Annotated in this window: 64 protein-coding genes, 2 tRNA genes and 1 other RNA gene (2 of these 67 running past the window's edge); 40 read left to right on the top strand and 27 right to left on the bottom strand. The window is 47.3% G+C overall.

The genetic code is table 11. The features are described from left to right. The 5 genes from ACI2NF_RS06255 to ACI2NF_RS06235 form a co-directional block, all read left to right on the top strand. A protein-coding gene (locus tag ACI2NF_RS06255; RefSeq protein WP_400147370.1) for an ABC transporter ATP-binding protein crosses the window boundary here: on the top strand, positions 1–389 show its 3' portion. Its footprint begins 421 nt before the window's first position; only the last 389 of its 810 coding nucleotides appear in the window; its start codon lies off the left edge, out of view; the stop codon is at positions 387–389. Positions 390–480: 91 nt separating this feature from the next. Next, entirely contained in the window at positions 481–894 is a 414-nt protein-coding gene (locus tag ACI2NF_RS06250; protein WP_400211229.1) for a hypothetical protein, read from the top strand. Positions 895–958: 64 nt separating this feature from the next. Next, complete coding sequence (locus ACI2NF_RS06245) at positions 959–1576, top strand: HAD family hydrolase (RefSeq protein ID WP_400147365.1); 618 nt, start codon at positions 959–961, stop codon at positions 1574–1576. A gap of 32 nt (positions 1577–1608) precedes the next feature. Beyond that, positions 1609–2199: a GTP-binding protein gene (locus ACI2NF_RS06240; protein ID WP_400147362.1), complete on the top strand. Its 591-nt coding sequence runs from the start codon at positions 1609–1611 to the stop codon at positions 2197–2199. Next, positions 2196–2699, top strand: coding sequence for a hydrogenase nickel incorporation protein HypA (locus ACI2NF_RS06235; protein ID WP_177971707.1), 504 nt, complete (start codon positions 2196–2198; stop codon positions 2697–2699). Before ACI2NF_RS06240 ends, ACI2NF_RS06235 begins: the two co-directional genes overlap by 4 nt. Positions 2700–2707: 8 nt before the next feature. Here the strand turns inward: ACI2NF_RS06235 and ACI2NF_RS06230 are convergent. Further along, positions 2708–2794: transfer RNA gene (locus tag ACI2NF_RS06230), tRNA-Leu, on the bottom strand. A 113-nt stretch (positions 2795–2907) separates the two neighbouring features. Between ACI2NF_RS06230 and iorA the strand changes: the two genes are divergently transcribed. Both iorA and iorB read left to right on the top strand, forming a co-directional pair. Continuing rightward, on the top strand, positions 2908–4728 hold the full coding sequence (iorA, locus tag ACI2NF_RS06225) for an indolepyruvate ferredoxin oxidoreductase subunit alpha (RefSeq protein WP_400147359.1): 1821 nt from the start codon (positions 2908–2910) through the stop codon (positions 4726–4728). Next, positions 4725–5312, top strand: a complete 588-nt coding sequence (gene iorB / locus ACI2NF_RS06220) for an indolepyruvate ferredoxin oxidoreductase subunit beta (RefSeq protein WP_177971551.1) — start codon at positions 4725–4727, stop codon at positions 5310–5312. The genes iorA and iorB overlap by 4 nt, the downstream gene beginning before the upstream one ends. Before the next feature lie 108 nt (positions 5313–5420). Here the strand turns inward: iorB and ACI2NF_RS06215 are convergent, their stop codons facing one another. Together ACI2NF_RS06215 and ACI2NF_RS06210 are read right to left on the bottom strand one after the other, a co-directional pair. Beyond that, complete coding sequence (locus ACI2NF_RS06215) at positions 5421–6041, bottom strand: hypothetical protein (protein ID WP_400147355.1); 621 nt, start codon at positions 6039–6041, stop codon at positions 5421–5423. 164 nt (positions 6042–6205) lie between these two features. Then, positions 6206–6556, bottom strand: coding sequence for a ribbon-helix-helix domain-containing protein (locus tag ACI2NF_RS06210; RefSeq protein ID WP_177971549.1), 351 nt, complete (start codon positions 6554–6556; stop codon positions 6206–6208). A gap of 235 nt (positions 6557–6791) precedes the next feature. Here ACI2NF_RS06210 and leuS point away from each other — a divergent pair, with 235 nt between their 5' ends. Beyond that, entirely contained in the window at positions 6792–9689 is a 2898-nt protein-coding gene (gene leuS, locus ACI2NF_RS06205) for a leucine--tRNA ligase (protein ID WP_400211228.1), read from the top strand. Positions 9690–9717: 28 nt separating this feature from the next. On the opposite strand, the gene ACI2NF_RS06200 is transcribed toward leuS, so the two are convergent. Beyond that, a complete protein-coding gene (locus ACI2NF_RS06200) occupies positions 9718–10260 on the bottom strand; it encodes a UbiX family flavin prenyltransferase (RefSeq protein ID WP_400146570.1) in 543 nt (180 codons plus the stop codon). Positions 10261–10477: 217 nt separating this feature from the next. On the opposite strand from ACI2NF_RS06200, the gene ACI2NF_RS06195 reads away from it, so the two are divergent. From ACI2NF_RS06195 to ACI2NF_RS06175, 5 genes are read left to right on the top strand one after another with little or no spacing between them, the layout of a single operon-like run. Next, a complete protein-coding gene (locus ACI2NF_RS06195; RefSeq protein WP_400211289.1) occupies positions 10478–10906 on the top strand; it encodes a 30S ribosomal protein S19e in 429 nt (142 codons plus the stop codon). Between the two features lie 12 nt (positions 10907–10918). Beyond that, positions 10919–11260 (top strand): DNA-binding protein, encoded by a 342-nt coding sequence (locus ACI2NF_RS06190; protein ID WP_177971546.1) that lies wholly within the window; start codon positions 10919–10921, stop codon positions 11258–11260. A 2-nt stretch (positions 11261–11262) separates the two neighbouring features. After that, a complete protein-coding gene (locus tag ACI2NF_RS06185) occupies positions 11263–11418 on the top strand; it encodes a 50S ribosomal protein L39e (protein ID WP_177971545.1) in 156 nt (51 codons plus the stop codon). Positions 11419–11426: 8 nt separating this feature from the next. Beyond that, on the top strand, positions 11427–11717 hold the full coding sequence (locus ACI2NF_RS06180) for a 50S ribosomal protein L31e (RefSeq protein ID WP_400146567.1): 291 nt from the start codon (positions 11427–11429) through the stop codon (positions 11715–11717). Between the two features lie 4 nt (positions 11718–11721). Then, positions 11722–12387 carry a translation initiation factor IF-6 gene (locus tag ACI2NF_RS06175; protein ID WP_400148940.1) on the top strand — a complete coding sequence of 222 codons (666 nt, stop codon included), beginning with the start codon at positions 11722–11724 and terminating at the stop codon, positions 12385–12387. A 4-nt stretch (positions 12388–12391) separates the two neighbouring features. Here ACI2NF_RS06175 and ACI2NF_RS06170 read toward each other — a convergent pair whose 3' ends face one another. Further along, positions 12392–13036 (bottom strand): MBL fold metallo-hydrolase, encoded by a 645-nt coding sequence (locus ACI2NF_RS06170; protein WP_400211227.1) that lies wholly within the window; start codon positions 13034–13036, stop codon positions 12392–12394. 87 nt (positions 13037–13123) lie between these two features. Between ACI2NF_RS06170 and ACI2NF_RS06165 the strand changes: the two genes are divergently transcribed. Together ACI2NF_RS06165 and ACI2NF_RS06160 are read left to right on the top strand one after the other, a co-directional pair. Continuing rightward, positions 13124–14248 (top strand): DUF373 family protein, encoded by a 1125-nt coding sequence (locus tag ACI2NF_RS06165; RefSeq protein WP_177970976.1) that lies wholly within the window; start codon positions 13124–13126, stop codon positions 14246–14248. Beyond that, positions 14238–14894 carry a 6-hydroxymethylpterin diphosphokinase MptE-like protein gene (locus ACI2NF_RS06160; protein WP_400211226.1) on the top strand — a complete coding sequence of 219 codons (657 nt, stop codon included), beginning with the start codon at positions 14238–14240 and terminating at the stop codon, positions 14892–14894. The genes ACI2NF_RS06165 and ACI2NF_RS06160 overlap by 11 nt, the downstream gene beginning before the upstream one ends. Here the strand turns inward: ACI2NF_RS06160 and ACI2NF_RS06155 are convergent. After that, complete coding sequence (locus tag ACI2NF_RS06155) at positions 14881–16470, bottom strand: site-2 protease family protein (protein WP_400151930.1); 1590 nt, start codon at positions 16468–16470, stop codon at positions 14881–14883. The two genes, ACI2NF_RS06160 and ACI2NF_RS06155, sit on opposite strands and share 14 nt — an antisense overlap. A gap of 101 nt (positions 16471–16571) precedes the next feature. On the opposite strand from ACI2NF_RS06155, the gene ACI2NF_RS06150 reads away from it, so the two are divergent. Continuing rightward, a complete protein-coding gene (locus ACI2NF_RS06150) occupies positions 16572–17549 on the top strand; it encodes a methanogenesis marker 2 protein (RefSeq protein WP_400152905.1) in 978 nt (325 codons plus the stop codon). Positions 17550–17551: 2 nt separating this feature from the next. Here ACI2NF_RS06150 and ffs read toward each other — a convergent pair. Beyond that, positions 17552–17860, bottom strand: an RNA gene (gene ffs, locus ACI2NF_RS06145) — signal recognition particle sRNA. Between the two features lie 199 nt (positions 17861–18059). Here ffs and ACI2NF_RS06140 point away from each other — a divergent pair. The 4 genes from ACI2NF_RS06140 to ACI2NF_RS06125 all read left to right on the top strand — a co-directional run bounded on the left by ACI2NF_RS06140 (position 18060) and on the right by ACI2NF_RS06125 (position 22405). Next, positions 18060–18170, top strand: a complete 111-nt coding sequence (locus tag ACI2NF_RS06140) for a symporter small accessory protein (protein WP_400146555.1) — start codon at positions 18060–18062, stop codon at positions 18168–18170. Next, positions 18167–19750 carry a sodium:solute symporter gene (locus ACI2NF_RS06135; protein WP_400152904.1) on the top strand — a complete coding sequence of 528 codons (1584 nt, stop codon included), beginning with the start codon at positions 18167–18169 and terminating at the stop codon, positions 19748–19750. Before ACI2NF_RS06140 ends, ACI2NF_RS06135 begins: the two co-directional genes overlap by 4 nt. 132 nt (positions 19751–19882) lie before the next feature. Beyond that, on the top strand, positions 19883–21622 hold the full coding sequence (locus ACI2NF_RS06130) for a cation:proton antiporter (protein ID WP_400146551.1): 1740 nt from the start codon (positions 19883–19885) through the stop codon (positions 21620–21622). Between the two features lie 42 nt (positions 21623–21664). Beyond that, positions 21665–22405, top strand: coding sequence for a tetratricopeptide repeat protein (locus tag ACI2NF_RS06125; protein ID WP_400148948.1), 741 nt, complete (start codon positions 21665–21667; stop codon positions 22403–22405). Positions 22406–22420: 15 nt separating this feature from the next. Here ACI2NF_RS06125 and ACI2NF_RS06120 read toward each other — a convergent pair whose 3' ends face one another. The 5 genes from ACI2NF_RS06120 to ACI2NF_RS06100 all read right to left on the bottom strand — a co-directional run bounded on the left by ACI2NF_RS06120 (position 22421) and on the right by ACI2NF_RS06100 (position 27189). Next, the gene (locus ACI2NF_RS06120) at positions 22421–23722 is read right to left on the bottom strand and encodes a phenylacetate--CoA ligase family protein (RefSeq protein WP_177972165.1); all 1302 of its coding nucleotides are present in this window, start codon (positions 23720–23722) and stop codon (positions 22421–22423) included. Between the two features lie 84 nt (positions 23723–23806). Continuing rightward, the gene (locus ACI2NF_RS06115; RefSeq protein WP_400146574.1) at positions 23807–24433 is read right to left on the bottom strand and encodes a YitT family protein; all 627 of its coding nucleotides are present in this window, start codon (positions 24431–24433) and stop codon (positions 23807–23809) included. Positions 24434–24527: 94 nt separating this feature from the next. Next, entirely contained in the window at positions 24528–25490 is a 963-nt protein-coding gene (locus ACI2NF_RS06110; protein WP_400146547.1) for an EF-Tu/IF-2/RF-3 family GTPase, read from the bottom strand. Positions 25491–25494: 4 nt separating this feature from the next. Beyond that, on the bottom strand, positions 25495–25917 hold the full coding sequence (locus ACI2NF_RS06105) for an amino acid-binding protein (protein ID WP_400146546.1): 423 nt from the start codon (positions 25915–25917) through the stop codon (positions 25495–25497). Beyond that, positions 25918–27189: a phenylacetate--CoA ligase family protein gene (locus ACI2NF_RS06100; RefSeq protein ID WP_400151844.1), complete on the bottom strand. Its 1272-nt coding sequence runs from the start codon at positions 27187–27189 to the stop codon at positions 25918–25920. 179 nt (positions 27190–27368) lie between these two features. Here ACI2NF_RS06100 and ACI2NF_RS06095 point away from each other — a divergent pair, with 179 nt between their 5' ends. After that, positions 27369–28010: a hypothetical protein gene (locus ACI2NF_RS06095; RefSeq protein ID WP_400146542.1), complete on the top strand. Its 642-nt coding sequence runs from the start codon at positions 27369–27371 to the stop codon at positions 28008–28010. On the opposite strand, the gene ACI2NF_RS06090 is transcribed toward ACI2NF_RS06095, so the two are convergent. Then, entirely contained in the window at positions 27997–28236 is a 240-nt protein-coding gene (locus ACI2NF_RS06090; protein ID WP_177972159.1) for a helix-hairpin-helix domain-containing protein, read from the bottom strand. The two genes, ACI2NF_RS06095 and ACI2NF_RS06090, sit on opposite strands and share 14 nt — an antisense overlap. 76 nt (positions 28237–28312) lie before the next feature. On the opposite strand from ACI2NF_RS06090, the gene ACI2NF_RS06085 reads away from it, so the two are divergent. The 3 genes from ACI2NF_RS06085 to ACI2NF_RS06075 are packed head-to-tail and all read left to right on the top strand — an operon-like array spanning position 28313 to position 29856. Further along, positions 28313–28924, top strand: a complete 612-nt coding sequence (locus ACI2NF_RS06085; RefSeq protein WP_400146538.1) for a class I SAM-dependent methyltransferase — start codon at positions 28313–28315, stop codon at positions 28922–28924. 41 nt (positions 28925–28965) lie between these two features. After that, a complete protein-coding gene (locus ACI2NF_RS06080) occupies positions 28966–29319 on the top strand; it encodes a zinc-ribbon domain-containing protein (protein ID WP_177972157.1) in 354 nt (117 codons plus the stop codon). A gap of 9 nt (positions 29320–29328) precedes the next feature. Then, positions 29329–29856, top strand: coding sequence for a YkgJ family cysteine cluster protein (locus ACI2NF_RS06075; RefSeq protein ID WP_400146535.1), 528 nt, complete (start codon positions 29329–29331; stop codon positions 29854–29856). Here the strand turns inward: ACI2NF_RS06075 and ACI2NF_RS06070 are convergent. Then, entirely contained in the window at positions 29845–30627 is a 783-nt protein-coding gene (locus ACI2NF_RS06070; protein WP_400152903.1) for an alpha/beta fold hydrolase, read from the bottom strand. The two genes, ACI2NF_RS06075 and ACI2NF_RS06070, sit on opposite strands and share 12 nt — an antisense overlap. A gap of 195 nt (positions 30628–30822) precedes the next feature. Here ACI2NF_RS06070 and ACI2NF_RS06065 point away from each other — a divergent pair, with 195 nt between their 5' ends. Together ACI2NF_RS06065 and ACI2NF_RS06060 are read left to right on the top strand one after the other, a co-directional pair. Further along, the gene (locus ACI2NF_RS06065; protein ID WP_400146531.1) at positions 30823–31383 is read left to right on the top strand and encodes a helix-turn-helix domain-containing protein; all 561 of its coding nucleotides are present in this window, start codon (positions 30823–30825) and stop codon (positions 31381–31383) included. Positions 31384–31394: 11 nt separating this feature from the next. Next, positions 31395–33056 (top strand): AMP-binding protein, encoded by a 1662-nt coding sequence (locus tag ACI2NF_RS06060; RefSeq protein ID WP_400146529.1) that lies wholly within the window; start codon positions 31395–31397, stop codon positions 33054–33056. Here ACI2NF_RS06060 and ACI2NF_RS06055 read toward each other — a convergent pair. The 4 genes from ACI2NF_RS06055 to ACI2NF_RS06040 all read right to left on the bottom strand — a co-directional run bounded on the left by ACI2NF_RS06055 (position 33053) and on the right by ACI2NF_RS06040 (position 37413). Then, positions 33053–33502 (bottom strand): hypothetical protein, encoded by a 450-nt coding sequence (locus ACI2NF_RS06055; RefSeq protein ID WP_400152901.1) that lies wholly within the window; start codon positions 33500–33502, stop codon positions 33053–33055. The two genes, ACI2NF_RS06060 and ACI2NF_RS06055, sit on opposite strands and share 4 nt — an antisense overlap. Continuing rightward, positions 33493–33864, bottom strand: coding sequence for a hypothetical protein (locus ACI2NF_RS06050; protein WP_400149841.1), 372 nt, complete (start codon positions 33862–33864; stop codon positions 33493–33495). Before ACI2NF_RS06050 ends, ACI2NF_RS06055 begins: the two co-directional genes overlap by 10 nt. Before the next feature lie 89 nt (positions 33865–33953). Then, positions 33954–35855 carry a U32 family peptidase gene (locus ACI2NF_RS06045; RefSeq protein ID WP_400211225.1) on the bottom strand — a complete coding sequence of 634 codons (1902 nt, stop codon included), beginning with the start codon at positions 35853–35855 and terminating at the stop codon, positions 33954–33956. A 133-nt stretch (positions 35856–35988) separates the two neighbouring features. Further along, a complete protein-coding gene (locus tag ACI2NF_RS06040; protein ID WP_400149845.1) occupies positions 35989–37413 on the bottom strand; it encodes an alanine/glycine:cation symporter family protein in 1425 nt (474 codons plus the stop codon). A gap of 121 nt (positions 37414–37534) precedes the next feature. Between ACI2NF_RS06040 and ACI2NF_RS06035 the strand changes: the two genes are divergently transcribed. The 8 genes from ACI2NF_RS06035 to ACI2NF_RS06000 all read left to right on the top strand — a co-directional run bounded on the left by ACI2NF_RS06035 (position 37535) and on the right by ACI2NF_RS06000 (position 46049). Then, the gene (locus ACI2NF_RS06035; protein ID WP_400209951.1) at positions 37535–38404 is read left to right on the top strand and encodes a LysR family transcriptional regulator; all 870 of its coding nucleotides are present in this window, start codon (positions 37535–37537) and stop codon (positions 38402–38404) included. Positions 38405–38468: 64 nt separating this feature from the next. Beyond that, positions 38469–38981, top strand: coding sequence for a hypothetical protein (locus ACI2NF_RS06030; RefSeq protein ID WP_400146518.1), 513 nt, complete (start codon positions 38469–38471; stop codon positions 38979–38981). 2 nt (positions 38982–38983) lie between these two features. Beyond that, complete coding sequence (locus ACI2NF_RS06025; RefSeq protein WP_400151839.1) at positions 38984–40738, top strand: ATPase, T2SS/T4P/T4SS family; 1755 nt, start codon at positions 38984–38986, stop codon at positions 40736–40738. Then, on the top strand, positions 40735–42123 hold the full coding sequence (locus ACI2NF_RS06020) for a hypothetical protein (protein ID WP_400146110.1): 1389 nt from the start codon (positions 40735–40737) through the stop codon (positions 42121–42123). Before ACI2NF_RS06025 ends, ACI2NF_RS06020 begins: the two co-directional genes overlap by 4 nt. A 70-nt stretch (positions 42124–42193) precedes the next feature. Then, positions 42194–42700: a DUF2085 domain-containing protein gene (locus tag ACI2NF_RS06015; RefSeq protein WP_400201928.1), complete on the top strand. Its 507-nt coding sequence runs from the start codon at positions 42194–42196 to the stop codon at positions 42698–42700. 10 nt (positions 42701–42710) lie between these two features. Then, positions 42711–43865, top strand: coding sequence for a hydroxymethylglutaryl-CoA reductase (NADPH) (gene hmgA, locus ACI2NF_RS06010; RefSeq protein ID WP_400211224.1), 1155 nt, complete (start codon positions 42711–42713; stop codon positions 43863–43865). 55 nt (positions 43866–43920) lie between these two features. Beyond that, a complete protein-coding gene (pheT, locus tag ACI2NF_RS06005) occupies positions 43921–45582 on the top strand; it encodes a phenylalanine--tRNA ligase subunit beta (RefSeq protein ID WP_400211223.1) in 1662 nt (553 codons plus the stop codon). Beyond that, a complete protein-coding gene (locus ACI2NF_RS06000; protein WP_400149856.1) occupies positions 45582–46049 on the top strand; it encodes a peroxiredoxin in 468 nt (155 codons plus the stop codon). The genes pheT and ACI2NF_RS06000 overlap by 1 nt, the downstream gene beginning before the upstream one ends. On the opposite strand, the gene ACI2NF_RS05995 is transcribed toward ACI2NF_RS06000, so the two are convergent. The 6 genes from ACI2NF_RS05995 to ACI2NF_RS05970 form a co-directional block, all read right to left on the bottom strand. Beyond that, positions 46030–46698 (bottom strand): hypothetical protein, encoded by a 669-nt coding sequence (locus tag ACI2NF_RS05995; protein WP_400146119.1) that lies wholly within the window; start codon positions 46696–46698, stop codon positions 46030–46032. The genes ACI2NF_RS06000 and ACI2NF_RS05995 overlap by 20 nt on opposite strands. After that, positions 46698–47645 (bottom strand): inosine/xanthosine triphosphatase, encoded by a 948-nt coding sequence (yjjX, locus tag ACI2NF_RS05990; protein WP_400146121.1) that lies wholly within the window; start codon positions 47643–47645, stop codon positions 46698–46700. The genes ACI2NF_RS05995 and yjjX overlap by 1 nt, the downstream gene beginning before the upstream one ends. Continuing rightward, positions 47642–47848, bottom strand: a complete 207-nt coding sequence (locus ACI2NF_RS05985) for a DUF2116 family Zn-ribbon domain-containing protein (RefSeq protein WP_400211222.1) — start codon at positions 47846–47848, stop codon at positions 47642–47644. The genes yjjX and ACI2NF_RS05985 overlap by 4 nt, the downstream gene beginning before the upstream one ends. Before the next feature lie 2 nt (positions 47849–47850). Further along, a complete protein-coding gene (gene trmY, locus ACI2NF_RS05980; RefSeq protein ID WP_400146125.1) occupies positions 47851–48456 on the bottom strand; it encodes a tRNA (pseudouridine(54)-N(1))-methyltransferase TrmY in 606 nt (201 codons plus the stop codon). Positions 48457–48458: 2 nt separating this feature from the next. After that, a complete protein-coding gene (locus tag ACI2NF_RS05975; RefSeq protein WP_400211221.1) occupies positions 48459–49820 on the bottom strand; it encodes a signal recognition particle protein Srp54 in 1362 nt (453 codons plus the stop codon). Between the two features lie 259 nt (positions 49821–50079). Continuing rightward, a complete protein-coding gene (locus tag ACI2NF_RS05970) occupies positions 50080–51048 on the bottom strand; it encodes a coiled-coil protein (RefSeq protein WP_400146128.1) in 969 nt (322 codons plus the stop codon). A 290-nt stretch (positions 51049–51338) separates the two neighbouring features. On the opposite strand from ACI2NF_RS05970, the gene purB reads away from it, so the two are divergent. Then, the gene (gene purB, locus ACI2NF_RS05965) at positions 51339–52703 is read left to right on the top strand and encodes an adenylosuccinate lyase (protein WP_400146130.1); all 1365 of its coding nucleotides are present in this window, start codon (positions 51339–51341) and stop codon (positions 52701–52703) included. Beyond that, entirely contained in the window at positions 52700–52891 is a 192-nt protein-coding gene (locus ACI2NF_RS05960; protein ID WP_400146132.1) for a hypothetical protein, read from the top strand. The genes purB and ACI2NF_RS05960 overlap by 4 nt, the downstream gene beginning before the upstream one ends. Here the strand turns inward: ACI2NF_RS05960 and ACI2NF_RS05955 are convergent, their stop codons facing one another. Beyond that, the gene (locus ACI2NF_RS05955; protein ID WP_400146134.1) at positions 52892–53299 is read right to left on the bottom strand and encodes a pyridoxamine 5'-phosphate oxidase family protein; all 408 of its coding nucleotides are present in this window, start codon (positions 53297–53299) and stop codon (positions 52892–52894) included. It abuts the gene before it with no gap. A gap of 99 nt (positions 53300–53398) precedes the next feature. Here ACI2NF_RS05955 and ACI2NF_RS05950 point away from each other — a divergent pair. Beyond that, positions 53399–53476 (top strand) — tRNA-Ala (locus ACI2NF_RS05950). A gap of 390 nt (positions 53477–53866) precedes the next feature. Here ACI2NF_RS05950 and ACI2NF_RS05945 read toward each other — a convergent pair. Together ACI2NF_RS05945 and ACI2NF_RS05940 are read right to left on the bottom strand one after the other, a co-directional pair. Beyond that, positions 53867–54124 carry a hypothetical protein gene (locus ACI2NF_RS05945; protein WP_400146136.1) on the bottom strand — a complete coding sequence of 86 codons (258 nt, stop codon included), beginning with the start codon at positions 54122–54124 and terminating at the stop codon, positions 53867–53869. Beyond that, complete coding sequence (locus ACI2NF_RS05940) at positions 54124–54474, bottom strand: hypothetical protein (RefSeq protein ID WP_400146138.1); 351 nt, start codon at positions 54472–54474, stop codon at positions 54124–54126. Before ACI2NF_RS05940 ends, ACI2NF_RS05945 begins: the two co-directional genes overlap by 1 nt. A 216-nt stretch (positions 54475–54690) precedes the next feature. Here ACI2NF_RS05940 and ACI2NF_RS05935 point away from each other — a divergent pair, with 216 nt between their 5' ends. From ACI2NF_RS05935 to hemA, 3 genes are all read left to right on the top strand, one after another. Continuing rightward, positions 54691–54906, top strand: a complete 216-nt coding sequence (locus tag ACI2NF_RS05935) for a hypothetical protein (RefSeq protein WP_400204793.1) — start codon at positions 54691–54693, stop codon at positions 54904–54906. 355 nt (positions 54907–55261) lie between these two features. Next, complete coding sequence (locus ACI2NF_RS05930) at positions 55262–55897, top strand: bifunctional precorrin-2 dehydrogenase/sirohydrochlorin ferrochelatase (protein ID WP_400211220.1); 636 nt, start codon at positions 55262–55264, stop codon at positions 55895–55897. Beyond that, a protein-coding gene (hemA, locus tag ACI2NF_RS05925; RefSeq protein ID WP_400146142.1) for a glutamyl-tRNA reductase crosses the window boundary here: on the top strand, positions 55894–56545 show its 5' portion. Its footprint extends 590 nt past the window's final position; only the first 652 of its 1242 coding nucleotides appear in the window; it begins with the start codon at positions 55894–55896; the stop codon falls past the right edge of the window. Before ACI2NF_RS05930 ends, hemA begins: the two co-directional genes overlap by 4 nt.

The raw sequence follows: 56545 nt of genomic DNA, 5'->3' as shown, positions 1-56545 counted from the left end.
AGAATTTCATGGATGCAAGGATCCACGAACTTTCTGGAGGGATGAAACAGCGCGTAGGTATCGCAAGGGCATTCGTGAACAATCCTGATGTGATATTGATGGACGAGCCTTTTGGTGCACTTGATGCACAGACCAGGAACATCATGCAGATGGAATTGGTCAAGATCTTGGAGAAGACGGACCAGACCATAATATTCATCACTCACTCTGTTGAAGAGGCAGTATTCCTTTCGGACAGGGTCGTTGTTCTCACGAAAAGGCCTGCGGAGATCAAGGAGATAATCGATGTTCCGTGGCCAAGGCCCAGGAACCGTACGGATCCTGAATTTACAGCATTGAGGAAGAAGATCCTTGATGAATTGGAAAAAGAGAATGTGATGACGGGGTAAAATCCCCTCCATCAACATTCTGGCATGGGAAGACGTCTAGTATTCAGAGATTCTCTTTACATTTGCCATGGTATATCGTGGAGGATGAATTATGAAGAGTACCATCATAACAATAGGCGTTGTCGCCTTGATCATCATCGCCGGCATAGCTATCTACACATCTGCAGAGAAAGAGTGTTGCGATGATGAGAAGAACGTATCTATGGAATTTCCAACAGTCTTGAAACTGAGTCTCGGCGATGGACTGAAATGTACATACCAAGGCAAGGAGCACCTCAACGGGGATTCGATAGTATTGTGGGATGATGGTTACATCATTTTCACATTGAATGTCGTCGGAACGATCACCGTCAGCGGATGGTGGGTAGGTCCTGATGGCGATAAATCTTCCACATACGAGAGGGAAGAGAATATCACCACTTTGAAAGCCGAGATCACTACCGTTGCATATTGGGGAAAGATGACCGGCGAATTGAACGCAACGTTCGAATTACCAAAGGAATGAATCCAAGGGGCGTTGCCCCTTGTCTTACCATCACAGTTAAATCATCCATCACATACGGCATCCGATGAAGGATTACGAACTGTATATTTTCGATTTCGATATGACGTTGGTGGATTCTCTGAAGCCATCTATCGGATGTTACAGGAAAGCCTTCGAGGTCGCGGGATTCCCATTCGATGAGAGGAAATGTTCCGAATATATGAGGGAATCATTGAATCAGACATTTGGAAGATTCTCAGATTGCACATGTAAACTCAGAGAGTTCGTCACAGCGTTCATAATGGAATCCGAAAAGGACATGGTGGAATCCACATCATTCTTTTCGGAGTCGATGCATGTCATAGAAGAATTGTACGATAGGGGCAAGATCCTCTGTATCGCATCCGGTAAGACGGAGTATAGGATACGGCAGACACTCGATAGATTCGGTATCACCGATCACTTCGATCAGATTGTAGGTTACGAGAGGATGGTCGAACAGAAACCATCGCCTTATTGTATCGACCTCATAATGGGCAAATATGACATACCTAGACGCAACGCATGTTTCATAGGCGATTCTCCCAATGATATGCTATGCGCCATCAACGCAGGCGTGGATGCCATACACATCGACCGCGGGGATGCGATCGAGTGTGTTTGTGACCACAGGATACACGATCTTTCGGAATTGATTGAGTAATGCGTTAATACCCATCTGCAGATATAGGTCGTATGAAGATCTACATCCTGGGAGGATTCTTAGGGAGCGGGAAGACGACACTTCTCATGAAGATGGCAGATATGTTCATCAATAAAGGGAAGAAAGTGTCCATACTCGTCAATGAGGCAGGCGACATCGGTGTCGATGGAGCCACGATCAACTCACAAGGATACAACGCAGTCGAACTTCCTAACGGATGCATCTGCTGTTCCATGGTCGGGACCATGCACGAATCCCTGATGAAGATAAAGTCGGAGATCGCACCCGACATCCTGATAATAGAACCTACAGGGATTGCGTTCCCAGGTAAGGTCAGGGAAGCCATCGAATTGATCGATTATGGTGAGGAGTTCATACAGATAATCGGCATATTCGATGGTCCAAGATTCAAGCTGTTCGTAGAAAAGAAGAAGGATTTCTACAAGAAACAATTGATGGATTCAGATATATTGGTCATGAACAAGATGGATCTCACACCGGATGACGTGAAGGAAGAGGCCATCCAATGGATGAACAAAGAGATACCGGGCATAGAGGTGATCCCTGTCGTGGCCACTACCGGCGAGAATCTAGACAAGGTATTTTCGGAGTTGAGAGAATGACGACATCGATCGAAGAAGCAAATGGGTCGGCAGCAGGATTTTCCGGGCACATCCATGGTTTCAATGCGGATGCTGAAGCAAGACTCATCGATATGATGATGAAGGTCGGACATTGGGTTGATGAAGAATCAGGCATGTTCCTCGGACACATCAAGATGGCCATAATGTTCGAGGGAAAGGGTATAACGCTCAACCTCACCGATCTTGACGAAGGTGTCCTTTGCCATGGTTCCCTCATGCCGAAGCAGAAGGTGGACTTCGATTTCATGGTGGCTGTGACGGATGTCGATGCCGGAGAATTGGAACATGTGATGCTTCACGCCATAGAGGATTCCGGGGTGGATTTCTGTCTGGATGAGCATGAGTGTTCATGTGGGCACCATCACGACCATGAGCATCACCACGATCACGAACATCATCATGATCATGAGTGTTCTTGCGGTAAGGACCATCACGAAGAGAAGGATCATACAGGTTGTACCTGTGGACATCATCATTGATGGCTTTATGGTGCCGGGGCTGGGATTCGAACCCAGGAACCGCTAGGGACAGGATCCTAAGTCCTGCGCCGTTAGCCAAGCTTGACTACCCCTGCACGTTCAATGGGAATGCTGAGGTTATTTTTATTGATTGTGTATTCTTCTGTCACCACACTAACGCACACATTATAAGTGCAGGATATATCCTGTGTCGTGTAGGGGCAGTCAGATGGTCGATTTATTATCAGACAGTGGAAGACAGTTGTTACTTGGAAATGAGGCAATTGTCAGAGGATTGATCGAATCAGGTGTGAAGTACGCTTCGACCTACCCAGGTACGCCTTCTTCGGAAGTCGGTAACAATCTGGAGAAGATGGGTGAGAAAGCAGGGATCTATTTCGAGTTCTCCTCGAATGAGAAGATTGCATTGGAAGTCTCCGCAGCCGCTGCTACGGCAGGTGTGCGTTCTTTCGCATTCATGAAGCACGTGGGATTGAATGTCGCAGCCGATCCTTTGATGACATTGGCCTATGCCGGCGTCAATGGCGGTATGCTCGTCATGACTGCCGATGACCCATCGTGTCACAGCTCTCAGAACGAGCAGGACAATCGTTACTATTCGCATCTGTCGCTGTTGCCGATGTTGGAACCATCGACGCCTGAAGAGGCCAAGGAGATGCTGCCCTTAGCGTATGAGATCTCCGAGGAACTGAAATTACCTGTCATATTCAGGACCACGACCAGAGTCAATCACGCACGTGGTGTAGTAGAATTCAAGAAACCAATCGATAAGCCCGCCGTAGGACATTTCGATAAAGATTTCAAGAGATACGTGAACATTCCTGCGAACTCGAGGGTGAACAGGATCATCCTTCTCGATAAGAACAAGAAGGCTCAGGAGCTCTCAGAATCATCCGAGTTGAATTTCATCGTAGGGGATGGAAGCTCCGAAGTCGGCATAATCACATCCGGGGTATCATACACCTATGTGAAGGAATTCACAGATGGTGCGGACATACTGAAGATTGGATTCACGAACCCTCTTCCTGAGAAGAGGATCGCTGATTTCATCAGAGGTAAGAAGAGCATCATAGTTGTCGAGGAACTCGATCCGTTCCTTGAGGATCAGGTATACAGGATCATCGCTCAGAACGGTCTGTCGGTACGCGTATACGGTAAGAGGGATGGAACGCTCCCGAGAGAATGGGAGTTCTCACCGGATACCATGAGGAAACTCAAGGATATCGTGAAGATCACCGAATTCCCTCAAGCCATGGAGAAGACGACCGTCAAACTCCCTGGAAGGCCACCAACGCTATGTGCGGGATGCCCTCACAGAGGATTGTTCGCAGCTACGAAGAGGGCTGTTGGAAAGAAAGATGTCATCTATTGTTCTGATATAGGATGCTACACACTCGGCGGACAGCCTCCGTTCAATGAGGCGGATTTCATCATCTGCATGGGTGGAGGAGCAGGAGCTGCCGGAGGATTCTCTGAATCAACGGATCAGAAATCGATCGCATTCCTTGGCGATTCGACATTCTTCCATTCAGGAATACCCTCATTGATATCAGCCAAATTCAACGACCACAAGTTCACGATGGTCATTCTTGATAACCGTACGACCGCCATGACCGGACATCAGCCGAACCCTGGTACGGGAAGACATTTCGGAGGGGTGGAGACGGATATGGTCGACATTGAAGCGGTCGTCAAATCGATCGGTGTCGAATTCGTCGAGACTGTGGATTCGTATGATGTGAGGAAGGTAGAGGATGTCATGAAGAGAGCTATCGATTACGATGGCGTATCCGTGGTGATATCCAAATGTCCTTGTCCTCTCGAGCTCAAGAAAGAGAAGAAATTGGTGCCCAAGGTATGCATCGTCGACCAATCGAAATGCATACAGTGTATGACATGTCTGAAAACAATCGCTTGTCCTGCATTGATCAAGAAGGATGGAACGGTCGTTGTAGATGAGACTCAATGCATCGGTTGCGGTATGTGTTCGAATGTCTGTCCTAAAGATGCGATAGGGGTGAAACAATGAAGTACACGATTCAGATCGTTGGAGTCGGAGGTCAGGGAGTATTACTTGCTTCCATGGTCCTTGGTAACGCTGCTATGAAATCAGGATACAAGGTGGCGATGAGTGAGGTCCACGGTATGGCCCAGAGGGGCGGAAGCGTACTTTGTACATTGAGATTCGGCGACGATGTCATCAGTCCTTTGGAGGCTGAAGGCGATGCTGACATGATAATGGGATTCGAACCTGTCGAGACTTGCAGATATCTCTCATTGGGTAACAAGGATACGGTGGTCATCATGAATCTCGATCCAGTGTATCCGTCGATGGTAGCGGCCGGAATGGAGAGTTATCCTGAGATCGATGAACTCATCGCATCCGCAAGATCGCAGAATCAGAATGTGAGGACATTGGAGGCGACATCGCTTGCGATAGAAGCCGGTAAAGCCGTTGCTGCCAATGCAGTGATGATCGGTGCTGTTGCAGGTGTGAAAGGATTCCCGCTTGACATGAATGTCCTTAGGGAAACTCTTGCGGAGAATGTTCCTCAGAAGTTCCTCGAACTGAACCTCAAGGCATTCGACCTCGGTTTTAAACAGAATCAATAAAAAGGGGTTCCCGCCCCCTTTATTTTATATTTAATATATCTAAATAGGATGCGGGATAGGAGAAAGTGTGATAGGGAGAAGCAACTCCCTATCGGGGAGAAATAATCGTCAGTACGATGCGAGACTTCTCTGAACCATCGTAGTACGTATGCTGGTCTTCTCATTGTCGATGAGACGATCATGGAATGTCCTCATGTTGACATCCTGCTGTTTGTTGATATAACTGACAATGGTCTGGTTGATCCTGGAGAATATCTCGTTCAGTGTGAGATCCCCATACTTCTCCAACGATCTCTCGTTCTCTATGACCACAGTCGAACTGCACAACATCCTCATCGTTGCGATACCGTCCTTTGCTATGGCGACACGCATGGATTCGAACTCGAAAGGAGAGATCAATATCGAATGAACGGTGATGCCCAGATCCTTCGCGATCGATGCTACGATCGGAGCGAAATCGGTTCCCGTCTCGCCACCCATACCAGCTACGATGTAAGCGACGTCATATCCGGAAAGAACATTCTTGATATCGTTGGCGACATTGTTCCTGGTCGTGCTAAGTGCCTTTGGAATGAAGATCCTCTGTTTGATATCGAGGGCCTCATATCTCTTTTCATCCGATGTTATGGCAATGACATCCATTGAATGGTCGATATGAACATCGCTGATCACATTGCAACCAGCTCCGCCAATGCCTATTACTGCTGTACGCATATCCTTTCCATCCATTACATCGTCCTCCTTTCGTTTGTGTATTAGTGGCCGGTGAAGGCAACGGTCCCTTTCGGTCCCGAAGTCCCATCCTCCCTTCCGGCCAATTAAGGCGTTTCACCAAGAAGGCAGTCTACCTTTACAGGTCTACTGTCCCATCCTCCTTTTGATGTACTATACTTTTATCTTGTCAGTGATGAGGCTGCAGTGAATTTGCTCTGTGCAAGTTCGGTTGTAAGCTGTGTGCTTACGATCTTCTCGCGTATCATCGATCTTATCGCATCCGACCTATCGATGTAGATCCCATCTTCTACCATCGAATCGATCGTATCGATCTCTGCATTCGCGAGGCGAACTGCAACCTCATTCTTGTGTGTCTGTGCTACGTCGGCATCCCTATCGACGTATGCACGGATGGCTGACCTTATGAACAGGGAACGTCCCCCCATCTCTGGATGCTGCTGAAGATAGTCGTCCATCGTCTGGAGTTCTTCAGTCCCCATTCTCAGAGAAATGATCTTCCCTTCGTCCATTCAAGTCACCTGTGTTTAGCTTTGTATCGAGTGCATATCCCTTCAAGCTACGTAATCTCTATCAAACTATTAGTATAAAAATGTATCACATTGTAATAATCTGTATTACAACGAGTCGATAGTAGTGTGGTGATATTCTGATCTGCGTTTTCACTCATTCAGATTTTACTTATATAATATAAGGCAACCTATATAATCGGATTGTTCATTCAACCATTCGGTATCTGGTGTACATATGATATCTGATTACGGCAAGATGGAACTTAAATGGCAGAAGAGATGGGCTGATGCCGGTCTCAATCGTGCGAATAGAGATGAGAAGAAACCCAAATTCATGGTGATATTTGCATATCCTGGTGTCACAGGCTATCTTCACGTGGGCCATATGAGGGGATTCTCATATGCTGACGCTATTGGAAGATACAAGCGTATGACAGGGTATAATGTATTGTTCCCCGTAGGTACGCATGCAACAGGGAATGGTTCCATCAGTCTTGCCAACAAGATCAAGAACCGCAATGAGGGCATGATCAATTACATGCTCAAGAACGGTTGTCCCGAGGAGAAGTTCTCGGAGCTCGAAGAGCCTATGTCCGTCGTGAATTTCTTCAACGACGTATATCAGAATGAATATTGGAAGAGATTCGGATTCCTTGCCGATTGGAGGAGATTCACATGTACACTATATCCGGATTATTCAAAGTTCATCCAATGGCAGTTCAGGAAACTCAACGATGCAGGATTGTTGATCCAAAAGCCGTATTACGCCCCATCGTGCGTATCATGTGGGCCTGTCGCAGTGGATGCTTCGGAGACAGATATCTCGAAGGGCGGAAATGCCGAGACGCAGGAATATGTCCTTCTCAAATTCAAGCATGGTGATGAATATCTTGTGGCTGCGACGCTCAGGCCGGAGACCATCTACGGTCAGGTCTGTTTCTGGGTGAATCCCGACGTTGAATACGTCAAGGCGAGATACAAGGACGAGACGTGGATCATCTCGCCGCAGGCATTCGAGAAGATCGGATACCAGAAGGATGGAATAGAGGAGATCGGCAGGATATCCGGAAAGGATATGATCGGATGGATGTGCATCGCACCTGCACTCCACAAGGAGATCCCTGTATTCCCTGCTACATTCTGTGACCCCAATGTCGGTACCGGTCTTGTGACATCATGTCCGTCCGATGCACCAGATGATTGGATATCATTGGAAGCAGTGAAGAAGGATCCTGAGATGATCTCCAAATACGGACTCACACAGGAACTCATCGACTCTGTCGTACCGATATCGATCATCGATATCGAAGGATATGGTGAATTCCCTGCTAAGACGATCATAGATAAGCTTGGAATAACCGCACCTGGTGATCCGAAACTCGTGGAGGCGAAGAAGCAGGTCTACAAGGATGGATACCACATGGGTAAGATGAAACCCATCTGTACAGAAGTCGTAGGCATGCCTGTCGATAGGGCGAAGGACAGGATGAAGGAGATAATGATCGATGCGAACGAGGCCGATGTATTCTACGATCTCACCGAGGAAGTCATATGCAGATGCGGTAAGAAGGTCTACATCAAACGTATCGACGATCAGTGGTTCATCAACTATGCGGATGCCAATCTCACAGAGAAGACACATGAGCATTGTAAAGGAATGCACATCGAACCCGTGGATTATTACAACAACATCCATGGTGTTCTCGATTGGTTCAGAGAGAGGGCATGCGTACGTCTCGGAAATTGGCTCGGTACCAAGTTCCCCTTCGATGAGAAGTGGATAATCGAGGCAATATCCGATTCTACGCTCTATCCGATATACTATCTCGTGTCAATGTATGCCAATGAGGGTCAGATAAGACCGGAACAGATGACTGATGCATTCTTCGATTATGTATATCTGAAGGAAGGCGACATCAATGACGTATCATCCGAGACGGGAATATCCGTTGAACTCCTTGATAGGATAAGGAAGGATGTGGAATATTGGTATCCTCTCGACCTTAACCTCGGTGGAAAGGAGCACATGACCGTTCACTTCCCTGCATTCCTGTTCAATCACATCGCCATACTTCCGGAGGAGATGTGTCCAAAGGGCATCATGGTCAATTGGTACGTCACAGGTAAGAAATCGCCTGCTAACGCATCCGGTAAGATCTCAAAGTCAAAGGGCGGTGCACAGCCCATCCCTGGTGCTGTGGATAAATTCAGCATCGATGGTATGAGGTTGTTCTATGCTCACTCCGCATCACCATTCATAGATGTCGAATGGGATGAGGATAACGTATTCACATACAAACAGAGAGTGGACAAAATAGTGAAATTCATCGACGATCTCCTGCAGATCAAAGGGGATGCAAGATCATCCATCGATGACTGGTTGCTTTCCAGATTCCACTCCCATATCGCCGAGATAAAGGATGCTATGGAATCATTCGACATCAGGCAGATGGCATCCATCGCATATTTCGAGATGTTCAATGATTTTAAATGGTACGTCAGAAGGGGCGGTATGAATGAGGAGACCATCAGAGAGGCCGCAAGGATATGGATCACAGTCATGATGCCTGTGACGCCTCACGTGGCAGAGGAACTCTGGGAGGAGTTTGGATTCGAAGGAATGGTCTCGGAGGCTCAGCTCGCTGATGCTGATGTCAACATCCGTTCAGTAGCGGCGGAGTATGCCGAGGATCTCATAAGGGATGTCATATCAGACATATTGGAGATCATTAAGGTCACCGGTATGCAGCCGAAGAGGATAATTATCTACACGGCCATGGAATGGAAGCGCAATGTCTTCTCGAAGGCTGTTCAACTCCATAAGGAGGGTAAGTTGGATGTGCCGACATTGACGAAGGCCTGTATGGCGGATGAGAACCTCAGGAAGATGGGAAAGGCTGTCTCCGATCTTGCCAGGAAGGTCGCTCAGGATTACATGAGGCTCCCTGTGGAGAAGATCGAAGCAGTGAGCGGATTGGATGAGTTGGCACATCTCTTATCGGCCAAGGATTTCATTTCGGATGAGGTCGGATACAACGTCGAAGTGATCAGTGCTGATGATGAGGAGAAATACGATCCTCAGAACAAGTCGAAGGTCGCTGTTCCCGGTAAACCAGGAATATATCTTGAATGAGTGCAAGGTCTCGGAGGGATCCGAGACATCACTCCCATTTTTTGTAGAGATCGTGTTCTATGCTGATCTGATCCAAACATCTCCCGACAACGAAATCGATGATGTCATCGATAGTTCTAGGTTTCGAATAGAATCCCGGATTCGCATCTAGTATGCATACTCCGATCCTTGAGAGCTCATACTCATTCCTTAGGAATATCGCACTCTTCGGCGTCTCTCTGGGTATGATTATCAACCTTCTCGATTCCTTAATCGCCACAGCAGCGGCTCTGGTGATGAGCGTATCTGCTATGCCTGCATGGATCTTGGCCAATGTGCTCCCGCTGCAGGGTGCTACGAACATAGCGTCGAATTTGAAACTGCCAGACGAGATCGAGGCGAAGAGGTCATCGTCCTCGAAGGTGACATCCGCTAACGCTTTGACATCCTCTACAGAGTACCCCGTTTCATGAGGGATTATCTTCTTCGCCATCTCCGATATGACAAGTATCTTCTCGCCTGGTAGGTTCTCGAGCAAACGTATGCCGTAGATCGAACCAGATGCACCGGTGATAGCGACTACATACCTCATGGTTGGGTGATATCGTGGCAGTTAATTAATTATGGCATAGGTTTTATCTCGAGTCTTGCAATCGTTTCAATTGACACACCTCCGTCAAACGTATCGATCCATGGGCGTTTCCTTTCCTTTATTCTAAATAGTTATATAGTTGACCAATATAACGAAACTTACCGTAGCTTTGGCTATGGCCATGGCTTACGGAAGAAATCGAAAAAGAGGTAACAAAATGGTAACCGTCTATGATGTTCCCGCCGAGAAACTCATACTCAAGGTTGCAGAGAAGCTCAAGCAGAACTCTGCGATCGTGCCCCCTGAGTGGGCTGAGTTCGTGAAGACCGGTGTGCACACAGAGAAGGCTCCCTCGCAGGAGGACTGGTGGTTCACAAGGTCCGCCTCCATTATGAGGAAGCTCTATGTCAAAGGTCCTATGGGATCTTCGAAACTTGCAGCAGAATACGGTGGATATCGCGACAAAGGCACAATGCCCAACAGAGCGGTAAAGGGAAGCCGTAACATCGCTAGAAAATGTATGATTCAGCTCGAGCAGGCTGGCTACCTTGTCTCAAAGGACAAGAAGGGCCGTGCTATCAGCCCCAGCGGAATGTCTCTTCTTGACAACGCCGCCAAAGAGGTTTATGACGAGATGAACGCCTGAGGAGGTATCAGCATGGATGATCCTGAATTGGAAGCATTAAGACAGAGAAGACTTGCGGAGATGCAGGCGAACCAGCAGCAGGCAGCAGCACAGCAGCAGGCTGCGGAGAACCAGCGTCAACAGATGGAGCTTCAGAAACAGATGATTCTGAGGCAGATCCTCGTTCCAGAAGCAAGGGACAGACTCGCCAATGTGAGGGTAGCGAATCCTCAGATGGCGGACATGGTCGAAATGCAGCTCATACAGCTCGCCCAGTCAGGCAGACTCCAGGGAGTCATTACAGACGCCATGCTGAGGGACATCCTTAGACAGGTCGCCCCGCAACACAGGGAGATCAAAATCGAGAGGAGATAATCATGTCATCAACAAAACCGCCAGCCATGAAAGCCAGGCTCAACAAGTTGGTCAACCAGAACCGCCGTGTTCCCGCCTGGGTTATGATCAAGACGAACAGGCAGTTCCTCCGCCACCCTAAGAGAAGGTCCTGGCGCATGAGTAAGATCAAAGAGTGAGGGATATAATGAGTGAGGAAGTAGAGAGGATTATTACAATCCCCATGAGAGCCACGAAGATGGCACCCCGTACCAAGAGAGCAGCACGTGCGATCAAGGAGATCAGGGACAACATCGCAAGGCACATGAAAGCCGATGTAGAGAAGATCTGGATCGACAAATCACTCAACGAGAAGATTTGGGAGAGGGGAATTCAGAACCCCCCAAGGAAAATAACAGTCAAGGCAGTCAAATTCGAGGACGGCCTTGTCGAAGTTTCACTCGTTGTACCCGTAGAAACAAAAGAGAATGTAGAGTGATCGAATGATGAGACGCGCTAGCTATGATGGAAATCCGAACATCGGTGTATTCGCTGTAGCTAACGAGAGTCTCGCATTCGTAGCTCATGATGCTGTCAACGAATTCGTTAACAACATCGAACAGGCACTCGGCGTCGAGTGCATCAGAGTCACCGTGGCCGACAGTTATGTCGTTGGTTCACTCGTGGCGATGAATTCAAACGGCGCAATCGTATCGGGGCTTGCAGGAGAAAGGGAATTGGAGGTAATCCGTTCCAAGACTCCTGTGGCCCTTCTCAACGATAAACTCAATGCCGCAGGGAATAACATACTCCTCAACGACAACGGCGCGATCGTGAACCCTGAGGTCGATGATGCATCCATGAAAGAGATCGAGGATGCCCTTGGTGTGGAGTGTGTCCGTGGAACCATTGCGGATATCGTGACCGTAGGTTCCGTTTGCAGGGCCACCAACAAAGGCGTTGCTGTCTGTCCAGATGCCACAGAAGATGACATCGCACTCATAAAGGATGTCTTGAAAGTGGACAATATCGTTAAGACGACATTGAACCACGGTTGTAAATTCGTAGCTCCTGGCGTTCTTGCCAATTCAAGGGGAGCATTAGTTGGGGATCTTACAACACCCATCGAGATGGGTAAATTGGAAGAAGCGTTGGATCTCTACGATTGATCCATCAGTTATCGAATACCCAAATCTCTTTATCAACGGGCATTTCGTCCTTGTTGATGTCTATGGTCTTACCGATATTGACGATAGTTCTTTTCGATACCGATCTGATGAATGGATCCAAGTCGGATATCTCATCTATCTTCAGTCCTCCTATGCGATAGTGCATGGGGATGACGACGGATGGGTTGACGATATCTATGAGTTCCATGACCTCATCGAGTTCTAGTGTGTAATATCCTCCGATCGGTATCATCAATATATCGACACCTGCGATCTCTTTCAATACTTCTTCCGATGGTATGCATCCGAGGTCACCGCAATGACATATCGAGATGCCATCCAATCTGAAGAGACACATGGTGTTATGGCCTCTTTTCGCACCTAGTTCGTGGTCGTGGTACGTATCGAGGCCTAGGAAATCGATGCCGTGTGAATTGAATCCTCCATTGTGTGCCATGTGATCCTCATGTGCACCATCGATGGAATTCGATGCGTTATGGTCATAATGATCGTGCGACATGAGTACTATGTCTGCAGTAGCATCCGGTCTCTTCAGTCCAATGGATCTTTCATCGAATGGATCGATGATAATCTTCGTTTGTTCGTTCTGGATTAAGAAACAGGAGTGACCATACCACGTAATCTGCATAGAGTTCAGAATAAAAAGCCACAGATATATGTATTTCTAATCGCGTGAAGACGATGTTTTATATCATCGCAGGACGAATATGGTGTTGTGACAAAGACGTTGATCCTTGTCGTTGACAGGGATGATGATTTCGGAGAGAAAGGAGGTGTTGAGACACCCGTAATAGGTATAGAGGCTGCCAAAGTTGCAGCTATGAGCCTAGGTGTCGAGGATCCTGAGGACTCCGATGTCAATGCACTCTTTGCCGCTATGAACATCTATAATGATCTCATAAAGGACAATGACGATGTTGAGATCGCACTGATATGTGGGGATAAGAAGGTCGGACACAGATCGGACTCCATGTTGATCTCTGAGCTTGAGACGGTAATCGATATTGTAAAACCAGAACATGCGATACTCGTCGGAGACGGTGCAGAGGATGAGTACATTTACCCTATCATTTCTTCGCGCGTACCTATCGATTCAGTGAGGAAGGTGTATGTGAAACAGGCACCTGGTGTCGAAGGTTTCATCTACATCATATCCAAGACACTGAGGGACCCGCAGAAGAAGAAGAGATTCCTTGCACCAATAGGGATACTATTCTGTTTCATCGCTTTGGTATACATACTGGCGGATATCTCTGCATTCGTAGCTACCAATTCGGTGTCATATCTCTTCTCGATGACTGCGCCGATGGTCGTATTCCTGATAGGCGGCCTTACGCTGATATATGCGTATGATGCCGTCGATATCACCTATGGATATATCGATCTGATAAGGGGTGAATTGAAATCACCCAGCATAACGCTGACATTCAAGATATTGTCCGCTGTGCTGTTCCTGACGGCGGTAGTCATCGCCTTGTTCTCGATAAAGGATGTGTTGAACAATGGGATATTGTTCGTAACGATGGAATTCCTATCGAGTTTCCTTTGGCCATTCGCATTCTCTATGTTCCTGAATTACATGGGACAGACCATCAATGATTATGTGGAGACAAAAGAGCTCCCATATGGTCTTATCACGACCATCGTGACGATCATGGGATTCAGTTTCATCGTACAAGGGGTGGTCGATTTCCTCAAGAATTATATGGGGTATGGTACCGTGGATGTCTTCGTGGTCCTTGTGGAATTCCTGATCGGTGTTGTTTCGATAATCGCGTCGAGCGTATTCACTGTCATCAGGAAGAATTCTTCAGTCGAGGAAATTGCAGATGAGATTTGAGGAGTGGTCTCCAATCTATGAATCCATCATATCGGATATGGGTTATGACAGGTCATCAGATGAGGCATCAGCTAGATTGTTGAAGGTGTTGATGGTCAATGCCGATATGATAACGTCTGACGAATTGTCGTCGATGATCGGAGAAGAGGTATCAATATTCGGTTCTGCAGCAAGATTGGAGACTGATATCAGAGATTCATCTCCACAAGGTACGTTGATATCTGCTGGTTCGGCGACATCTCGTGTGATGGCAATGGGACTGATGCCCGACATCGTCGTTACAGATTTGGATGGAGATATCGACAACCAGATCAAGGCATCGGATAAAGGGGCTGTGACAATCATGCACGCCCACGGTGACAATGAGGATCTCATTATGAGGTATGCAAAAGAATTCCGTGGGAAGGTATTGATTACAACACAATCGAAGCCTGATAACATCCTTTGTAATTTCGGCGGATTCACTGACGGAGACAGGGCTGTTTGTATCGCAAGGCATTTCGGATGTTCGAAGATAAGACTCTACGGTTTCGATTATGATGCGCCGTACCCAAAGGATGGAAGCGACCCTGATATCAAATTGAAGAAACTTCAATGGGCGAAGAGGATAATCGGGGATGCCCCCGATATCATCAGATCACCATGACGAGGATCACGAGCACCACCATGGCCAATGTGACATAGGTGACCGCTGTACCTATCCTTTCCACGAGCGATTCTCTTTTCTCATCGTCCTTCATTCCGAATTTCTCGAGTATGAAGCTGAGTCCGCCCATGAAGAGGAAACCTCCATCGAACGGTACTGCAGGAAGTGCGTTAGTGATTCCGAGTACAAGGTTCAACCAGAATATCCAGAATATGAGGCTCATCACAACCCAGAACACATCGTCAGGGAGTATGTTGCTGTCATACCACCAGTGCGTGGCTTCTGGGACAGGTGAGTATCCGCCGAATGCATTCCCTACGAATGAAAGGAGTCCGTAGAGTTTCTGGTCGACGGTATCGCGTCCATTGAATGGATTGATTCCCTTAGCTATCGTGTTGTTTGGCGTTGTGAATCCGAATCCTGCTGTATTTGTCGTGATACCAAGGTATCCTACATCATTCTTGTCACCGAGTGTGACCGTAGTCACTTGTGCGGTAGTGTCAAGTTCCCCGTCTTTATACTCAAACCATTTGATACGCACATTATCGTTCGGTTGTGTACTGCTCATAAATTTACTGAAGTCAAGGTGAGATCCAATAATGACCTCTTCCTCATCCTCTGAGGGGTTACGATCACTGCCAATGATCTTAGTAATGCTGTACAACATGGAACCGCTGAAGATATGCTTATTATCGGCTGGCGACCCTGCCATCACTTTGTAGATGAAAGTACCTAAGACGACATTTTTCGTTTCTATCGTCCCTTTATAATTGTATGTTACGGAATATGTCCCGCAATGTGTTATGTTATCGAAGAAATCAGAAAGGGAGTTGGTCTCATAGGTGCCTGTATCATCTGTTATCGAGAGTATGATCGATGTATTCGGTATCCCTGAGTCGAATGCAGGCGATGAATCGGCAATACCGAACACGGCGGGATTGTCTCCGTAATCGCTGCTGATGCCCGATGTCATTCCGCAGAATACGAGTATGAATGTGATCATGGCGACGAAGAAGTTCGTTGTTATTCCAGCAGCATATAGGTCCATCCTAGCTCTTCTGCTACATTTTTGGACCTGATCGTTGTTCGGTTCAACAAAAGCTCCCAGAGGAACGATACAGTGAATGATGCCCGTATTCTCGACATCCATATCATTCGCTTTCGTCTGTATTCCGTGTGCGACCTCATGTACGACCATGGCAATGATCAATCCGATCCAACCATACACAATCGGTAGAACGGGATTGATACCAGGGATGGCAAGGACATAGGTGACGCCTAATCCAGCGGTACTGCTCATCTTCGGGATTATGAGCATATCTATGACCAATATTGAGACCATACCGATCATTAGGATCGCTGTGACGATCCATGAAACAACACCACAGACTCTCCAAAAGCGCTTATGCTTTCCGAGACGCGTCATGAGGTCTATTCCCCATCTTGTCTTCAGCATTATCAGTACACTCGATGTGACCAACCCATGCTCTTTACACCATTTGCTCCTCTTCACAAATATGAAAGTGGGCACATACAAAATCGCTAGGATTATCAAAGCGAGCAACTGAGGTTCCATGAATACCGCTTCTTCGTAATCTATCGATAGTATTTTTATTCTACCCAGATTGAAGGATATAAGGGTGTCATTTTAGTAGTATGAGTGATTTAGGATAGTGTATGGAACTAGATGGCATAATCAAGGCAATAAGAGAGTTCCCTGGCATCACAAGGAAGAAAACGATTCAAGACGTAGTTAGATTCCTTCCCACGCATACATTCGCCAGTGTATTCGCATCAGAGGGAGAGGATGCTGCTGCCATCGAGTTCGGAGATGACCTTATCCTGTTCGCTGCGGACGGTATAATGGAATCTCTTTTGAAGACCAATCCGTTCTATGCAGGTTATTTCGCAGTGTTGGTGAATGTCAATGACATCGCTGCGATGGGCGGTAAAGCGTTGGCGATGGTCGATGTGATATCCGTCAAAGATGACAGGATATGCTCGCAGATGCTGAAAGGCATGGAACGTGCTGTGAAGAAATTCAATGTTCCTATCGTCGGGGGGCATACGCATCCTGATTGTATGTATCACGCCATCGATATCTCGATAATCGGTTCTGTTCCGAAGGATCAGGTCATACTCAGTAGCACTGCGAAGGATGGGGACGATATCGTATTCGTAATGGATACGGACGGTTTCTACCCACCGGACCTCAGATATGCATGGGATACCACTACGAACAAAGAGGACAGGATCGTCCAAGAGCAGATGGCCGCTATGTGCGATGTGGCCTCTGAGAAATTGACGCATGCAGCTAAGGACATGAGCAATCCTGGTTGTATAGGGACCCTGGGGATGCTGTTGGAGACATCATCGATGGGAGGCTATGTGGATGTTGACAAGATACCAACTCCGAAAGGCGTTGATTTCATCCAATGGATTCTTTCGTATCAGGGATGCGGATTCGTATTCTCATGCCCCCCAGAGAATTCACAGCGCATAATCGACATATTCAAGGCTGTAAAATGTGACGGCGCTATAGTGGGTAAGGTGGATTCATCACAGATCCTGAGATTGAGATCAGGTGATGAGGAACGTGTTCTCTTCGATTTTAATAGCGATATAATAACTGGTTGCAAACCGAGAAAGCAATGAAGTGCTAGGCCACAAAGGTGGACGTCATTTCCACGTCAAGTTTAACACATCGCTTCTCGACTCCGCTACCCTGCGAACTTTAGTAGTTCAGGGTAAGGCTGCTCCCGTCAGGACCTGACCCGGTTTCCCCGATTAGCATGAACTCGGCCATCCTCCGACGGCTCTGGACATGGACACTAATCCCGCAAGACAGAATCTCATCGTCACTCAGTGGGCTTGAGGTTTCCACGGCGCCGCCCCTTGCTGTCACCTCCGCGTATTGACGGTTTCGGTATACAAGGATACGCCAAGCATCCCGGTCAAGCCTAGCATCAACCCCATGGTCCGTTCGATATTAAATCATTTTCCGTTATTTGCGGACTGATCTGCGATGAAGATGTCGAAAATACGATATTCTGTTGCCATAAATATCACATCTTTCAGTAAGGTGCACCTATCGAATTTATATATGATATCAAAGATGGGGTGATGCCGTGATAGATGTTAGCACGGCACAAAGGAGAAAAGAGAATGTTCGGAATCACAGACCCGATGATATGGGCCGCATATGCAGGATCCATACTGACGGTGATATTCTGTTGCGTATACGGTTGGCTTAAGAGAGACGGGGGTGATGAATGATGGACTCCACCATATTCTTGGTGATGGCAGCATTGTTCATCATCGTGACTTTGGGATTAGGCCTTCTCGCATATAAGCGTGTCAGAAGTTCCGAAGAATTCCTTCTTGGCGATAGGAACACACATCCAGTCATATTGGCATTGTCGTACGGCGCAACATTTCTGAGCGCATCCGCGATCGTAGGTTTCGGCGGACAGTCGGCCAAATATGGATTATCCATGATATGGTTGGTGTTCCTGAACCTGTTCCTAGGTCTTGCAGTGGCATTCATCGTCTTCGGTAAACCTACAAGAAAATTGGGTGCGAAATTAGGTGCATTCACATTCGCGGATTTTCTTGGTAAGAGATTCGAATCGCCATCAATAAGGACGTTCACGGCAGTGATCGTGCTAGTCGGTATGCCAATCTACTGTGCAGCTGTACTTCTTGGAGGTGTGAACTTCCTCAACGTGATGTTAGATATCGATAGGAATACCGTATTGTTGATATTCGCACTCATCACAGGTATCTACGTCGTATACGGCGGATTGATCGCTGTGATGTACAACGATGCACTACAGGCAGGTATAATGTTCGTCGGCATGATCGTCATCTTCGTATTCTCTATTATAACGTTCGGAGGAATAGATGGCGACATCAATTCCACATGGAACATGGCGATCGCCTCATCGACCAAACTGCAGGAACTTGCCAGCCAGGGTATGGTGGATTGGGGTTCCATGCCAGAATTCGGTTCACAGGTTTGGCTCACGGTCGTCACGACATTCCTCATGGGTGTCGGTATCGGAGCCCTTGCCCAGCCACAATTGGTCATAAGATTCATGACAGCGAAGGATGACAAGGCGATGTCAAGGTCACTGATTATCGGCAGCATATTCATGCTCGTCATCGTCGGAAGTGCATACACCATCGGTGCATTCTCTAACATGTTCTTCTTCGATAGATACGGTGAAGCTGCTATCGATCATGTTGCGAACGTCGATATGATCATGCCCACATTCATCGTCGATCTCTTCAGTGAGGTTACATTCGGAGATGTATTCGTTTCCCTGTTCGTATTGGCGTTGTTATGTGCATCTATCAGTACGATGAGTGCATTGCTGCACGTGATGGGTTCATCGGGAGGATACGATCTCGCAACGGTGATCGCAAGGAAGAGAGGCAAACTCGAACAGAACAAGGATTACAGATCACTTAGGCTGAACAGGATGGTCACAGCAGTCATGTTGGTAGTAGTCGTCGTACTTGCATACCTGATGCCTTCCAACATCATTGCGAAAGCGACATCCATATTCATGGGATTGATGGCCGCTACGTTGCTTCCGTCATATGTCTACGCTCTCTACGCCAAGGGTGAACCTAACAAGAACGCTGCGATATTCAGTATCGCTATCGGAGCGATCGTATGGGCGATATGGGGATTCTTCGTATCAGTATCGATCGCTGCGGTGATCGGTACGCCGATGGTACCCATGGGATTATGGAACTACGTGGACCCCTTGGTCATCGCTCTTCCGTTATCCGCAATAGCATTATTGGTCGGGAACAAGCTGTTCCCAGACAATGCTTCGAAGGCATGATTATCAAGATCATACTCCGGCCCTCTAGGGGGTCGGAGTGCGTATCGCTTTATTCTTCAAATTCGATTTTTCCTGTGACTTGCATACAGTTCACTGGGTAATTTGATAAACGGGTATCATATTCGGTTTTTCATGGAAGAGCTCGAATTCCTCGTGAATATGACCATAATGCTCGTTAGCGCGGGTATTTGTTCGGTCATCTTCAACAAGTTGAAGATGCCGCCGATCATCGGTTATCTTCTCGCAGGTATACTGATCGTGAATGTGCTTGAAGGTCCATTCAAAATAACGCTGAATGGAGAGATCATCGATAATCTGTCGCATCTCGGTTTAGTGATGTTGATGTTCGGTATCGGAATGGAACTGGATATCGACAAACTGAAGAATGATGGTAAATTTGCGATGATAGTAGCCATAATACAATTGCCTCTAATGATGATGATCGGTTATGTTTCGGGTTCGTTCCTCGGTCTCACGCCATCTGCATCCATAGCTCTTGGTGCGATAATCTCGGGTTCTTCTACAGCTGTCGTCGCAGAAGTCTTGAAGATGCAGAAACGCATATCCAAAGAGACTGCCGAGACACTCATCCTTGTCACGATCATGGAGGATATAGGTCAGGTCATAATCCTGTCGATGGTAACGCCTATCTTCGCTGGCGGTACGATGGGCATGTCCGAGATGACCACGCTCATTCTGAAGATCATAGTGTTCATGATTGTCATCATCGCGATCGGCGTCAAATTCATGCCTCGTATCCTCGATTGGATCGGTGACAATACATCACAGGAAGTCCTCCTCATCGTATCCGTCGGACTCTGTTTCGGTTTAGCATACCTTTCGCACATGGTCGGACTCTCCATGGCGGTCGGAGCATTCCTTATGGGCGTTACTTTGTCGAGATCTAAATTCAAGATGAATCTGTTCGATAAGGTCGAACCGATGAAGGAGCTTTTCATGTCGATATTCTTCATATCGATAGGAATGAAGGTCGTGTTCGGCGAATTCATAGATAACTTCGGATTGGCCGTTGCGATCGTGGTCATATTCATGCTCGGTAAGTTCGTTACCGTCTTCATCGGTTACTTCGTCGGCAACAAGAACTACGTCGATTGTTTCTCCTGTTCCATATCTTTGATGGCAATGGGAGAGTTCGCATTCATCATCGCAGGAGAGGCATTGAAGACGAACGTCATAACTTCAGGATTCTACTCTGCCGTGATCGGTGCATCGCTTCTTTCGATGATCATATTGCCGTTGATCTCCAGATACACATTCAGAGTGGTGGATGCCGTCGAGGAGAAGAAACCGAAACTTCTCTGCTCCGTTGGTAATTGGGCGTTCAATACGCGTGATAGAGTTTACGGATTGTTGCAGAGTGCAGGTATAGGCAATAGGATCAGGAATAACATCTATACGGTGTATGGTTCCATCGTATCGATCATCTTCATCGAGATAATATTCACATCGTTCATGGATTTCCTCTTGGAACAGATCGTCTCATTCTTCGGATGCGACAGAAGCATAGGATTCATGTTGCTAATGCTCATGAATCTCTTGGCATTATTCTCACCGACATTGTTCCTCGTAAGGAGTGTGAAAGGTATCAACAAGGCACTTATCGAGGCCAGTGAGAAGAATGGTACAGAGATGGATAGGATATACTATGGTATCCTTCAATTCGGTACAATCACATTCGTATTTGTCATAGATCTTCTGATCATGATCGTGTCCCCAGGACCGTTCGGATACGTCTATCTGATCAGTATCGCACCAGTGATAATCGCTTTGCTCTTGGTGTATTTCCTTTACGCGAGGTACAAGTACAAGAAAGGAGAGGACATACTGGATGAGGAGAATCGTAGAAAATGAACAGAGCCCTTGGGTTCTGTTATCCGAACCGATGTGATCAGGATGTCTTTGTTCAAGAAGATGACCGAACGTGAGAAAGGCCTAAGAGAGAAGGCTGAATCCGGTGATGCTGATGCGATGATCCAACTGTTCTTGGATTACGCGCATGGTACGAACGATATCAAAGCCAATGAACAGATCGCCGTAAGATGGTTGAACATGGCTTTGGAAGCAGGTGATGCCAGGGCTATGGGCTACAAAGGCATACTCTTGCATAAGCAGAAGAAATATCAGAAGGCTGTAGAACTATTGAACGATGCCTATGAAGCAGGGTTCAAGGATGTGGCATTCACACTTTACATGTATTATTCTGAGAAGCCGATGTTGGATGAGACCAAGGCTACGCATTGGATCGAGATCTCCGCTAACGATACGCAAACAGCAAGCAGTCAGATCAAGGCTGGGAACAGATATCTCCTTGGGAAAGGCGTAGACAAGGATCTTTCCAAAGGGAAACAATGGATCGACAAGGCATTCATCAACGCAAAAGCGGATAAGAACGACAAGGCTGAATGCTACGGCTCATATGGTTACATCCATCAAGAGAATGGGGAATCACAGAAAGCGAAGGAATGTTATCTCGAAGCTATCAAGATGGGCCGTTTCGAATATTCATTCCTATTGGCCGGTATATTCGAGAAGGAAGGCAATTTGGAGAAGGCACTGGAGTATTATCAATACGGTGCAGACCACGATGTGCCTGCCTGTAAACCTGAATTGAAAAGGTTGAAGAAGATGGGGTGATGCCCTAGGAGGGCGTCACTCATACGATCTGTTATCGATGACGTGTTTCGATTTTCCTTCGAATCTTTGGAGTGTCTTCGGCAATGCGAGTCTTACCTCAGCTTTTATGTTCAACACTTCCTTGAGTCTGCTGTCGAGTTTCTTCGCCATCTTCGCCAGTTCAGTGGTGTCATCTGTGAGCGAGTTCTCATTCAATTCCACCTCCACCAGCATATGATCGGAGTAGTTCTTGTTATCCAACGTTATCATGTAGAATGGGCTGAGGAAAGGCATCTCTCCGATAACAGCCTCTATCTGCGATGGGAACACGTTGATTCCCTTGACAACGAGCATATCGTCGGATCTTCCGGTGATCCTGTCGAGTCTGGGGTGTGTCCTTCCGCATTTGCACCTTTCCCATGTTATGCTGGTGATGTCCCCGATCCTATATCTTATGAGGGGGAATGCTTCCTTCTTCAGCATGGTGACGACCACATTTCCCTTCTGTCCATCAGGGACAGGGTTGTCATTGTCATCGAGTATCTCGATCAAAGCAAGATCCGCCCATACATGGACTCCACATTGTTCCTTGCATTCAAGGAACATTGGACCATAGAATTCGGATGCACCGTAACAGTTGTGGACACGGATGCCTGTCCTGTCCTGAAGTTTCTTCCTCATGGATTCGGACCATGGTTCTCCGCCTGCGATCGCCAATCTGAGTTTGGTGTCCTTCCTGATATCGATACCTCTCTCATCGCATGTGTCTGCGATGTGGAAGAGGTATGATGGTGTTCCTGCGATCGCCGTCACAGGGAGATCGCACATCAGATCTATCTGACGGTTGGTGTTACCTGTACTTATCGGAAGCACGGTCGCCCCGAGTCTTGTCGCAGCATCATGGACTCCGATGCCTCCCGTGAACAATCCATATCCATGGGCGTTCTGGAGCATATCCGATTTTGACATACCGAATGAGACCATCCCCCTATCGAGGGATTCAGCCCAATTATCGAGATCGTTCCTTGTGTATCCAACGACCGTAGGCTTACCTGTCGTTCCGGATGAAACATGTATCCTCACTAGGTCATCATATGGTCTTACGAAGAGTTTGTCAGGGTAATTGTCCCTGAGATCCGTCTTCTTCATGAATGGGAGCTTTCTGATGTCATCAAGTGTTTTTATGTCCTCAGGTTTAACGCCTGCAGCATCCATCCTCTCGCGATAGAACTTCGAATCCCTGTATGTGTTCTTCACAAGTTCTTTAAGGAGTTCAAGTTGCATTGCTTTGAGGTCCTCTTTGGGCATCGTCTCGATCTTCTCATTCCAGTATGTCATTGGATCACTCTACCGTGCTAAGATATAACACGGATATTTGGTATAATGTGGACTCCGATATATAGTAATCGATTGTAGAGGGGCTTACTCGCCTTTAGGAACTATCTTGATCTCTATCGGTTCGTAGCCGATCCACCCCATGAATCCTGTCCTGTGCATGATCCTGATGAACAGATTGATCATCGGACCGACAGCGATGATAAACAGTATCGTCCCTTCCTTTATCCCGGATATCTCCGGGAGGAATGACGCGGATATGAGTATGGATGTCATGATGCATGCAACATCGAATCCGATCTTGGTGTGTCCAAAGTTCCAATCCTTCACACAGGCGAGGAATCTTACGAAGAAGTCACCTGGTAGCATGGAGACCGAGGATGCGATGCTCAGCGCTATGCCTAATGCCAATAATATGACAGATATGATCTCGATGACCCATTTGGCGAGATAATCTGTCGGACATATGCTTTCGAATACTATCAGGAATACGTCGCACATGTAGCTGAAGACCATCACGAAGATGACGCTCAATGCGTAGAACGGTTTGTAGTTGTGTCTCATCACAGCTATTCCGCCGAGGAATAAGAGGAAATTGAAGGTGAATGTCCACATCCCGAAACTCATCGTCCCTGGTATCAGACTCAATGTGTATGGTACGGATGAGATTGGGGATACGCCGAGCGACGCTTTTGTAGAAAGGGAGGCCGACATCGACATCAGTATCATCGATGCTAGGAAAATGACAGTTTTTCTGAATCTGTTCTTCATGTTGAGAAGGTTTGTGGGGATCCACCCCACAAGATGTTCATTCGAGGATGAATGAACCTACCACTCTGAGCTTTCCGCCTTCGAGATACATCATCATGGCTTTGTCGCCAGGCTTGTGTATGATATCCGAGTCGAATTCCATCTCAAGCATAGGTGATCTGAAATCACCGTCGTCCTTGGATGACGTCACACGGCAGGGCACCATCTGCATCCAATGTCCTATGTGGATGACCATTCCGTCTTTGATCGGATTCGGCCAGAATTTGACCAATGTGGCCTTAGCTGTGACCTTACGCGTCATTTTGATGGACGGGTCAGTGGTTGCGACATATCCTCTGTCCAATTCGTCGGATTCAATACCTCTCAATGCAAGTCCTACGTGGTCGCCTTTGATACCATCTGCCGCATCGATGTCATGCTTCTGTATGGATTTCAGGATGACCTCTTTCTTGATCGGATAGATCTGCATCTTGTCGTGAACCTTGAAGTATCCGTCTATGACGGAACCGAGAACGACGGTACCGACACCTTTGACATTGAAGTGACTGTCTATCGGACATGAGCCACATGTTCCATTGCCTGCTTCCTTCTTGGTGTTGCAGGCAAGGTCTATGAGCATCTCCCTCGTCTTAATCGGATCGTCCTCGAGTGGTTCGTAGTTCTCAAGGGATGTCCCTGCGAGAAGCGGTTTCAATTGTTCGGGTTGGATATAGTTCCTGAGGACCATCCATCCTTTATCGATTCCAAGCGAATCGATCATCACAATCGTTTCTCCAAGGAAACTGTCTATCTTCTCGACGACCAATATGGCGTACTCTGCCATGGATACCGAGTAGAACAACGATGAGAGTTTCTCAGGGTATTTCGTAGGTTCGATGAGAGTGACGGAATCATTCCCTTTCTTCAATTCGAAGAAGGTCATATCTGTAACGGTACCCTTCTTCCCTACCTCGGATGCGAAGTTATTGCTTCCTGCGACAACGACATTGAGATTGCCCATGCACTCACAGGTCCTTTTCCGTTATGACTTTCATCTTGGCATCTTTGAATGCCTTGATCGCGGATTCGGGATCGTCGACCCTGAGGAATATGATGGGTTCGTCAGAGCCTTCATGTGCATATCCGTATTCGATGTTGATATCTGATTCTCCCAACACATTCGCTGCGGAGAAGAGTCCGCCAGGCACATCCGCTACGGAGACTGCGACGAGTTCCGTCTTCTTTATGATCAGATTCTTCGACATCAACCTGTCATATGCTTCATCAGGGTTATCCACGATAGCCCTGAATACGCCGAATCCTGATGACTCGGATATGTTGAACGCTTTCAGATTGACATTGCATTCCTTCAACACCTTTGCCATATTAGCAAGGCTTCCAGGTTCGTTGTTCACGAATATTGAGAGTTGAGTTATCATATCATTCATTCATAACACCCTGTTGTCGATCACTCTTTTTGCCTTACCTTCGAATCTTGGAAGGGTTTCAGGTTCTTTAAGATCTACCTTAACAGCGATGTTCAGGTATTTCTTCATCTCGGCCTCTATCTTCGATTTGAGCATCATCATATCGGTCATCTTATCGCTGAATGCCTCGTTCTTGAGTTCAACCTGAACGATCATCTCATCCAGGGATCCCTTCCTGTTGACGATTATCATGTATTGATTCCCGACCTCAGGGATCTGCATGAGTGTGTGCTCCACCTGTGATGGGAATACGTTGATGCCTCTTATGATGAGCATATCGTCGGATCTTCCCTTGATCCTCTCTATCCTCGGGGATGTCCTTCCGCAAGGACATTCATCATTGAGTAAGCATGTGAGGTCCTTGATCCTGTATCTGATGAGTGGGAATGCTTCTTTTTTAAGCATCGTGACGACCATCTCGCCCTTTTGTCCGGGTTCGAGCACCTCTCCGGTCTCGGGATCGATTATCTCCACATAGACCATATCCGATTGCATGTGGATCCCTTTACGTTCCTCGCATTCGGTGAACATAGGCCCCGCCATCTCCGATGTTCCGTAGATGTCGTATGCTTTGACACCCATAGATGACTCGATGTGTGCTCTCATGCTCTCCGTCCAAGGTTCTGCACCGACGACGGCTTTTCTGAGTTTCGTATCCCTTCTTATGTCGATGCCCATCTTCTCCGCAACTTCTCCGATATGGATGAGGTATGAGGGTGTGCATGCGATGACAGTGACGCCAAGATCGACCATCAATTCGATCTGACGTTCTGTGCTTCCTGTTCCTGACGGCAATACGGTGGCACCGACCCTCTCTGCTCCATAGTGGAGTCCGAGACCGCCTGTGAACAATCCGTATCCGTATGATACCTGCATTGTGTCATCCTTTCCGATACCTACGGATGTAAGGGATCTTGCGAGTGCCTCGCTCCAATAATCAAGGTCACCGTTTGTGTAACCTACGAGCGTAGGTTTACCAGTGGTGCCTGATGAGACGTGATATCTTATGACGTCCTTCTGTGGGACGGTGAACAATCCTGTGGGGTAGTTGTCCCTCAGGTCCTGTTTGTACATGAATGGGAGTTTGGAAACGTCGCTCAGACATTGGATATCTTCGGGACGTACATTCGCCTCCTTCATCCTGTTGTGATAGAACTGGTTAAATTCGTACAAGTGGGAAACAAGTTTCTTCACACTCTCATACTGCATTTTTTCCATTTCTTTCTTCGGCATACATTCCATTTTCGAGTCCCAATACATATTCAGGCCTCCTGATTGCCCTATTTATAGGCGTATAATAAAGATTACGTATGATATATCGGAGGGAGTAGGTCATCCCGATCGAACATGATGTAAGGAATGGTCGATGGAATGCACATATGATTATATCGTCGTGACATGATTGACAGCCTATGACGATACACGACGAACTCATCGACTTGATGTCATCATGCAGGGATGATGCGGAGTATATGAATTCCAATGTATCGAGGACCGAGGGCGATCCCAGAGGCACATGTTTTTGGTATATGTACAACAGGATCAAGATCACCGAGGAGATAATATCTGTCTACGACAAGAGATGGAATCCTGATATTCTTTCTAAATTGGATGAATCGAGCATATCGGAGATCCATGACAGGATCGTGACTGTCACAAGGGATATGTTCGTGGATATAGTGTCGGCGATAGAGAAGGGGACGAAGGATTGTCTCAAGATGTATCCTTCCTCTGGAATCAAGGAATCAACCCTCAAGAAGGCAAATCGACTCTATCTTAGGAACATAATGCTATCATCATGCGAAGCGGGTGTGATAACAGAGAATGATCTGGGCAGATGGGATGATGTGCTGTTGATAAGGAATCTGGCGGTGCATGAGAATTCTGTATCAGATAGAACGACCAGATTGGCGATATCGGACATCGAGATTATAATGAGAGCTGGAAGGATGATGAAAGGTCCCATGGACACCTACATAGTTCTGACGGAATTAGCTCTGAAACTGTTCTACGATTGGCTCATATCCATGCATGAGAGATTCAATCGTCCTTGACAGCGCCTTTGTTGACCATTCCGACAGCGATCTTGAGCATCTTCTGCATACACGGTTCTGCGTAGAAGTCCTTCCTCACGGTCAATGCGCTGTACATCTCGTCAGGATCCTTCCCTTTGAGATCCTCGATGTTCCTTATTCCGAGGAGATACATCCCCAGGCAGCATTTCTCGCTTACAGAGGGGATCTTTCTGAGTCTTGCGATGACCTCTTCCTGTTCATCCATGTTCAGTATAAACAGATGCATCATAATAAAAACATCGTTGCGGTATCGCTATGTACTTGGTAATCGATCGTACATCATGGATCAGATGTCCGCTTGGGAATCATTCTATCGCAACAATAATCGTCCGTGGAGAGGGGTATCGAAGGTAGATGATCTTCCGTTCCCTGAAGGTTCACATGTTCTTGAACTAGGTTGTGGGAACGGGAAGACGGCGATAGCATTGACCGAGATGGGATTGAAGGTCACTGGGGTGGATTTCTCCAAGAGTGCGATAGATATGTGCTCTGACATCAAAGGAGATGTCGAATTCATCTGTTCTAGGGTGGATTCGCTTCCATGTTCCGATGATTCATTCGATGGTGCATTGGCCTTCCATGTCTTAGAGCATCTGGATGACAAGGAGCTCAAGGATGCCGTTTCCGAATTGAGAAGAGTTGTCAAAGGCGGAGGACACATACTGATCAAGGTGTTCTCCCGTAATGACATGCGTTCTGAGAAGGGGGAGTCCATAGATGAGGGTACATTCGTGAGAGGAAATGGGATAAGATACCATTACTATACAGAGGAGGAACTGATCGATGCATTCAGTCCTATGGGGTGTGCTTCCATCCTGACAGTGGACGAGACCACAAGATTCGGGACCATGCGCAGCAGGATATTCGCCGATTTTCTGAATCCGATCGATTGACCATGGAATCTATTTAATCCGATGATTGTGTTAAGGCGGATATGAAATGTCCTAAATGCGGTCATGATAACGCAGACGGCGATATATTCTGCTCAGAATGTGATTGGCAACTGAATAAGGCCTACAAGCCTGAGACAAAGGTGCAGAAAGTTGTCGTTACAACATACGTTGGTCTTGTTTTCGGTGTAGCGGCCCTCATAGTCGCTCTCATGGATTTCGGTATTTTCGGAGCGGTGTTCGGTGCGATAGGTATGATTGCGAGCAGTTATTCGATGACACTCGTCAGGGTATCCGATGTCCAAGAGGACAAGAAGAAGATCATGATCGGAGCGACAGCATTGTCCTTGGTCGCATCCGTCATCGGTTTCATCATCGGATTCACAGGAATATTCTGATGTGGTACGATGGCAATATATCGTGACAGATACATCCTGGATGGTCTGGATGAGATACCTCCAGATATGCTCAGGGACCTCGATATCGCCTATGATCTTTGTCAGACATTGAAGGACACATCCCCCTGTGAGATGTGCGGGAAGTGTTGCCATCAACCCTTCATCACAGTCCGTGACGAGGAGGTCGAGAGTGTCGCTCAGGTGGCAGGGACTGATGCAGTATCATTCATGTTCCAGTATCTGACACGCGATAACGAGGAAGGTAAGTGGTTATTCAGACATACGAACCCATGCGCATTCCTCGATGACGATAACAGGTGCAGGATATGGAAGGGAAGACCGGAGATATGCAACGAGTTCCCTTACATGGTCTCGATGTTCATGAGCAGGGTCTATTTATCGATAGTAAACGAAGGTCACGATATACTTCCGGACCTTGAATACATGGATGACACTTGGCCTTGTACAAAGATAATCAAGGAAAGGATCCCCGGGTTGATAGAGGAAGCGAGGATCAAGAGAAGATCAATGCTTTGAATTCTCTCCCAGGAATCTTCTGAATTCGTCAGCATAGAGCGATGGGTGTATCACATGCCCCACATCTGGTATGCGATATACTCTGCACCCTTTTATGTCGGATGCTACCTCATCCCCCAACTTCGGTTCCACCATTATGTCACTCAGACCGTGGATGGAGAGCGTAGGGACCTTGATCACACCGAGTCTTCCGCGAAGGTCATATCTATCCAAACAATACATCTGCTGGCGCAATCTCTCAGGCGTGGTCGTGTTTATCGTTTTGACCTTCTGACCCTTCTCACGTTTCGAATTGAAGTAATCCTCCGTGAAACTGAATGCATTGACCATCGCGTATATGTATTCCACTTTGGTGCCGTTAACTCCGGCATCGATCATGGTATTCATCATGTAACTCGATCTTGCGGGGCAGCGCTTGAATGCGGATACGAGTGTCAATGATTGCAGTCTCTCCTGATGTTGAATGGCGAATTCCATGGCGACCTGACTTCCCATGGACCACCCGAGCATGTGGACCTTGTAGATGTCGAGATGGTCAAGGAGTGCTCTCACATCATCCACATATGTCTGACAATCCACATCGCCGGTGTATTCTGTCTGACCAGAACCTCTGTGCTCGAATACTATCACTTTATATCCGTCAGAGAGACTTGGTATCAAGGAATGGAAGAAATTGATGTCTCCTCCGAATCCTGTGAGAAGGATGACAGGTTCACCTTCTCCAGACATTTCGTAATGGATCCTTGCTCCGTTAACATCAGCGAAGGGCATGTACTGTGGATTTTCACATGATTATTAAACGTTACCAATCCACAAGGGATCCTATCGTCGATACATGGGCTTGTGAACAAGGGACATCATACCACCTCTATGATCCGATAGTACTTTGATATCATGCGATTTCTGCAGATATCGCCGTCAATTTTATTTACTTATCCATTATGGGTACATGTGAGGTTAGTACTAATGGCTGACATGAACAAAGTCGGAAAGAGAGTGAAGAAGTACAGAGAGCATCTTGGCTTGACCCAAGAGCAACTTGCGGTCAACTCTTCATTGGACCTAACCTTCATCAAGGACGTCGAGGATGGAATCGTCTATCCTCCGATAGGTTCTATGATAAAATTATCACGTGCACTTGGCCAAAGGCTGGGGACGTTCATGGACGACCAGTATGTCGCGGATCCGATCATCGTGAGATATTCGGAGAGGAAGGAGGAGACCGCCAACTCCAGGGATGGAGCGAAAGGACACTACCACTATTATCCGCTTGGTAAAGGTAAGTCCGATAGGCATATGGAGCCTCTTTTCATAAGGATAGAAGAGGATGAGGAGAAGGCCATGTCCACCCACGAGGGAGAGGAATTCATGGTCGTCGTCCACGGAAAGATCATCGTGAGATACGGGAAGGAGGAATACATCCTCGAAAGGGGCGACAGCGTGTACTACAATTCTGTCGTCAGCCACTTCATCGGTGCCATCGATGGTCCTGCAGAGATACTTGCTGTCCTGTACAGCCCTATGTGACGGTGTTTCATATGGTCTGCATCCCTAGGAAGAATCCTACCAGTGATGAGAGGCTGGGGGATCTGTTGGACAAGTGCATAAGAGAGCATCCGGATAACGATGCGATCGTTTATGTCGACAGGGATCTCCGCTATTCTTGGAAAGAATGGGGAGAGGAAGTCGATCGTGTGGCCAAAGGACTCATGGCCATGGGTGTGAAGAAAGGGGAGAAGGTTGCCGTATGGGCTACTAACGTCCCTGATTGGGTGACGCTCATGTTCGCTACCGCAAGGATAGGTGCTATCCTGTTGACGATCAACACCAACTATCAGGCTGCTGAATTGGATTATGTCCTCAAGCAATCTGACATGGAGAATCTTTTCCTCATCAATGGTGTGAGGGACACGGATTACGTCGATACCGTTTACAAGCTCATACCTGAATTGAAGGAGCAACCGAGGGACGGATTCCACTCAGAGAGATATCCTCACCTCAAAAGGGTCGTTTTCCTTGGTCCTGAGAAGTACCGCGGGATGTTTTCGATGTCCGAGGTGAAATCCAAGGCTGTGGAGATATCCGATGACGAATACTCCGTGATGAAGGACGCTGTCGACGTGCATGATGTGACGATGATGCAGTACACATCAGGGACGACAGGATTCCCTAAAGGTGTCATGCTCACCCATTTCAATATCGCGAATGACGGATATTGGCTCGGAGCGAACATGAACTATGGTTCAGATGATCGTCTTACGCTGAATGTTCCGCTGTTCCATTGTTTCGGTTGTGTGCTTGGTGTAATGGCATGCGTCAACCATTGTGTAACGATGGTGTTCTGCGAGACATTCAATCCGATAGATGTCATGACGTCCATAGAGGAGGAGAAATGTACCGCAGTGTATGGTGTACCTACGATGTTCATCTCCATGCTCAATCATAAACTGTTCAACAAATTCGATTTCTCATCACTCAGAACAGGCATCATGGCCGGTTCACCCTGTCCGATCAAAGCGATGGAGGAGGTCGTTGACAAGATGAACATGAAGGAGATCACCATCGTGTATGGTCTGACAGAGGCATCTCCTGGTATGACGCAGACCCGTTATGATGAACCTTCGATCGAGAAGAAATGTTCGTCCGTAGGTAAGAGATTGCCTGGCGTGGATGTCGTGATCCTCGATCCCGAGACGAATGAACCATGTCCTGACGGTACCGTCGGTGAGTTCTGTTGTAAGGGATTCAACGTGATGAAGGGATACTACAAGATGCCCGAGGAGACCGCCAAGGTCATTGACAAGAACGGATACCTCCATTCAGGCGATCTCGGATACAGGGATTCCGAGGGATACTTCTACGTCACAGGAAGGATAAAGGATATGATCATCCGCGGCGGGGAGAATATCTATCCGAAGGAAGTGGAGGATTTCCTCTATCGTTGTCCAGGTATCAAGGACGTTCAGGTCGTCGGTGTGCCTAGCAAGAAATATGGTGAACAGCCGGGAGCATTCATCATCAGAGAGGATGGTTCCAACATCGATGAGCAGGATGTGCTCGAATTCTGTAAGGGTCAGATCGCATGGTACAAGACTCCGAAGTACATAGCGTTCGTCAATGAATTCCCTATGAATGCAGCAGGGAAGATCTTGAAGTACAAGATGAGGGACCAGGCTCACGAGTTGTGGCCGGATGCCTAATACAGTCTGATACGCACATCCATGTGCATCGATCCTACAACTGGTTGGGAGCATGAATATTCGGAGGAGATGTCCCCTCCCGCATGTCTTTCCACAATCATCTCATCTCCCTTGAAGGTCATGCTGATGTCATAACCATAGATATCAGGGACGAGATCGTCCATAACTCTCTTTATGAACGATCTCATCTCTTCTTTATGTCCAGAATTCATATTGGCAGCGATCAGTGTGCTGACAGGGAGGACCTGTGTGTCCTCGGTATCGAATAATGTGGATGAATCCAATTTCATGCTGAAAAGATCATCGCATACCGTCTTTGCGTTCGGTCCATCATGAACATTATCGGGCATTATGTTCGCGAACATGGTCACGGACACCGCCGAAAGTAGGATGATGAAGATCATCGCATCGATCATCGCAATGCTTCCCTTACGATTCAATACCATTGCGTCACCTTATAGGATGCAAGTACGATCGAACCGTCATCACAACTCAATCTCAATGTCCCGTTCTTCACCCTGTTGTTCTCGCTATCCGTGATGCCGCATTGATACCTCTTTTCATCATTGAACAACGGCCCTATCAATCTCACATCGACATTGATTCCAAGAAGGCCATATTTCTCACAAGATAGTTCCATCTGGTCCTGTATGTCCCCTGTGATCTTGTTATCGACAACGGTGAATCTCAGATATGATGTGTCTATCATCACATCATCGTTGAATGTCGGGAGTTCATTGTAGGCGATCAAGCTGATGAACGATGTCATTGCGATGGTGACGATCATCATAGCCACCATAGCTTCCATGAATCCTCCTAGGCCTTTCCTGTCGGTGATCACACTGATGTGATCGGACGGTTCGCTGTTATAGGACAGATATTACAGTTAACAGTTAATCAGACGCCACGGAGATAGTGTCCTGTGTTTACGGTCCCGCCACAGAGTTTCTTGATCTCCTCATTGTATTGGAAGTCCCTGTCCTTGAACGCTTTACAGACAAGGGTGGCAAGTTCTACAGGACGTTTCCTCAGGTCGATACCGAATGAATCCACTCCAGATCTCTCAAGGTCATCGAGATAGTTGATGAGCATGAGGTCGGAAGAGTTCAATATGTGCGTGAATCCGAATCTGTCCCTGTACACAGGGAAGACATATCCCTTGTCATCCTTTATCGTACCATTCTTGAGATGCGGGTCCCTTGTTATCATGAGTTCGAGACGGCCGAATACCATGACCTCGACCTTCCCGTCATATCTTGATATGACATCCTTAATCTCCGCTTTGGAAAGTTCTACCGATAATGTGGTCTGATGAAGATCATTGGGGAAGAACGAGTTGAACATGTTGATGAAGTAGCTTCCGTATACTCTATGTCCCTTGGCGGCTTCGACCTGACCTATATTGTGGGCCATGATCGGTATATCCTTATCCTCAGGAATGTCTTCCTTGTAAGAGAATCTGGGGAGGTACATCACACATTCCACTCCTGTTCCTTTGCATCTTGCGAATGCTTCATCGAAATCCTTACCATCGTAGTATATGCGGTCAGCGTAAGGCATAACGATGTCCAATATCTTCAGAGTGGAGACGTAGAATGATAGTTTGGACGGATTCTTCGCACGTTCAATCTTCGGTGCGGATACCTTCACTTTAGAGCGTTTCGTGTCACCGGTGAGCTTAGGGGGCCTTCCGATGAGATTCTTCACCTCATCTATGCGCGGATCGTAGGTCCTGTAGAGATCATATGATCCATCCTGCAGTTTGAACGGGGATGTGACATCCGTGCCTGAAGTGAGTATCTTGAATCCGCCGATCTTCATATCTCCGTCGAACAGCGATATCCCGTCGCCTGTATGGAGGTCAGTATCCTTGATGGAGAATGTTCTGTTCTTCACTTTGACCTTCTTTATGAACAATCCTCTGTTGTCAGGGTATGTCACTTGGACCAAAGATGATACTCCATCCAAGTATCCGTGACAGTATCCTCTGTTGAACACGGTCTTCAGCAATCCCGTGGTCTTCTCAAGTTCCGGATTCTCAGGATCCTTGTATGCGAGTGAATATGCGCGTGATGCGAGATATGCATACGCCTCACTCCTCATCCTTCCTTCTATCTTCACTGATGATACGCCGATCTCATCCAATTTCTTCAGATAATCTATGCAATACATGTCCGCATTGCTGAGGATGTATCCGTTCCTGTCCTCGGATTCATATTTCTTCCTGCATGGTTGGGCACATTCGCCACGGTTACCGCTCCTTCCTCCGACGATGGATGAGAAGAGACATCCTCCTGATTGACAGTAGCACATCGCACCTTGTACGAACACTTCCGTCTCGATAGGCGAGTCCTTTATGACATCTGCTATCTCGTCGAAGGTGAGTTCTCTTGCCAGGATGACCCTGTCCATGCCGTTATCGGCGCACCATTGAAGGCCTGCTCTGGAGTGTACTGCCATCTGCGTGGAGGCATGTTTCTTGATAGGGATGTCCTTTATCGCTTTCAAGAGACCGATGTCCTGTATGATGACCGCATCTGCACCTATGTCCTTCAGAAATTGGACGAATTGTACTGCTTCCTCCATCTCTGAATTCTTGATCAGTGTGTTGACGGTCACATTCACCTTAACGCCGTGTTCGTGCGCATACTTTATCGCACCTTCGAGTTCTTGATCCGTGAAATTGCTAGCGAATGCTCTAGCACCGAAACTCTTTCCTGCTAAATACACTGCATCGCATCCGCCCTTTATGGCGGCCACTAGACCTTCCGGGGAACCTGCTGGTGCTAAAATCTCCATGTGGCGTCCATCGTGTTATTATTTATATAGTAATCGAGGACGGAGCAGATGTGTGTAATATGATGATCAGAATAGGATCGGCGTCATACCGATCGGAAAAAGGTTGTGACAGGGGTTTCCCCCTGTCTTTCCATCATTCCCATTCGGTGACGCCTTCATTATTGCTGAGGACGTCCCTATGGAATTCAGGTTCTTCGATACCGTTCTTCTTCTGATCGCAGTAGTCCTTGTAGGCCTCGTAGACCTTCTTGCTCAATAGAGCAACGGCGATCATGTTGACGGCACCCATCGCGGCCATGAATGTGTCGCAGACGATTTCCATGAGGTCTGCACCCAATACACATGAGATGAACGCTACGGCGATGATGAGGACACGGATCGCAAAGACGACCTTCTTGTCATCTTTGATGAAACGGATGTTGGACTCACTCATCGTGTAGTATCCGATAAGACTCGTGAATGCGAACACCATCATGAATCCGGCGATTATGTATTTTGCAGCTTCACCGAACGGTGTGGATGCTACGACTGCCTGTACGAGCTGTGATTTCGTAAGGCCGAGTGCCATGATGGATTCATAGCTGCCGTATGAGAGGATGACCAATGCTGTGATCGTACAGACGATGAGTGTGTCGACAAGGACACCGAAGGATTGGATCATTCCCTGTTTCACAGGGTGTTTCGTATCAGCTGTCGATGCGATGTTGGCGACGGAACCGAGACCGGCCTCGTTGGAGAAGACACCTCTCCTGAGTCCGCTCATGATGACGGTACCTAATGCACCTCCGATCAAGGATGGCGCGCTGAATGCGTCGACGAAGATCATGGATATCGCATTGCCGAGGTTGCCGATGTTGAAGCATATTGCAACGATTGCGAAGATGATCCAGATCAATGCCATGATGGGGACGATCTTTGATGAGAACTTACCGATCTTCTTCAATCCACCGAAGATGATGGCTGCTGCTGCGACGGCGATGATAGCACCATAGATGACCTCAGCATGATCGAATGAATATGCACCGACGAGTGCACTTGATGCGTTACTTGCCTGTACACCAACGAATCCGATACCGAATGTTATGACGGTAAGGAATGCGAGGAGGACTCCCAATTTTCTGTTCTTGAGACCTTTTGTTGCATAGTATGCAGGTCCTCCGTGGAAGTTACCATCGGATTTCTTCTCTTTGTATATCTGAGCCAATGTGGATTCCATGAAACTGCTTCCGGAACCAATGATGGCGAAGATCCACATCCAGAATACTGCACCAGGCCCTCCCAATACGATTGCTGATGCGACTCCCGCGATGTTACCTACGCCTATACGGGCGCCAAGTCCTATGCAGAAGGCTTCGAAAGATGTGATCTTATGTGTGCGTTTACCCTCACTCGATCCCGATAGAGCTAGACTTGATGTCTCCTTCAATTTTAGAATCTGAAGGAACTTGATCTTATATGTGAAGAAAAGTCCTAGCCCGACAAGGAATACGAATGCTACATACCAGACCCAATCGTTGACTGGAGTCAAGGCTTCTATGATATCTTCGGTACTACTCATCTGTATCACTAAATAACCCACATTCGTGACGCGGATTGATACGCCATAAATGAGTAAACCCTATATATATTGAAAATTGAAATATTACTAATTTTAATATAAGAAAATCTAATGTATGTTGGTGAAGAGGTATATCGCATTACAACGTGTTTTGTCGTACAGCAGTTTCACGAAAGCGGCAAGATCGTTGGGATGTACGCAATCATCGATCAGTCAATCGATCTCATCGTTGGAGGATGAGCTGAACATCGTATTGCTGAGGCGTTCAAGGAACGGTATCGAATTGACGCCTGAGGGGAAAGAGATCTATCCGTTCATCGACAGGATGATCAGACATTATGTCGCTGTCGTAGAACAGGCCGAGGAGGTCAACCATCTTGTCAGAGGATCGATAACGATAGGCACATTGGCAAGCGTTACATGCCATTGGATGCCTGAACTGATCCAAGGATTCCAAAGGATGTATCCGAACGTCAAATTCTCGTTCAAACAGGGCGATTACACATCAATAGAGGAATGGATCAAGAACGGTGATGTGGATTTCGGATTCCTTGCTAAATCCGCAGTATCGGACATACACACGGAGGAGCTCAAGGAGGGGAAGATGGTTGCGATACTGCCGTCGAACCATAGACTATCCGGCAGGGATGTCATCAGACTGAGGGATATCTCCAATGATCCGTTCATACTTCTGGAGACGGGTTCGTACAGCGAGGTGTTGGAAGCATTCTCCGATGAAGGTCTGGAACCGAACATCAAATTCAGGATACATGATGACTACACCATCATGAGGATGGTGGAATTGGGGATGGCCGTCAGTATCTTAGCGGAATTGGTACTGATCGATACACACCACGATGTGAGGATAAAGGATCTGGACCCGCCTTTGTACAGGACCATATCATTGGGTTATACGGACATGGATTCCATGTCAGCCGCAAGCCGGAGATTCATAGAGTACATCAAAGAGAACATACAAGGGTTGCCGTGACCTGTTTGTTAATTGTTAACTTTAGTATCTCGCAGATATATCTGGACAGTCGGAATCCCACCATATGATATCATTGAAGGATGTGTTCAAACGGAAGGATTCACGTGACATCATCGATCCGTGCGATAACATCATAGATTGCAGGGAGTGCGATTCCAAGCCGAACATATCATCTTCGCTATGTTTGAGATGTTGCTCGGACAGACTCTCGGATAGGGATGCCGATGATATCATATTCCGTTCCTCTGTGGATATACAGTTTAGGGGAGAATCTGCGCACATCATACGCAGATTGATCACAACAATACCGAATTCCTGTAACACGTTATCAGTCGGAAAGAAAGGATGTCTCGAATGTCCGTTATCAAAGGGCGTTGTGATCGATACGATATGGGCCAACCTCTCCGTCGAAGGTATAGATTCATTGATGGCATCCATAGATGATGTGACGGTCGATTGCGAATCATATGATCAATGCAAAGGAGCAGTGACATCGTCATTGAAGGTCTTGCGTGACGATCTCTCATCATTGATGGAAGAGATGTCCTTCGTTGCCAATAGAATCGTTGGGGTCTAATCATGCCACGCATCGTCAAGACAACCATCTCGCCTGATAGCGGAAGGATAGCGGATTCCAATGGCGTACCGATATCCGATGACGATCCCGATGTCGTCAAACAAGGCGATGACATTTCATTCAAAAGAAAAACGATCGAGGAGATCCTTTCGAACATCGATAGAAGATATCGCATGATCAAACCACCGTATGCGGATACATGGTCCATAGGGGACAACAAGGATATCGCGGTTCTTGAGAAATATAGGACGAACCACTCAAGGATCATCATCGGTGATGCGGATGATGGCGAGATAGAATACAACATAATGCCGAATGAATACACTTATTCGCTATCTTTATCGGATCTTGTGAACGATACGATATCCTATGTCAGGGATGAGTATCGGAAGGATGGCGGTCGTTTCAACACGAATGACGTGAGGAGATCTGCCGAAGAATTCCTGATCAAGAACCGTGACATCATCGATGATGCGATATCGGGCGGATGTTCTTTCGAATACGCGATCAGGGAATTGTGTGATGTTGTTGTGAGGTATACGATAGGACTTGGCATCTTTGAACTGTTGTTGGAGGATCCAAGATTGGAGGATATATACATCGACGCACCTTGCGATAAGAATCGCATCTACGTAACATTGGATAACGTGAGCGGATACAATACGCACATGAGGTGCAGGACCAATCTCATCGCCAGTGAGAGGGAGATAAGGAATCTGATCAACACTCTGATGCGCGATAGTGGATTGCCATATTGCGAATCGTCTCCTGTGATGGAGACGAACATGTGCAACAATCAGGCCAGGGCGACCATCGTAGGATATCCGATGAGTCCGAACGGGGATTCGGTAGCCATAAGGAAGCATTCGACCACTCCATGGACATTGACCAAATTGATAGGTAATGGTACGATAGATGAGCATGATGCCGGTTTGATATCATTCCTTGTCGACAACCGCTGTACATTCCTCGTTTGCGGTGCAAGGGGCGCAGGGAAGAGTTCTCTCCTGTCAGCGATGTTGTTCGAGATGCCAATAGAACAGCGCATATTGACGATAGAAGACACATTGGAATTACCAGGTGATGTGATGCGTTCGATGGGTTACAAGGTCCAATCCATGCTGATAGACGAGAGGATGAACAGCGATGTCAGCAAGAGGGCGGATGAGGCATTGAGGGTCTCGCTGAGATTGGGTGAATCCGCAATAATTCTGGGCGAGGTCAGAGGAGATGAGGCCAGAACGTTGTATCAGAGCATGAGGGCTGGTCGTGCAGGCAGTTCGATAATGGGTACGATACACGGAGATTCTGCGAAAGGCGTGTATGAACGCGTGGTGCATGATATCGGCATACCCGCAGAATCATTCATGGCAACGGATTTCCTCATCGTGATGGGGACGAGGAGGGAGAGAGGTACAAACAGACAGACGAGGAAGATAGTCGAATTCGTATCCACTTCGGACACGATCGGCGAATTCATATCCGTCGACAAAGGGATGTACAGATCACCGGCGATGAGACGTATCATGGAATCGACATCCATGGCGAAGGGTGACGTCGAACAGGAGATAAAGTCTAGAGCAAAGATGAGGGGATTGTTATCGAAACTAGCGATCGAAGTCAATGACGGATACAGCAATCCGGAATGGATCATTCTTGCGAACGATCACCTTTCCAGATGCATATCATCTGGTATCACAGATTCCGATGATGTCCTGGAGTCATTCAAGAAGAAGCTCGGAGTGAATGATCAATGATCAATCCTTACAAACTGATGAACGAGGCACCGACGGTCATAGGGATGATGTCCGTGGTCCTGTCATCAGGAGGTTCCTTTGAGATGGCCGTCAGGGACGTATCCGAGAACGGCCCCGTTCTTATGAGAACATTATTCAATGACATCACAATGGATGCCGATTGTAGAGAAGAGCCATACATAAAGGAGAATATCAATCGTATGCTTGTCACACTGCCTGCGGAAGCAGCTCCCTTCAGAAGATCCATGAGCCTTATGATGGCAGCATCCGAATCATTGGATCTCAATGAGAGAAGATCGATGATGAGGGATGCGGAATCGATAGTCCTGAAAGGATTGAAGGAGATCGGCGACGCATACAGCTCAAGCCTCAGCAGCCCTTGTACGTTGATCTTCGGTCTCGGCATAATGCTGCCGATGATCCTGATATCGATACTTCCGATGTTGAATCTCGGAGGTCAATTCGCTGTCAAAGCACTGGATTCCAATGTTATCACAATGGTGATCCTGGTGTTCATACCCGCGGTCGTAGCTTCAATGATAGTATTCATGAGAAGGAAGAACCCGTTCATAATCAGCGAGTCATCCATGTCGGACATAACATATCTCTTGCCGATGCTCTTGACGATACCGTTGTTCATGATCTTCGAAAGGAATGGCGTCGAAAGGGCAGATTCCATCGCATATTCCTGTGTAGTATCCGGTGTGTTATCATCAATGGTGATGATGAGAAAGATCAATTCTGAATCTAAGAGACGTAGGGATGAGGCATTGCTCATGGATGCGATGTTCGAATTGGGAAATAGACTATCCATGGGAGATAATTTCGATATCGCGCTGATATCATCATTCTCAGCTAGAAAGGATATGGCGCATATCACTGAGAAGATGAAGAGGGAACTCGTTCTATGCAGAGGGGATGTCGCATCGGCGATAAGGACAGTATTGAATCCGATATCGAGATTCATGTCCGATTCGTATTGCGACGTGTTCAACGCATCCAATAAGGATATCCGCGATGCAGGTAGACTTGCAACATCGATAGCTCATCAGTTGCAGGATCAGGATTCCGTGAGGAAGGATATAGGCAATAGGCTGAAGAGCATGCTGGATATGATGACAGGCACCGCATCGGTATTCGCACCGTTGATCCTTGCGATGAGTGTCGTGATGCTTGGCCCTATATCAGAGATTGTAGGAGAAGTCTTCTTCGATGACATCTCCACGGTGTTATCCATCTATCTGATGGAACTCACAGCGTTGATCGCAGTACTATCATCGAATCTCACCTGTGAGAGCGGGATCGTAAATATGGAGATGAGGTTCACAACAATGGCATCCATATCGTTGGCAGTATTCATGTTATGTTCAAGGATCAGTCTGTAACAGAGCAAGTAAGGGTTCCGCAACACATATGATTTCCAATGACAATCATATCTATCGTCGGGTTCCTATCATGCGGTTACAATGGAGAGAGATACTATTGATTTTGGCGACATTAGCATTGATGTTGCTCATAATTACACCATTCATCAATCTATATGGTCGTTTTACCTCATTGGATGGCACGGTAGGGGCAATAGATCATCCAGAATTATGGTTGAACAGCGATCCGCTCACAATGATCACATATTTTTTTGGCGACATATTCTGCCCACAGATCATGTCAAGATCCTTCATCCTGAACGGATCTCAGATGGCATTCTGCATAAGAGATGTATCAGTTCTCATCGGAATCGTCGCAGGATTGGTGTTCTCATACACCGAGTTCTCCAAAATGATAGGATTCAGGAAATCTATACTGATGATATCATATGCATTCATCATATTGATGATCGATTGGGCCATACAGCATACCATGGGTGTGGATGTAGCCATATCTAGGATATTGACAGGTACGTTCTTCGGTTTCGCACTCATGTGCGTGTTGTCGTCGTACGAGAATTTAATACGCAGAATGTGATGGTGAGGCCATGGCCGTGCAGGATGGATTGAAGAATAGAGGATACGAACGCAAGGATGTCGATGAGAGATTCAAAGCCGTTGAGGAACTCACAGGCGAAAGATTGACAGAATTGACTGATTATACATTCGATCCTTCTATCGCATCCAAGAACATCGAGAATATGATCGGTGTGACGCAGATCCCTCTCGGATTCGCCGGACCTGTACAGATCAATGGTGATCTGGCACAAGGTTCGTTCATCATCCCGCTTGCAACGACGGAAGGGGCATTGGTGGCTTCTGTATCCAGAGGTATGTCGGTCATAACCGCTTCAGGTGGTTCACGCGTAAGAGTATTCGAGGATGCGATGACAAGGGCACCGATCCTCCGCGTGGACGGGATAGACCATTCCGTGAAAGTGATCGAATGGATATCCAAGCACACGAAGGAGATAGACGAGGTCGTATCATCCACTACGAATCATGGTCAGTTGATGGATATAGAGGCATTCCCCAACGGAAGGAATCTCCATCTGAGGATATCGTTCCGCACAGGCGATGCCATGGGGATGAACATGGCGACGATAGCATCCGAGGCCATATGCAGACTCATATCCAAGGAGACAGGCGCTGTCACCGTTTCCGTTTCAGGCAATATGTGCACCGATAAGAAACCTGCATCGATCAATCTCATCCGCGGACGCGGTAAGCACGTGATAGCCGAATGCAGGGTCCCGAAGGATATCGTTGAGAAGAAGCTGCATTCGACGACACAGGCCATAGTCGAACTCAATACTAGGAAGAATCTCGTGGGAAGTGCGATGGCAGGTTCGATGGGATTCAACGCCCATGCCGCCAATATGGTGGCCGCATTGTACATAGCTACAGGTCAGGATCCAGCACATGTCGTCGAGGGAAGTCTTTGTATGACCACATGCGAGGATGTCGATGGTGATCTATACATCGCTGTAAGGTTGCCTGCGGTGGAGATTGGTACAGTTGGTGGAGGCACTAGGTTGCCGTCACAACAGGCCGCCCTCAGGATGATAGGCTGTCTTGGCGATGAGAAGGCAAGGAAATTCGGAGAGATCGTCGCAGTTACTGTTCTTGCTGGAGAGCTATCCACATTGGGTGCACAGGCAGCAGGTCAATTGGCAGAGGCACATAAGCAACTCGGTCATTGAACCATCGTCAGATTCCAATCGATAATATTTATATCGCGCACGCATACGCGCACGTATGCCTGTAATCAACTTCGATTATCACGACCTATGTTCGATGCTCGGTGAGGAAGTACCGAGAAAGACGCTCCTTGAGAGGATACCCATGATCGGTGCGGATATGCACGATACAGAGGGTGAGGTGGACGAGATGTCCGTTGAATTCTTCCCAGATAGGCCGGACCTCTATTCGGTGGAGGGTCTTGCAAGGGGCATGAGGGCATTCCTCGATATCGAACCGGGTATGACAGAGTATGATGTCGATGACAGCGACATAGACGTGTTCGTCGATGACAGTGTGAAGGATGTCAGGCCATACTTCCGCTGTGCGGTCGTCCTCGGAGTGGAGGTCGATGACACACTCCTCAAATCGATCATGGAGATGCAAGAGAAACTGCATATCACGATCGGAAGGAAGAGATCGAAGATCGCCATAGGCATACATGATCTTGACAAGGTCGAACCGCCCTTCACTTACAAAGCGATCGACCCTCATGAGATAAAATTCGTACCTCTTGCCAAAGAGGAGGAGTGGGATCTCGATGAAATACTCCAGAAACATGAGAAAGGTGTCGCATACGCACATCTTCTGAAGGGATATGACAAGTACCCGATAATCCTGGATGCTAAAGGTAACGTACTCTCGTTCCCTCCTATAATCAACGGTGCGCTTACGACCGTGACAACGGAGACAAGGAATCTCTTCATAGACGTCACAGGCAACGATCTGAAGACGGTCGAGGGTGCATTGAATATAATTTCCACTGCGATGGCGGAGCGTGGCGGAAGGATCGTATCCGTCAACATGCATGATGACGGCAAGGAATTCGTATCGCCTGATCTCTCATCGTCAAGTTGGAAGTTCTCCAAATCAGATTGTAACAAATTCCTCGGAATACCGCTTTCGGACGAGGATATGGTGCATTCATTGAACAAGATGGGGCTCGATGCTCTCATCGATGATGATATCGTGCATGTTGAGGTGCCGTCCACAAGGATGGACATAATGCACACTGTCGATCTCTATGAGGATGTCGCCACGGGATATGGATTCGAGAGATACGGACAATCATCACACATGGTCACGCAGACCGCAGGTAAGTTGTCGGATGTTACTGCGTTCTCAGAGAGGCTCCGTGATGTGATCATCGGATTGGGATTCACCGAGGTCGTAACACTCACATTGAGCAACGAGAAGGATGAGTTCACCAATGCAGGTCTTCCTGAACAGGATGTCGTTACTGTCATGAATCCGATCACCGAGGACCACACATGCCTCAGGCATTCATTGTTCCCAAGCCTCATGAGATTGTTCAGGCGTAACAAGCGTCGCGATCTTCCACAGAGGATCTTCGAAATAAGCGATGTCATCGTCGATGCTGTCAAACAGCGTAATCTTTGTCTTGCAGAGATGAATTCTAAGGTCTCGTTCACCGAGATCAAATCGTATTCAGAGTCTGTATTGAGAGAGATCGGTGTTGATTATGAGTTGAAAGCATCGGAATATGATGTATTCATAGATGGAAGAGGTGCAGAGGTGATAATCGACGGAAGTTCGGTAGGATACTTCGGAGAGGTATCTCCTCAGGTCGTCATAGATTTCGATATCAATCATCCTGTGATGATGTTCGAACTCGATCTTCAGCCGTTCATAGAGAGATTGGGCGGAGGGTTGTTCTGATGTTGGATGTGGGCGATTCCTTCCCACACTTCATCCTTCCCGATGAGAATGGGGAGATATTCGATTCGAAATACCTGGAAGGGATAAGGTATATTGTGTACTTCTATCCGAAGGATAACACATCAGGATGTACGAAAGAGGCTCAGACATTCAATGAGGTTTATACAAAACTGATGATAAGGAATGTACCTGTTATCGGTATCAGCAAGGATAGTCCGGAATCTCACCGTAAATTCATCGCCAAGAACGATCTCAAATTCAAATTGCTATCTGATTCAGACCATACTCTGATGGAACAGGTCGGTGCATGGGGTAAGAAGATGATGTATGGGAAAGAGGTGGAAGGTACCATCCGTTCCACATTCATCATCGGCAAGGACGGTAAAGTAGAGGCCTGTTGGTATAAGGTCAAAGTGGATGGACATGCCGATACGGTCTATTCTACGGTCAAGTCCTTGATGCAGTGAAAGGTCTGCTTATAACAGTACCTTTCCTGTCATCGTTCCTTTCAGGCATGTCAAAGGATGATGCCTTAACGGTAGCTATGATGGGAAATCTGCCATATCTCTTGAACATTGGTATGTTTCCGCTGTTGGATCCTTCCACAGACAGGATATCATTGACGATTGAGATATCACTGCAATCGAGTTCGACATCTTTCTTCAATATCGAACCGGTCAGTTTTGCAACCTCGTTCCCTTTTTCTGTCGCAGATAATATGATGCACATAGGATTGATCCTCGTCGCTATGTCGGAGAGTGCATCTGCATAGAGTTTTGGATCATAATCCTCCAGATCCTTGGATCTTATGTGGTAGATTGTATCTACTCCGTATGAGAACAACACATTATACAAAGGTTTGATATCAGCAGGTCCGGTGATCATGGCGAATATCCTGTCGTTGGATATCGACCTGAGTTTCCCTATCAGTTTTATGACAGCATCATCTATCTTCGAATCGACGGTCTCTGCCCAGATCAATGAACCTAATCCTGTATCCTGATTCAGGTCATATCTCGACAACATACCTGGTGGCAATCTATCGTCATCGGATTGACAGCTCCCACCGGAACAACTGCCTGAGGAACAGTTTCCGCCACTGCATCTGTCAGACATCATTCATCCCATATCCTGGGAAGCATGGCGTTGAGCACTGATTGTTCTGTCAGCTCTCTTCTGTCAAGGAGACCTTTGCTCAATATGCCGATCGCACCTTGCTCTCTGCCGATATCATTCTCTGCATATGTCGCACCCATGGCTTCGCCAACGGTCTTCCCGTTGCGGACGAGTTCTGCGATCTTATCGGGATATCTGAATCCTGAACCCATGCCGATCGTTATCTTCCCGGTGTCATCGATGATAGCACAGTGTTGAATATCATATAACCCATCATATCTCTCAAAGACGCCTGCTTCGATCCCCACAGCCATCTTGTGATTGCCGAGAGCATCTTTGGCCCTGTTGATAGCACCTTTTACAGTCTCATCTTCGAACGGTTGTTCGGATACGCCACTCTTCGAATCGACAGGGAAGATCCTTACGCTGCCGTAGATCTTCTCCATGACAATCCTTACAGCCTCGACCTTGACAGGATTCAGGGAACCGACCGCGATATCGATCGCATCCATGGAACCATCACGTGAACAGACACCATTCATGATATCGGATGATGATATCTTGCTGCCATCATCCTTCTCGATCGATCTTACGACTGAGAGTTTCAAAGGTTCATCGGAGAAGGTGGATCTCCATTCGATGACCTTCTTCCCATTCTTCAAGCTCTCATCGGATACCACTAGTACGTCGACATCGGCCATGATGTCCTCCGGGCCGTACATGTCGTCGATACAGAAGATGTCCGCTTCCTTATTATTTGCTTTGAGATATTCCCTGACGGCCTTCTCTCTTATGTAATATGGATTGACCCTTGTGCGTGTCTCCGATGCCATCCTGTCGGATGTTATCCCTATGCACACATCTTTGGAAAGAGAGAATGCCCTCTTGAGCAATGCTATGTGTCCTTCGTGAAGGACATTGAACGTTCCTGCTACTGCGACGATCATAATCTTCCGATGACTATGGCAATGACCATGACACCTACTGCGGCCAACCATATCAGCAGAAGTTTGTTCTTACTCTTGGTGAGCTCTTCTCTTTTAGTGTCCTTGCATTTATCGGAGCAATACCTTCCATTGCCGTCGATGAATGCCTTGCCACAATAGATGCAGTGTTTGTGCTGGGGTATCCTCTCGGTAGGTTCTGCCATATTCATCCCTCCATTCTTGTCACTCTGCGATCCATCTCATTAAGAACGATGGTCATGCAGTGGTTCGCATGATAGCTTACAGGTCCGAGGTTGATCTTATCATATGGATATTCCGACATGATCCTCTCCTCCTCTTTGGTGGGGTCCCTGTCATCTCCGAGAATGTAACATGGTTCCTCAGGGAATTCGTATTCCCTGACATCCTCGCCATCCTCTCTGAGGTAGATGAATCTACATTTGTCTGAGAGGTCCTTCATGACATCTTCGAATGACCTTCTTGATATGTATACTCCTGGTGATGACCTTATCTCATTCTTACCGTCGAGTTTCTTGAGAAGTGCATTCCTTATGAGTGACGCTGTGCTCCTCTCATCGGGATTGAGGTATTTCATATCAGGCCCATAGAATCTTACAGTCTTGGGCGCATCCGTTCCGCCTTCAAGCACGAGGTAGATCTCTGAATCCTTTCTCAGGTCGTGGCTGAGGAAGAATGCGGAGTTGACGCACCTTACAAGGATATCTAATCTTCCGGCTCCGCCACAGATATCATCCAGTTTGAAATCGCCTGTTGTGTATGCACGGTGTCCGAGAACGATGAATCTGTTCACGTTCATTCCTCGCTGAGTTCGTTCTCGAGCTCTGAGAGATCGGACATGCCCATCTGTTTCATCATCTGTTTTCTCATCTTACGGTTGCTCATGACACCTTTGATGGCCTTCTTCGATGTGTTATATTGTTTCAGAAGCTCTCTGACATCCTGGATGGATGTTCCTGATCCCTTGGCTATCCTTTGTACGCGGGATGCCTTGATCATCGAAGGATCCTCTTTCTCATCATTGGTCATGGAGTCCATGATGTATCTGTACTTCTGGAGTTTCGCCTGTGTGGCCTCATAATCCATCTTGTCTTCGAACTTGGACATACCGGGGATGAGTGACATGACCTTCTGCAAAGGCCCCATCTTGCTCATAGCCTTCAGTTGTTGATACATGTCGTTGAGTGTGAATTTACCGGACATGATGTTCTTTCCGGCATCCATCACATCCTGATCTTCTCCGATCTCTGTCTTTGCGATATCGATCAAAGCGGTTATGTCGCCCATTCCCAATAGACGGGAGATGAATTTGTTGGCGTTGAACGGCTCAAGGTCACGGATGTGCTCTCCTGTACCGAGACAAACGATCCTAGCATGTGTCTTCGATACTGCACTTAACGCACCTCCTCCTTTCGCGGTACCATCCATCTTGGTGAGTATGACGCCTGTGACGCCTACTGCATTATGGAATGCATCTGCCTGAGGTCCAGCCTGTTGTCCTACCTGCGAATCGAGAACGAGGAACCTCTCATCGGGTTTTGCGACAGCAGAGATGTCCTTGAGCTCTTGGATGAGATCATCCTCTAGAGCGTGACGTCCCGACGTATCGATGATGATGACCTTCTTCTCTTTGAATTTGGCCATACCGTTCTTCACGATCTTTGCAGCGTCACTTTCTCCAGGTTCTCCGTATACCTCTACGCCGATCTTCTCTCCCAATTGTTTGAGCTGATCCAATGCGGCAGGCCTGTAGACATCGGCACCGATAAGTCCGACTGTGAAACCTTTCTTATTGAATATGTTGGCGAGTTTGCCTGTCGTGGTGGTCTTACCTTGACCGTAGAGACCGACCATCATTATGGTCTGAGGTGCGATCTTGAGTCCTTCGCCGTTATCGACGAGATTGACAAGCTCCTCGTAGATGATGTTGATGACATGGTCCTTAGGTGTCCTGTTGGTGGCTGGTTTCTCTTCGAGTGCTCTCTTCTCGATCTTCTTCGTGAGTTCCAATACGAGTTGGACGTTGACATCCGCTTGGAGTAATGCACGCTGAAGATCTTTTACAACATCCTTGATGAGCGCCTCATCGATAGAGGTAGCACCTGTGATACGGTTAATTGCACCTCTGAGAGATTTTCCCAATCCATCTAAGACCATTGGTAACCTTGACTGTCTTATTTATTATAAAGATTATTACTTTTGAATCAATTTTTAAGTCCAAAAGAACAGAAGTTCATAGGAAAAGGTTAGCCAGTCAGAAGGGATGGGATGCACTCTACAAAGCTAACCTTTTTCCCACAATTCCACATTACTCTCGGGCGTATATAAAACTTGTGCGAAAATTAGTGAAAAATATTGAATTTTGTGACAAAATCGTTTATTTACCCACGGTCTCCCGTGGGTAAATGATTCGAGATCAGAGGTATCCTGATTTCTGAAGGGCCATAAGGTCCTCGGTGCTGAGCTTCTCACCATTCTTGAATCTAGCGAAGATGTCATCAGCTGCCTTCTTGGACTCTGCATCGGTCTTCTTCTTACGAACGGACTTCTGCTTGTTCTTGATGGCTGCGACTGCACCGTCTGTCTCGTGGAACGTCTTGATCTGCTCGATGTGCTTCTTGTGCTCTTCATCTGCTGCTTTCTTGCACTCGATGAATTTAGCCTGAGCCTCATCTGCCTGTTTCCTGAGTGTGTCTGCCTGCTCGTAGAGTGCGATCATCTTATCGTGCTCTTCCTGGGCTTTCTCTGCATACTCGGAAACGAGTTTGTGACATTTCTCTGCTTCAGATTTTGCTTCCTTGAGTTCGCTGTATTTCTCGTGAAGGTCGCCAGACTGGTCCTGCGTCTTCTTAATCTCTGTGATCTTCTGGTCGAGCTCTCTAAGCCTCTTGACGATTGCCTCTTCTTCTTTCTTCTTGAGGGTCTCTGTCTGTTGCTTGTTCTCAAGGTCGGAGAATTCCTTCATCAGCTGTTTGATCGAGGGTGCGTCCTTGTCGTGTGCTGGCATCTCTTTCTTGATCGCATGGAACTCTTCGGTGAGTTTTGAGACCTTCTGGTTCGCCTCATCCCTCAAAGCTTTTGACTCCCTTACCTTCTGGTTAAGTGAATCACGCTCTTCCCTGTGTTTGCCTGCTTCTTCAACAAGCTCACGGACCTGTGCGTTCAATGCATCTCTCTTTGCAACCCACTCTTTGGTCTGTTTGTTCAGATCATCTCTGAGGCGTTTGTGTTCCTCAGCGTCAGCGTTGATTGCACTTCTCTTCTTTTCCAGTTCTGCCAAATTAGCAGGGTCCTGCTGAACCTCTTCTACAGGGGTCTCAACTGTTTCTGCTACGACTTCCTCGGATCCATCAGTCTGTTGAATTTGTTCCTCCAAATCTGTCATAATAAATCACTCATATGTTCTGGGCTTGCACCGTGTCAGAGTCACGGCCTACTCAATAAAGCGCATACGGGTATGAGATATAAAGCTTTCCTGTATGGTAATAATATGAATATTGCGCATAAGCATCATTGACGTTGAGTTCTTTTCCAGAGAAAACATGATCTCTCATCCACTTCTAACTGTGCCAGCATGATTTATTTTCCAAATCGTAATCATTTGCTTTCAATATGACAGGCTAGGATTCTCCACATACCCCTTAAATAAAATAACGCGATGGCTTGCTCGATAGTATGAGCAACCTTTGTCCACTTGACTATAGATACGGCAGGAAGGAAATGAAGGAAATCTGGTATGAGGAGAGCCGTCTCCAATATCAGATGGATGTCGAATCCGCGTTGGCGAGAGCACACGCATCATTGGGTACGATAACCAAAGAGGATGCGGAAGAGATCACACGTGTCGCTAACCTCTCCGTTACGAAGATCGAGAGGGTCAAGGAGATAGAGTCCGAAACAAGGCATGATGTCATGGCCATGGTCAAAGCGATGACCGAACAATGCAAGGGGGATGCAGGTAAATTCGTTCATTACGGTTCAACCTCCAATGACATCGTGGATACGGCCACTGCGTTGCAGATAAAGGCGTCAATAGAGCTCATACAAAAGGATGTGGACTCATTCATCATCACACTTGCGAAGCTTTCTAAGCAGGAACGTGACACGATAGAGGTCGGAAGGACACATGCTCAGTTCGCTATACCTATCACATTCGGATTCAAGATCGCCGGATATGTGGCGGAGATGCTCAGGCACAGGGAAAGATTGGAACAGATGAAATCTAGGGCATGCGCTGGAAAGATGGCGGGTGCTGTCGGTACCGGTGCCGCATTGGGCAAGAATTTCTTCAAGATACAGGAAACGGTCATGTCCGATCTCGGATTGACATACGAGCCTGCCGCAACTCAGGTCGTGGGAAGGGACAGATACACAGAATTGGTCTGTTTATTGGCGAATATCGCTACATCACTCGAAAGATACGGGACTGAGGTCAGGAATCTCCAGAGGTCGGAGATATCCGAGGCAGCGGAACCGTTCGATAGGAAGAAACAGGTCGGAAGCTCCACCATGGCCCAGAAACGCAACCCGATGATGTCCGAGAACGTCTGTGGTCTCGCAAGGATAGTGAGGTCCATGGTCACGCCGATGTTCGAATCACAGGTCCTTTGGCATGAGAGGGATCTTTCGAATTCAAGTGCAGAGAGGTTCATCCTCCCGCATACATTCACATTGCTCGATGAGATGTTCAAGAAGATGGAGATCGTCTTCGGCGGACTCGAGGTCCACAGGGACAGGATGGTCCAGAACATCGAATCATCTCATGGATTGATCATGGCTGAATCTTTGATGATGAAGATGACCGAGAAAGGTGTCGGAAGACAAGATGCACATGAGATCGTTCGTTCCTCATCCATGATCGCTGAAGATGAGGGAAGACAGCTCAGGGATGTTCTTCTTGAAAGGGAGGATCTCAAGACCATGATGTCCGAGGAGGACATCAGATCAGCGATGGACCCTAACAATTATACCGGTGGTGCCAAGGAGATCGTCGATAAGATGGTCGCTGAGGTGGAAGAGAAACTCAAGGTGAGAATTTGAAGCTCTCAGAGTCGAAGAAAAGGAGATTGAAGACCGGATTGTTCATCGGCGTGTTGCTCGGTGTTCTGATGACCGTCGGCGTGTACGTCATGACCGACAAGAATCCCGCTTCATTCGCATTGTTGCCGATCTTCGTGATAATGAGTGGTCTGCAGGCCATCACAGGACCTGCAGACGATGATGAGTGATCAATCGGCGAGAAGGTCACCGGCACCTGGTCCGGGCTTCACCTGATAGATCTCTTTGAATTTGAGCTTGACAAGTCCCTTTGCTGGAAGGTCAGGTCTCTTTTGATGCATCATATCGCGTGCCTTCTCATAATCGACACCCTCATTCTCAACAACGGCATCACATTTGATCTGCCATGACATATCGCCTTCGGGAGTCCAAACGCAGAATGATGCTTTCGGGTTCTCTTTGAGGTTCGAAAGTGTTTTCTTCATGAAATTGTCGACGATCCAAAGGTTCTCATCATCTTGGAGGAACATAGCACCCATCGGTACGACATTCGGTATCCCAGATTTGGATGATGTCGCTAAGTAGATTATCTTCATTTTCTGGAATTCAGACTTGATATTGTCATCAATCTTCGTCATTGTATCACTTGTTGATTTGATGTGTTTGTATGTATTTGATTGTGACCTTTGTGAGACCCAAGGTTTATATCGGATATGCGAATGTAGTCATATTCATATGGGCAAGTAGATCAGCCTGGTTAGATCGCTTCGTTCGCAACGAAGAGGCCGCGAGTCCGAATCTCGCCTTGTCCACCACTAACCATTACCCAGATCATCGAAAAATGGACAGTGTCACTGTCCACCGCTGGACAACCATAAGTTCCTTGCGTTGTCTATGGCCTTGTTGAGCCTCTTTCTGCTGTAGAATCCCTCCGTGGTCTTGGTGCTCGCATGTTCCATCAATACCGACACCGATTCGATGTCGACGTCACTGTCCAGATATCTCTGACCAAACGTCCTGCGGTAATGCTCCCAAATAATTCAAAAAGACGTTCTGAGAACAAATCGATAATTATGGTTGCAAAATGGATAATTAGGCTAAGGTAAACACGAGCTGAAAGCATAGCATGCAAGCCAGAATTGAGAGTCGTGGCCATTTTGTATCTACAAATCGAAACACAGGAAGAATGATGGCCTAAATACCAATTAGCTCTGATCGTTCTGAGCCCTGAATGCCTCGATGCAAGCGACTGTCTCGGGCGGAAGCGGATGGGAATCCATATACTCCCTAGAGGACTTCCTGAACTCATCGATGGACATGTTGTCGAAGACCTCCCTTCTGGCCAGGGTGTAATCTCCGGCATTCCTGTTCATGGAGACTATGAAGCGCTCTGCATCTACAGGACCTAGACGGTCGGAAAGGCATTTCATTCCAATCATGCGCAACTCTGATTCTGTATACATTATCTCACCTCATTCTCCGTCAGGAACTGGATGGGCGTCACTATCTTGATTTTGTCCGTCCTGTATTTGAGTATACGGTCATCTGTTGTTATAAAGTAGTCGCATCCTGCGACGATTGCGGCCGCAACATGGGCCGAATCCACATCCTTGACCCCTGAATCCATGACCTCTTTGATGAAAGGGTCCAACCTAGAATCTTTGTCGCTGACGAAGATGACCACATTCTTGACGATGAAATCATAGATGTGGCTCCTGATGTCCTCGTCCTTCTTCATGCTGTTTTCGTTGATCAGATAGTCTGAGGCTGCAAGAAGGACGTCCCCCGATGTGATCATCTTCTGAACATCCATTTGGCAAGAGTCTCCATATGAATGCGAGTCTGGTCCTGATCGTCGTAAGGACGGGTGAAACTGCAGTTGTCTAGGTATACCTTGGTCTTCGTCACGAAAAAGGGATGGATGATTCGGAATGGATTTAATTGTTTCTTGTTGAATAACGACTCTATTCAACTGGAAGGTTCGCTAGACTGCTTCATCTGGCCTTCCTTCTGTCTCCTGAAGAAGTACTTGTCAGACTCATCGAAAGGTCCGCTCATCACCAGGTCCTTGCTCTTCCTTGCGAATTATTTTGTCGATACCGCGAACGGTATGACGGATTCGAAATCCGACAATGTGGAGTGTCTCCTCAACAGAATGTCCTCGCACTCCAGATACACCGAATGGGCGAAGTCGAAGTTATGCGCCAGGTCGAAGATTCGATTGTCCTGGATGTATCTCACGTAGCTTCCGATGGTGTCGTTGCTTCCCCCGTATGTTCTCAGCAGCCCTCATATTTTTTGCAGACTCTAATCTTGTATTGTCCGTGAATGCCGAGAGTGCGCATTCGATTCCTTGCGACCCCTCTCGATTATCTCATGCGGAATTCTCAGAAAGACAGTCTTCGCCCAATTTCTTCCAACCTATGCATCGGCGTTTCCGAATGGAAATGATCCCGCAAAGGGTGCTGGGATGCTATTGGAATGAGCTATCCGCCCCATCGATAAACCCTGTGGCGATGCACCCTTATCATATTATGAAGATTGGATGAGAAAACCAAGACTTTATCATAGGCTTTTGGCATACGAACGATTCAGAGAGTATGTGCATGAATCCTGTCAAGATGTCCCCCATCCTCCTGTCTCCAGGGAATAGATTGGTAGTCGTTTTCGGTGGAGGGACTGTTGCTTTGAGGAAATGTCGTCATTTTGACGGTTTCAGGACAAGGGTCGTTTCTCCTGAGGTCCTTCCTGAGTTGGAAGAGCTGGCGGATGAGGTGATCCGTGTCGCCGTTGATCCTATTACGGTCAAGGAATATGTCGATGATGCGGATATCGTCGTTGCTGCAACATCAAGTCATGAACTAAACGATTCGATAAGGGATGCTGCGATGTCAATGGGCATAATGACAAATTCCGCACACGGCGGAGGGGACGTACTCATCCCATCGACGCTTCATCGCGACGGATTCACTGTAACAGTATCATCCGAGGGCAGAGTTCCTGCATTCCCGCCCTATGTCATATCCAAGATAGATATGTTCTTGGATGCATCCTATGATGCGATGTTAGATCTTCTTGTCGATCTGAGGGCAATCATACGCGATCGCATTCCAACTCAACCGGCAAGGGCCGAGTTCCTCGCAGGGGTTTTGGCGGATGACAGGATATGGAAAAGACTATCAGAGGGTGACCGTGACGGAGCATTCTCAATCGCAATGGAGCGGATGCCCGAATGATAGTAAGTCTTCATGTCACCCATTCTTCTGCTGGAGGGACGGAGGGACTCAATGACGTCGTACCCCTTCTAGAGACTGAGATCGGCAAACGTATCTCTGGGGTCCGTAGCATATCCGAGTATGTCATAATCAGGACATGCAACCGTTTTGAGGTGTATGCTGCGACCAGGGATAACCGTGCTGTGTCGGAATATTTCCAAAGTACGATAAAGACCATTGTCCCGTCCTCCAACATAGCGTATGTCCTGGAGGATCGTGATTGCATACGTCATCTCTTCAGGGTCGTATGCGGATTGGATTCGTTGATCGTTGGCGAGGATCAGATTCAACATCAGATGAGGGAATCATATGCGAAAGCGAAGGAGGGCGGTCACGTTGGACCAATGCTATCCAAGCTCTTCGATAAGGCCATGGTTGTCGGAAAGAGGGTCCGTTCGGAGACCGCATTGAACAAGGGTGCGGTTTCTGTAGGTTCCGCATCCGTGGAACTCGCCGAGGAACGTATAGGCGATCTCTTCGGCAAGGTGATCACGATACTTGGGGCAGGAGATATAGCCTCCGTCATATCCAAGAATCTGATCGGAAAGAATGTGGGAACGGTGATCGTTTCCAACAGGACATACAGTCGTGCCATAGAGTTGGCTGATG

It is taken from the genome of Candidatus Methanarcanum hacksteinii (assembly GCF_964305265.1).
Classification (GTDB): Archaea; Thermoplasmatota; Thermoplasmata; order Methanomassiliicoccales; family Methanomethylophilaceae; genus Methanarcanum; species Methanarcanum hacksteinii.
The sequence above is the reverse complement of the archived record's forward strand: the minus strand, read 5'-3'. Positions and strand labels throughout refer to the sequence as shown.

Coding starts and splice junctions, on each gene's coding strand:
- ACI2NF_RS06250 (WP_400211229.1), top strand. CDS start 481: ATGAAGAGTACCATCATAACAATAGGCGTTGTCGCCTTGATCATCATC.
- ACI2NF_RS06245 (WP_400147365.1), top strand. CDS start 959: ATGAAGGATTACGAACTGTATATTTTCGATTTCGATATGACGTTGGTG.
- ACI2NF_RS06240 (WP_400147362.1), top strand. CDS start 1,609: ATGAAGATCTACATCCTGGGAGGATTCTTAGGGAGCGGGAAGACGACA.
- ACI2NF_RS06235 (WP_177971707.1), top strand. CDS start 2,196: ATGACGACATCGATCGAAGAAGCAAATGGGTCGGCAGCAGGATTTTCC.
- iorA (WP_400147359.1), top strand. CDS start 2,908: ATGGTCGATTTATTATCAGACAGTGGAAGACAGTTGTTACTTGGAAAT.
- iorB (WP_177971551.1), top strand. CDS start 4,725: ATGAAGTACACGATTCAGATCGTTGGAGTCGGAGGTCAGGGAGTATTA.
- ACI2NF_RS06215 (WP_400147355.1), bottom strand. CDS start 6,041: ATGGATGGAAAGGATATGCGTACAGCAGTAATAGGCATTGGCGGAGCT.
- ACI2NF_RS06210 (WP_177971549.1), bottom strand. CDS start 6,556: ATGGACGAAGGGAAGATCATTTCTCTGAGAATGGGGACTGAAGAACTC.
- leuS (WP_400211228.1), top strand. CDS start 6,792: ATGATATCTGATTACGGCAAGATGGAACTTAAATGGCAGAAGAGATGG.
- ACI2NF_RS06200 (WP_400146570.1), bottom strand. CDS start 10,260: ATGAGGTATGTAGTCGCTATCACCGGTGCATCTGGTTCGATCTACGGC.
- ACI2NF_RS06195 (WP_400211289.1), top strand. CDS start 10,478: ATGGTAACCGTCTATGATGTTCCCGCCGAGAAACTCATACTCAAGGTT.
- ACI2NF_RS06190 (WP_177971546.1), top strand. CDS start 10,919: ATGGATGATCCTGAATTGGAAGCATTAAGACAGAGAAGACTTGCGGAG.
- ACI2NF_RS06185 (WP_177971545.1), top strand. CDS start 11,263: ATGTCATCAACAAAACCGCCAGCCATGAAAGCCAGGCTCAACAAGTTG.
- ACI2NF_RS06180 (WP_400146567.1), top strand. CDS start 11,427: ATGAGTGAGGAAGTAGAGAGGATTATTACAATCCCCATGAGAGCCACG.
- ACI2NF_RS06175 (WP_400148940.1), top strand. CDS start 11,722: ATGATGAGACGCGCTAGCTATGATGGAAATCCGAACATCGGTGTATTC.
- ACI2NF_RS06170 (WP_400211227.1), bottom strand. CDS start 13,036: ATGCAGATTACGTGGTATGGTCACTCCTGTTTCTTAATCCAGAACGAA.
- ACI2NF_RS06160 (WP_400211226.1), top strand. CDS start 14,238: ATGAGATTTGAGGAGTGGTCTCCAATCTATGAATCCATCATATCGGAT.
- ACI2NF_RS06155 (WP_400151930.1), bottom strand. CDS start 16,470: ATGGAACCTCAGTTGCTCGCTTTGATAATCCTAGCGATTTTGTATGTG.
- ACI2NF_RS06150 (WP_400152905.1), top strand. CDS start 16,572: ATGGAACTAGATGGCATAATCAAGGCAATAAGAGAGTTCCCTGGCATC.
- ACI2NF_RS06140 (WP_400146555.1), top strand. CDS start 18,060: ATGTTCGGAATCACAGACCCGATGATATGGGCCGCATATGCAGGATCC.
- ACI2NF_RS06135 (WP_400152904.1), top strand. CDS start 18,167: ATGATGGACTCCACCATATTCTTGGTGATGGCAGCATTGTTCATCATC.
- ACI2NF_RS06130 (WP_400146551.1), top strand. CDS start 19,883: ATGGAAGAGCTCGAATTCCTCGTGAATATGACCATAATGCTCGTTAGC.
- ACI2NF_RS06125 (WP_400148948.1), top strand. CDS start 21,665: ATGTCTTTGTTCAAGAAGATGACCGAACGTGAGAAAGGCCTAAGAGAG.
- ACI2NF_RS06120 (WP_177972165.1), bottom strand. CDS start 23,722: ATGACATACTGGAATGAGAAGATCGAGACGATGCCCAAAGAGGACCTC.
- ACI2NF_RS06115 (WP_400146574.1), bottom strand. CDS start 24,433: ATGTCGGCCTCCCTTTCTACAAAAGCGTCGCTCGGCGTATCCCCAATC.
- ACI2NF_RS06110 (WP_400146547.1), bottom strand. CDS start 25,490: ATGGGCAATCTCAATGTCGTTGTCGCAGGAAGCAATAACTTCGCATCC.
- ACI2NF_RS06105 (WP_400146546.1), bottom strand. CDS start 25,917: ATGAATGATATGATAACTCAACTCTCAATATTCGTGAACAACGAACCT.
- ACI2NF_RS06100 (WP_400151844.1), bottom strand. CDS start 27,189: ATGCCGAAGAAAGAAATGGAAAAAATGCAGTATGAGAGTGTGAAGAAA.
- ACI2NF_RS06095 (WP_400146542.1), top strand. CDS start 27,369: ATGACGATACACGACGAACTCATCGACTTGATGTCATCATGCAGGGAT.
- ACI2NF_RS06090 (WP_177972159.1), bottom strand. CDS start 28,236: ATGGATGAACAGGAAGAGGTCATCGCAAGACTCAGAAAGATCCCCTCT.
- ACI2NF_RS06085 (WP_400146538.1), top strand. CDS start 28,313: ATGGATCAGATGTCCGCTTGGGAATCATTCTATCGCAACAATAATCGT.
- ACI2NF_RS06080 (WP_177972157.1), top strand. CDS start 28,966: ATGAAATGTCCTAAATGCGGTCATGATAACGCAGACGGCGATATATTC.
- ACI2NF_RS06075 (WP_400146535.1), top strand. CDS start 29,329: ATGGCAATATATCGTGACAGATACATCCTGGATGGTCTGGATGAGATA.
- ACI2NF_RS06070 (WP_400152903.1), bottom strand. CDS start 30,627: ATGCCCTTCGCTGATGTTAACGGAGCAAGGATCCATTACGAAATGTCT.
- ACI2NF_RS06065 (WP_400146531.1), top strand. CDS start 30,823: ATGGCTGACATGAACAAAGTCGGAAAGAGAGTGAAGAAGTACAGAGAG.
- ACI2NF_RS06060 (WP_400146529.1), top strand. CDS start 31,395: ATGGTCTGCATCCCTAGGAAGAATCCTACCAGTGATGAGAGGCTGGGG.
- ACI2NF_RS06055 (WP_400152901.1), bottom strand. CDS start 33,502: ATGGTATTGAATCGTAAGGGAAGCATTGCGATGATCGATGCGATGATC.
- ACI2NF_RS06050 (WP_400149841.1), bottom strand. CDS start 33,864: ATGGAAGCTATGGTGGCTATGATGATCGTCACCATCGCAATGACATCG.
- ACI2NF_RS06045 (WP_400211225.1), bottom strand. CDS start 35,855: ATGGAGATTTTAGCACCAGCAGGTTCCCCGGAAGGTCTAGTGGCCGCC.
- ACI2NF_RS06040 (WP_400149845.1), bottom strand. CDS start 37,413: ATGAGTAGTACCGAAGATATCATAGAAGCCTTGACTCCAGTCAACGAT.
- ACI2NF_RS06030 (WP_400146518.1), top strand. CDS start 38,469: ATGATATCATTGAAGGATGTGTTCAAACGGAAGGATTCACGTGACATC.
- ACI2NF_RS06025 (WP_400151839.1), top strand. CDS start 38,984: ATGCCACGCATCGTCAAGACAACCATCTCGCCTGATAGCGGAAGGATA.
- ACI2NF_RS06020 (WP_400146110.1), top strand. CDS start 40,735: ATGATCAATCCTTACAAACTGATGAACGAGGCACCGACGGTCATAGGG.
- ACI2NF_RS06015 (WP_400201928.1), top strand. CDS start 42,194: ATGCGGTTACAATGGAGAGAGATACTATTGATTTTGGCGACATTAGCA.
- hmgA (WP_400211224.1), top strand. CDS start 42,711: ATGGCCGTGCAGGATGGATTGAAGAATAGAGGATACGAACGCAAGGAT.
- pheT (WP_400211223.1), top strand. CDS start 43,921: ATGCCTGTAATCAACTTCGATTATCACGACCTATGTTCGATGCTCGGT.
- ACI2NF_RS06000 (WP_400149856.1), top strand. CDS start 45,582: ATGTTGGATGTGGGCGATTCCTTCCCACACTTCATCCTTCCCGATGAG.
- ACI2NF_RS05995 (WP_400146119.1), bottom strand. CDS start 46,698: ATGTCTGACAGATGCAGTGGCGGAAACTGTTCCTCAGGCAGTTGTTCC.
- yjjX (WP_400146121.1), bottom strand. CDS start 47,645: ATGATCGTCGCAGTAGCAGGAACGTTCAATGTCCTTCACGAAGGACAC.
- ACI2NF_RS05985 (WP_400211222.1), bottom strand. CDS start 47,848: ATGGCAGAACCTACCGAGAGGATACCCCAGCACAAACACTGCATCTAT.
- ACI2NF_RS05975 (WP_400211221.1), bottom strand. CDS start 49,820: ATGGTCTTAGATGGATTGGGAAAATCTCTCAGAGGTGCAATTAACCGT.
- ACI2NF_RS05970 (WP_400146128.1), bottom strand. CDS start 51,048: ATGACAGATTTGGAGGAACAAATTCAACAGACTGATGGATCCGAGGAA.
- purB (WP_400146130.1), top strand. CDS start 51,339: ATGAGCAACCTTTGTCCACTTGACTATAGATACGGCAGGAAGGAAATG.
- ACI2NF_RS05955 (WP_400146134.1), bottom strand. CDS start 53,299: ATGACGAAGATTGATGACAATATCAAGTCTGAATTCCAGAAAATGAAG.
- ACI2NF_RS05945 (WP_400146136.1), bottom strand. CDS start 54,124: ATGTATACAGAATCAGAGTTGCGCATGATTGGAATGAAATGCCTTTCC.
- ACI2NF_RS05940 (WP_400146138.1), bottom strand. CDS start 54,474: ATGGATGTTCAGAAGATGATCACATCGGGGGACGTCCTTCTTGCAGCC.
- ACI2NF_RS05930 (WP_400211220.1), top strand. CDS start 55,262: ATGTGCATGAATCCTGTCAAGATGTCCCCCATCCTCCTGTCTCCAGGG.